Origin of the sequence: Microcoleus sp. AT9b-C3, assembly GCF_036705485.1 — a bacterium.
Classification (GTDB): domain Bacteria; phylum Cyanobacteriota; class Cyanobacteriia; order Cyanobacteriales; family Microcoleaceae; genus Microcoleus.
Map to the genome: position 1 here is coordinate 184565 of NZ_JAUBUR010000001.1, position 57671 is coordinate 242235.

The window sequence follows — 57671 nt, forward strand, 5'->3', positions numbered from 1 at the left end:
TATTGGTCGCTTCGGTGGAATTGGTGGTTGGGAGACACAATGGGAGTTTTAATTTTCACTCCCTTAATTCTAATATTTCTTCGCCCTAAAGTAACCGCCGAGCGTTTAAAAAGACAAACAGGCCGTCAGCAAAGATATTTAATTTGGCGGGGAGTATGGTTAATATTATTAATTAGCGTGAGCTGGCTTGTCTTTGTGTCGAAAAGTGAAGCTTCTATTTCTCGTTATCCCCTGGAATATTTGCCGTTTCCTTTGATAATTTGGTCGGCGCTCCAATTCGGTCAACGAGCCGCTGTCCTAGCATCGTTCATTGTCTCAAGCATCGCAATTATGGGCAGTTCTCAGGGAGGGGGGCCGTTCATAGCCAAAGCCGACAATATCACTCAGGCCATCTTATTTTTGCAAGCTTTTATGGCTGTAGTTACAATTACCTCGCTGTTATTGGCAGCGACAGTAGCTGAACGCGCCGAGGCCGAAAATTCCCTGCGAGAAAGCGAAATTAAATATCGAGAATTGGTGGAAAATGCTAGCAGCATTATTCTGAAATTGGATGCTAACGGCAATATTATTTTTTTTAACGAATTTGCGGAAATATTCTTTGGCTACACTCAGGAAGAAATCATTGGTAAAAATGCAATGGGAACAATTATTCCCCAGAGCGACCTCGAAGGGAAGAACTTAGAGTTGGTTTATAATGAAATTTTACAAAATCCCGATCGCTTTACCAGCTATGAAAATGAAAACCTCCGGCGCGGTGGCGATCGCGTTTGGGTATCTTGGGCAAATAAACCGCTGGTTGGTTCAGCGGGAGAAATCCTGGGAATCCTCTGCATCGGGACGGATATCACCGATCGCCGAAAAGCTCAAATAGCGCTGCAAAAGCTGAATGAAAAGCTGGAAATCCGAGTTGAAGAGCGGACAAATGCCCTGAAACAAAGCGAACTTCAGCTACAGAAACAGAAATCGGCATTAATTGATTTAGCCAAAAATAAAGCGCTGAATCAAGGCGACTTAACAAAAGCGCTTCAACAAATAACTCAAACTGCTAGCCGTACTCTGGAAGTTGCCCGATCGAGCGTCTGGCTGTACGATCGCACTAAATCCAAGATGGAGTGCCTGGATTTGTTCGATCGCACTCTCAACCAGCACTCACAGGGTTTGAAATTAACAGCAGCAGACTATCCTGTCTATTTTCAAACACTGCGAGAAGAACGCGCAATTGCTGCCTTTGACGCGCAAAACGATTTTAGAACTAAAGAATTTGCGGAATCTTACCTAATTCCGTTGGGCATCACTTCCATGCTAGATACGCCGATTCAAATAGGCGGTGAAACAGCAGGAGTTCTCTGTTTAGAACACGTAGGAATAGGTCGCTTTTGGACGATTGAAGAACAAAGTTTCGCTGTTTCTCTAGCAGACTCTGTAACTTTCGCAATGGAAGCGCGAGAACGCCAGCGGGCTGAAGAAGCGCTGCGGCAAGCTGAAGAAAAATACCGCAGCATTTTTGAAAATGCGATCGTCGGCATTTTTCAAACTACCCCAGATGGGCAATATCTCAGCGCCAATCCTGCTTTGGTTCGCATTTACGGTTACAATTCGGGCGAGGAATTGGTCGGCACATTAACTGATATTAACCAACAACTTTATGTTGACCCCGATCGCCGCGCCGAAGTTGTCCGCTTAATAGAAGAACAAGGCAAAGTATCGGATTTTGAATCTCAAATTTACCGCCGAGATGGCAGCATCATTTGGGTTTCGGAAAATACTTATACCGTGCGCGATTCCTACGGAAATTTGCTTTATTACGAAGGTACTGTTCAAGATATCACAACTCGCAAACAAGCTGAGGCAGCTTTGCGCTTAGAACAAGAAAAATCCGATCGCCTCCTACTCAACATTTTACCGCAACCGATCGCAGACAGATTAAAACAAGACCAAAGCATCATCGCCGATACATTTTCCGAAGTAACAGTATTGTTTGCAGATATAGTCGGTTTTACCCAAATTAGTTCCCAAATTTCTCCGCCCGAATTAGTTTCCTTGCTTAACGACATTTTTTCCACATTCGATCTCCTAGCAGAAAAGCACGGATTGGAAAAAATTAAGACGATTGGCGACGCCTACATGGTAGTAGGAGGGCTGCCGATGCCCCGCAGCGATCATGCAGAGGCGATCGCCCAAATGGCCCTAGATATGCAGCAGGCAATTATGGACTTCAGCCATACCCACAATCAAGATTTCAGCATCAGAATCGGCATCAACAGCGGCCCGGTTGTCGCCGGAGTAATCGGTATTAAAAAATTTATTTACGATTTGTGGGGAGACACCGTTAACACCGCTTCCCGCATGGAATCCCACGGCTTGCCGGGGTGCATTCACGTAACAGAGACAACTTATCAGCAATTGCGAGAAAAGTATTTCTTTGAAAACCGCGGCGCGATCGAAGTCAAAGGCAAAGGCCAGATGAACACTTATTTTCTTACAGGTATCAACTTATAGCCTAATGAAGAAGCAAGAAGGAAGAAGCAATATAAGAAGTCATGTTTCAGCAATTAATAATCTCTTAATGTTCGGGCGCGGTTGCTATAGTTAGTTAAAAATATAACACTCAGTATGAACCCCAAAAAAAATCAGTTTCTGCGATTTCCTCAATCTAGAAATTGGCAATACTTAGCACAAGTAGCTGCCCTTGCTTTTGCTTACGCTTTGGCAGCAAAAATAGCAGTTTCAGTCCCAGGGGTAAACAAATTAGCTACCTGCGTCTGGCCGCCAGCAGGAATTGCACAAGCTGCAATTTTATTATTTGGTCGGCGCGTTTGGCCGGGAATAGCTTTAGGCGTAGTTTTTTACGAAACTATTAACCTTAAGGTGTCTTTAACACTCGCAACACTTAGTGCATTTTGCGCTTGTTTACAAGCTTTGTGCGCATTTACTTTGCTGCAACAGCTAAAGTTTCGCCCCTCACTTGAGCGGCTAATCGATGTACTCAATTTAGTCTTTGGCGGTGCTTTAGTTGCAACTCAAATCAACTGCACTCTCGGCACGCTGCGCCTCTGTGTAACTGGTTTAGTGGAATGGAGCGAATATTGGCACATTCGATGGAATTGGTATCTCGGAGATACATTAGGAGTTTTAATTTTTACTCCCCTGCTGTTGATTATATACAACCACAAACCCGCGCCCAGCCCTTTACCAACTACAGGTTCTAAAACAATTGTAAATCGCATCTGTGCCGGAATAGGCCTGGTGTTATTAGTAACAGTCAGTTGGCTAGTCTACAACTCAAAAAGTGAAGGTAGCCTTTCCGGTTATCCCCTCGAATACTTGCCATTTCCCTTGGTAATTTGGGCAACCATTCAATTCGGTCAGGTAGGGGCGGTTTTAGCATCTTTCATTGTATCCAGTATCGCCATTTGGGGCGGTTCTCAGGGAGGTGGCCCCTTTATTGCCAAAGCGGAAAATATCAATCAGGCAATCTTATTTTTGCAGGCTTTTATGAGCGTAATTGTAGTTACATCGCTGCTGTTGGCGGCGACAGTAGCCGAACGCGCCTCAGCAGAGGATTCGCTGCGGCAAAGCGAAATTAAGTATCGGGAATTAGTGGAAAATGCTAACAGCATTATTTTAAAAATAGATAGGCGAGGAAATATTACTTTTTTTAACGAATTTGCACAGAAGTTTTTTGGTTACGAGGAAAAAGAGATTATTGGCAAAAATGCAGTGGGAACCATCATTCCTCAGAGAGATACAGCAGGAAATGACTTGGCAGCAAAGTTGAGAGATATTTTGCAAAACCCAGAACAATACACGCGAAATGAAAATGAAAGTATCCGGCGCAGCGGCGATCGCGTTTGGGTCTCCTGGGCAAATAAACCGCTGTTTGACGCGGCAGGAAAGTTCGCGGGAATGCTGGCAATTGGTACGGATATCACAGACCGCAGGCGGGCTGAAATGGCGCTTTACAAGCTGAATGAAGAGTTAGAATTTAGAGTGAAAGAACGAACTAATGCTCTGAATGATACTTTAAGTGCACTGCGAGTTCAACAGGAACAATCAGAACGCTTGTTGTTGAATATTTTGCCTGAAGAAATAGCAAATCGGTTGAAGCGAGGAGACAGTACGATCGCAGACACTTTTGCTGACGTTACGGTGTTATTTGCGGACATAGTAGGCTTTACTCAACTCAGTTCGCGAGTTTCTCCAACGCAATTAGTAGCCTTGCTGAATGACATCTTTTCGACATTTGACAACCTAGCAGAAAGGCACGGTTTGGAAAAAATTAAGACCATTGGCGACGCTTACATGGTAGTTGGAGGCTTGCCCATTCCTCGCCCGGATCACGCAGAAGCGATCGCAGAAATGGCGATCGATATGCAGCAGGCAATTACTGACTTCAGCAATATCCACAATCAAGATTTCAGCATCAGAATCGGCATCAACACTGGCCCGGTTGTCGCCGGAGTCATCGGTATTAAAAAATTTATTTACGATTTGTGGGGAGACACCGTTAACACCGCTTCCCGCATGGAATCTCACGGCTTACCGGGGTGTATTCAGGTAACAGAGACAACTTATCAGCAGTTGCAAGAAAAGTATTCCTTTGAAAACCGCGGCGCGATCGAAGTTAAAGGCAAAGGCGAGATGACTACTTATTTACTAAAATGCCGAAAATTGCTCTAGTAAAGGTTTTTCTCTCAAAGTAAGGGCGATCGCACATTTGAAAGTGCGATCGCCCTCATTTTAATTTAGCCAAGTTTTTTAAAGCTTGTACAGGTTAATTCCAGCTTCCTTCGCCATGATTTCCAAACCCTTGTTTTGCAAGGTTTTAATCGCCTTTGTAGAAAGGTGCAATCTTACCCAGCGCTTCTCCTGCGGCCACCAAACCCGCTTCCACTGCAAATTTGCCTCTTGCAATTTGTGAGTGCGGTGGTGCGAGTGAGAAACTGCAAAACCGTTATTCGCCTTCTTTCCCGTTAGCTGACATTTCCGTGACATACTTCTCTCCAGATTACCGTTTTTTGCGTGCAGCATTTCATTATACCCGAAGGAAGAAGGAAGAAGGAAGAAGGAAGAAGGAAGAAGGCTTGACTTATCCCTTTACCAATAGAAATAAACTCTTACTCCCCCCCTTAGCAAGGGGGGGTTGGGGGGGTAATTACATTGCACGTTCCGTCAATTTTGTCAAGACTTGATTCGATCGCTCGACAAAATCCTTCATCCCTTCAGCATCGAAACCCTTCTGGGCCATCAAAGCCAAGTCGTAAACGTGGTGACAAATCATACTCGCCAACTGACTTGACGGAGACTCCCCACCGCCTTGAATAATCGCACCCTGACTCAAACTAGCCAGATTTTGAATCAGCGGGTGAGAGGTATTCACCAGCAAAACGTGTTCTTCGGGGAATTCGGCCGCTTGCTGCTGCAAAAGCGCCGTCATGTCGCGCATCCGGCGCAAAGCTTCCGGCAAAAGTACGATCGCAGGTGGCGTCGCCTCCGCAGAATCAGACTTCAAAGCTTCTGTGCGAATGTTCACTTTCGGCTTATTGAGAGCTTTTTGGAACATTTCTTTAACTTGTTCGCTGCGAGTTTTATTCGTCGCCGGATCGACAATTTCCGCTTCTTTCTCTTTGTCAATTAGCGTTTCGTCGATGTCGGAATCAACCCGCGAGAATTTGACATCAGAGTATTCTCTTTCCAAGAAGCTGATAAAGTGCGTGTCGATGAAAGAATCCATAAACAGCACTTCTAAACCTTGGCTTTTGTGCATGGCCACGTAAGTTGCTTGCGACGCCGGATCGGTACAATAAAACACGCGATTTTCGTGGCGTTTTTGATTGCGTTCCAAATACTCTTTTAGAGTCGTGTAAGGCTGCGTGGAAGTAGAATTTTCCGACTTCGGAGTGACATCTTGCCACAAATCTCCTTCCTCACTTTGCACCTGAACTTCGGGCGTTACAGTTTCTGGCTTCTCGGCTGTTGGTTCGTAGGTGCTGCGGTAGATTAAAATATCTTCGACTTGCTTTTTGAACTTGTCATCGTTGAGAGTTCCGAATTTGACAAAAGTGCCGATATCTTGCCAGCAGCGGATGTATTCGTTGCGGTCGTCGCGGTAGAGTTCTTTTAGGCGATCGCCCACTTTTTTCGCAATATAATCAGCGATTCTCCGCACAGTGCGATTGCTTTGCAAAGAACTGCGAGAAACGTTCAGCGGAATGTCGGTACTGTCAATAACGCCCCGCAGCGGCATCAAGAATTTCGGGATAATTTCTTCGCAGTGGTCGCTGACAAAAACCTGGTTGCAGAATAGCTTAATATTGCCTTGGGTAACATCGACATCCGGCCGCAGTTTGGGAAAGTAAAGAATGCCGTTGACAATGAAAGGATAATCTGTATTCAGGTGTACCCACAGCAGCGGCTCGTCTTGGAACGGATAAAGGTAGCGGTAGAGTTCCAAGTAATCTTCTTTTTGCAAATTGCTGGCTGATTCCCGCCAAATTGCTTTGTGCTTGTTGAGTTCCTCTCCCTCAAATTTGATGGGAACTGGCATGAAATCGCAGTAAGTTTTGATTAACTGCTTAATGCGACTGGGTTCTAAATATTCTTGTTCTTCGTCTTGGAGGGTAAGAGTAATAGTAGTGCCGCGTTCCGTGCGGGAAGATTCTGATAGTTCAAAAGCGGGAGAACCGTCGCAAGACCAGTGTACTGCTTGCGAGCCTTCTTGGTAAGAAAGGGTGTCAATGTCTACTTTCTTCGCCACCATGAAAGAAGAGTAGAAACCTAGACCGAAGTGACCAATAATTGCGTCGTCGCCACTGCCTTGGTATTTTTGAATAAATTCTTCTGCGCTGGAGAAAGCGACTTGGTTGATGTATTTTTTTACCTCATCGGCGGTCATGCCGATGCCGTTATCGGAAATTGAGAGGGTTTTGTTTTCTTGGTCGATCGCTATGTTGATTTGCGGTTCGCCCATGTCCCCGCCGTATTCGCCGGAACGGGAAACCATTTTGAGTTTGGCAATGGCATCGACGCCGTTAGAAATTAGTTCCCGCAAGAAGACTTCGTGGTCAGTATATAGCGACTTCTTGATAATCGGGAAAATATTTTCGGTATGGATTGAGATTGTTCCCTGTTCTAAAACTGTCATAATTTTTCTCTGTGATGACTGCTAATTGCTGAGAAATAGCTATTTAATGATTTTCGGCGATCGTGCTCTCTTCTGCAAAAGGGATTACCACAAAAAGATGATTCGGTTTTCCCCACATCTTGCACAATTCTCAATCAGCCTTTTAAGGGCGGGCAGGATGCCCACCCCACCACAAGAATTACTCTTTGTGGAACAGGCCGGACAGCCTGTTCTCGATCGTGGTGCAAGATGTCAGTTGCCCTCACATAGTAGCTCACATAGGCAACTGCAGGAGAAAGGTGCTGCCGGAACCCAATTCGCTGCAGGCGTTGAGGCTGCCGCGGTGGGCGCGGGCTATGGTTTGGGCGATCGCCAATCCCAGTCCCGAACCGCCGGTATGGCGGGATCGATCGCTGTTGACTCGGTAGAATCGATCGAATATTCGCTCTAAATCTGCCGCCGCGATCCCAATACCGGTATCTTGAACCTGAACGATCGCCTCCTGGTGGCTGCAATCTAACATAACAGTTACTTTCCCGCCCGCCGGAGTGTATTGAATGGCATTAACAATTAAATTAGCAACTAAGCGATAAAGTTGATCGGAATTGCCGACAACATTTAATTGCTGCTGCACTCGCACTTCGGATGTTAACGCTACCTTAGAAGCGATCGCCAAAGCTGCCAATTCCTCTACTAAATCGCTAACAAGGTCATTCAAACAACATAATTGAGGGCGATCGCGTATCGCTTGATTATCCATGCGAGCCAGCAGCAGCAAATCAGCAACTAACTGAGTCAAACGTCGGTTTTGGCGATCGATTGTCCGCAAAATTTCCCGCGCTTCTTTTTCATCTAATTGAGGCGTCAACAGCGCCGATTCTACTGTCGCCTGGGAAGCCGCTAAAGGCGTCCGCAATTCGTGGGCGGCATCCGCTGTAAACTGTTGGATTTGTCGGTAGGAAGAATAAATCGGTTTCATGGCCAATCCTGCCAACAACCAACTAGCAAAGCCAATCAAAATCAATGCTGTAGGCAATCCTAATTTCAAAACCCATTTCACTGTACTGAGATAATCATTGAAGTCTTGCAGGCTCCGCCCAACTTGAAAATATCCCCAATCTTGCTGTGTTTGGGTGTGTAGCGCTACAGAAATTTGGTGGTAAACATTGCCTTTGGTATCAGTTATTGTTTGCCAGTATTGGGAGTTAAATTCTGGTGGTAATTCTTCGGGATAAGCGCCTGCGGTAGCAATTAATTTGCCCGAATCATCAAATAAACGAATATAGTAATAGCCTTGGTTGATAGCGCTTAAAATATGGCGGCTTGGCAACTGTTCTTTAATGCCTTTAACTCCAATTAGGCGGAGGTTGGGCAAAAGTTCGTTTACTATTGGCTCCAAGCGTCCGGGCTGCTGCAATTTGAGTTCTAGGCTGTCGTGTAGCGTCCCCGCTACGGATTCTAATTCCCGGTCTATGGCTACCCAGTGAGCGTGGGCGATCGCCTTATATACGCCAAATCCCAACAAGCTTAAAATCAAACCCATTACAGCCGCATAGGAAATGGCTAATTGCCAGCGAGTTCGGTTAAATAGTTTATTTTGATTCACCTTTCATATCTTGCTAGTAATTGTAATTGGTAATTAGTTGAAGATGATATTTTTTTTCCTACCACAGAGGACGCAGAGAACGCAGAGGAGGAGAAAAGAGAGAATAAGCTCTTAAATAATCAGGTTTATTACACCCGTGTCTAAGTCCTATCAAAATACACATTTTCCGGTAATAATACATTTTTTATATTTGGCTGTCATGCCAAATCCTCATGTTTTAGGAGTTCTGCATATTCGCTTATTCCGAGTTCCGCAAGTTGTCGGTTTTCTTCGGCAAATTCGCCGTAGATTGCAGCTAAGTTAGTTTCATCGATTGCTGGAATAGTAGCTAATCGGGCACGGACTTTTAGGAAGGCAATAAATTCAAATACTTGTTTGAATTGTTTTAGATCGAGCTTTTCTAACTCTTGTTGGATTAAATCTTTCATAGCAGTCATTTTGACGATCGAATTTTCTATATTATAGCCAGATACTGGAAACGAGATATAATCCGCCCGCTGTTGCCCCTACAGCTTTAATTTCTCATGCGGTATCCGACGCCGTGTACAGTTTCAATTAAATTCGTGCCGCCAACAGACTCAAGTTTGCGCCGCAGCAAGCGCACTTGAGCTGCTACCACATTGCTAAAGGTATCTGCACTCGCCTCCCATAGCTGATTCCGAATTTGGTCAGTGGTGATAATTTGGTTGGGATGTTTCATAAAGTATTCTAGCAGTTGAAACTCTTTGTTTGTTAGAGAAATTATCTGGCTGTTACCACTTCGATCGAGATGGCACACAGTTCGATTTCCGCAGTCCAAAACCAGATTCCCTACCTGTAGCTGTTGCGGTTGAATTTGGGGCGATCGCCTTTGCAAAGCCCGCAATCTTGCTAACAGTTCCGCCATGCCAAACGGTTTAACTAAATAATCGTCAGCCCCGGCGTCTAGTCCCGCAACTTTATCTTCCATTCGGTCTTTTGCTGTTAGCATCAAAACTGGCAGAGCGCTATTTTTAGCACGCAATCTCCGTAGCAGTTCCAATCCTGACAATCCTGGTAGCAACCAGTCAAAAATAGCCAGGTTATATTGCGTCCACTGGCTGTCTAAATATTCCCAAGCTTCACTGCCATCTAGGGCCCAATCAACTATATATTTTTCCTGCTTTAAGGTTCGCTCGATCGCTTTTCCTAAATCTGGCTCATCTTCAACTAGCAAAACTCTCATAACTCTAATTTATAGCGGTAAATCCTTATACATTGTTAGCGATCGGCAGCATCTACCCCAATCTTTAAGCTCACATACTGAGATGAAATCAGCATGAAATTTTCTGAATTCGCAGAAAAAGAGAACAGTTGATAATAATTGACAACAAGCTGGTAATGTCTTATAATCAACCACGAGTAAATTTTTGAGAAAATTTTTCAATAAGTATGACAGATTTATCCGATCGTCCCGCCATTAAAAAGGCTGGGCGCTGGAGTCGCCGCCAACTGCTACAGCTAGGAATAGCTGGGGCTGGGGTAGCGGGGGGCGCGATCGCACTTCAAAACTTGACTCGCAAACCGACATCAGTCGCGAGAATACCGCCTATGCCCGCAGATGCACTCACCGTCAGCAATATCAACCCGATGCAAATTGCGCGGGATTTTGATTACGGCACGGTGACGCACGAAAACGGGCGCACGGTACGCGAATTTCGTCTGGAAGCTAATACTTCGATCGTCCAACTTAACAGCGCCGTCACTTTCAACACCTGGAACGTGAACAATCGCGTACCGGGGCCAACATTGAGGGCAACAGAGGGCGATCGAATCCGCGTCATTTTTTATAACAAAGCCGGAGATTCTCATTCGCTGCACTTTCACGGCGTTCATACCAGCGAAATGGATGGCGTTAAACCAGTGAAACACGGTTCGGTATTTATTTATGAATTCGATGCCAATCCCTACGGAGTGCATCTATATCACTGCCATATTGAGCCCGTAACTCGCCATATAGGTAAAGGACTCTATGGAATGTTCATCATCGATCCGCCAAAACCCCGCCCTCCCGCCGATGAAATCTTGTTAATCATGGGAGGATACGACGTAAACGACGACAAAAAAAACGAACTTTACGCTTTTAACGGGTTGCCCAATTATTACATGAACAACCCGATACCTATTTACCGAAATCAGCTAGTCCGGCTGTACGTTCTCAACTTAATTGAGTACGAAGCGGCAGTAACCTTCCACCTGCACGCCAACTTTTTTGACGTATATCGCACGGGAATGACTTTAACTCCCAGTGAAAGAACCGATGTAATCACAATGGGAGTAGCTGAACGGCATATTTTAGAATTTACCTACGGCTACGCTGGGAAATTTATGTTTCATCCCCATCAAGATGCGATCGCCGAAGCAGGCTGCATGGGGGTATTTGAAGTCATCGCTTAAACCAAATCCTGCTACCACGGTGCGCCGATTCAAATAAAGAAAGTATGAAATTATTTGACAAGCTCGATCGCAAATAGGTAGAATGAATAGCTCGCAAATAATTGAGAATAATTCTTAATAACTTGCGAAACCAAATCCACATAACGTAAAAATTAGCAACTGCCATGTTATCCACATTTCGCTTATTACCGACCGCTACGGCTACAGCCATCCTCGTTGCTCTGGCCGGTTGCGCTTCCCCCACGGCTAGCAACACCGACAGCACACCCTCACCCGCTGCCACAGCCAGTCCCGCATCCACAAGCGGTCACAGCGGGCATCACGGTGGCAAAGGCGCCATCAACATCAATACTGCGATTCTTTCAGAGTTAGATAAACTCGAAGCCAAGTTAGGAGTGCCGGCACTTTCTAACAAAATTCAAGCCAGCCGCCCTTACGGAAAAGTCGAAGAATTGGTTTCAAAAAATGTCATTACTCAAGCGCAATTCGACCAAATCAAAGACTTGGTAACTATTGAAAATGTGGTGCTGACAGGCGAACCCAGAGATGTAGACTACATGACTAAACTTGGCTTGATGAAAGGCCATCTTTTCGTAGCCCAAGAACTCTTGGATCAAGGCAAACCAGACCAGGCAGAACCGCACATCGGGCATCCAGTAGAAGAAATTTATGCCGATGTGGAAGATCAGCTAAACGAGCGTAAAATTCCTGAATTTAAGGCTACTTTAATTAAATTGCAGGATTTAGTTAAAGCGGGTGCAAAAGATCCGGCTCAAGTCAAGGCGGAATTTACCACATCAATGCAAGCAATTGATGGAGCAATTGCCGCCCTTCCCGAAACGCAGCGAAAAGATCCGAAATTCGTGCTGCAAGTGATTAACGGCTTGCTGGATACAGCTAATTCCGAATACGGAGCGGCAGTTGCTAACGGCAAAATTTCCGCAATTATTGAATACCAAGATTCGCGGGGTTTTGTCATGTACGCGGAAAGCCTGTACAAAGATATTGCCGATCAAGTGGCTAAAACTAGCCCCGAAATTGACAAAGCAATTGTTGCCAACATGACTGAACTTAAGGCAAATTGGCCAACTGCGATCGCGCCGGCGGCCCCCGTAAAAACCACGGAACAAGTCAACCAGCTAGTTAAAGCGATCGAGAACGACAGCCAAAAAGTTCTCAAACCCGCCTCATAAAAAAGTTAACTGAAACCGCCAACGGTAATTGGTAAAAAAAATTACCAATTACCTCCCGATATTACCTCAACTAAAAAGATGAATTTTAGCGAAGCATTGCCCACATTTGTAATTACTCTCCGCGAAGGAGTCGAAGCCGCCTTAGTTGTCGGAATCGTTCTCGCTTGCCTCAAAAAGTCGGGACAAAGCTATTTAAGCCCTTGGGTTTTTGGGGGTGTTGGGGTTGGACTTATTGCCAGCGCTTTTATAGGTGTACTGTTGGTCTGGACGATGCAAATTTTGTCCGCATCCAATCAGCCTTTTGCACCGATTATGGAATTGCTGCTAGAAGCAATCTTTGGGATTATAGCGATCGCAATGCTGAGCTGGATGCTGATTTGGATGACCAAACAAGCGCGATTTATGAAAGCCGAAGTCGAAGGCGCTGTGAGTGCTGCTTTAACCCAAAACTCTCATGCCGGTTGGGGCGTATTTAGCTTAGTTTTGATTGCTGTTTTGCGCGAAGGATTTGAAACTGTTTTGTTTGTCGTTGCCAAGTTTCAACAAGGCATTATTCCTGCGCTCGGCGCTTTGGGCGGCATTCTCTCAGCCACCGGAATTGGCGTCCTTTTGTTCAAATGGGGAGTGAAAATTAATATCCGCCTGTTTTTCAAATATATGGGCATTTTATTGCTCTTTATTGTAGCGGGTTTAGTGGTATCTACTTTGGGACTTTTTGACAGCGTGATGAATACTTTATCGCAAGCAAATCGCGAATCAGCAGCACTGTGTTTCTATTACGAAAGATTTGCTAAAGTCCACTCTTGCATTCTCGGGCCGATGGTCTGGAATACCTCGAAAGTGCTGCCACAAGAACAGTTTCCCGGTTTGTTGTTGAGTGCGTTGTTTGGCTACACGGATAAGCTTTATGTCGTGCAGGCGATGGCTTATTTCGTCTTTTTAATTACCGTCGGTGGCATCTACTTCCAAAGTCTGGCAGGTCGAGTGTTTTTCCGGTTCAAAAAAAACTCAGGTAACGAAATAGGAAATTAAGTGCGATCGAAATACGATCGGCTTTTTAGTGGAAATGCAGGAGGCAGTTGTTTGTGGCTAATAACTAATGCGCCCATAAGTTAGAGCGCATTAGGAAATCAGCTATCTATTGATTGAAGGTAAAACGACCGTCAACTTTTTCTCCGTTAATATTCGCAGTCACTTTCACGGGATAACTTCCTGCATCTTTGCCGGGAAACACCACAGCGTAATGTTTGCCCTCAGCATCATACTTGAGAGCTAGGGTTTGCTGCTTTCCATTCGGCAACTGCACTTGAGCCGTCACTTTGGCGTTAGGAACTGGTTCCTTTTTCTCCCCTTTTTGCAAAAAAACATCTAAATGAGTTCCGGTAGCTTCTTTTTCAGGTACAAACTCTAAATAGTAAGCTCCAGACTTTACAACTTGCCCCCCTTTAGTTGCTGTTGCAGGAGCAGTGGCGGGACTAGAAGACGCAGGTTGAGAGGCGACAGGAGGGGAGGCTGGAGTGTTATTTGGATCGCTTGCTTGGTCGCCTTTACTGCAAGCTCCCAAAAACAGCAATCCGACACTACCTAGAACAATTAAATTTGACTTGAGCGATTTCATTGGTTTGACTCCTTGCTGAGGAACAATAATTAGAAAATATCACACATTAACTCTCTTCCCCTCTTCAATAACTGGCTGAGGTTTTTGAGGTCGTAAAAATGTCCGAAATTGAGCATACAAAGCTGGCAAAACTAACAGAGTTAGTGCTGTAGAAGTAAATAAACCTCCTAAAACTACTACTGACAGCGGTTGCAAAATTTCCTTGCCTGCCCCCCCTTCAAATACTAAAGGTGCTAAACCCAAAGCTGAAGTTAAAGCGGTCATCAGGATGGCGTTGAGCCGTTCCATCGAACCTTTAATAATTGCTTCCTTAAAAGGCAGTCCTTCAGCAAATTTAGTGTTGTAGTTGTCTACTAAAAGCAAGCCGTTACGGGTAGCAACGCCGAATAATGTGACAAAGCCAACTAGGGAAGCTACAGAGATGATGCCGCCAGTCAAAGCTACCGCAATTACTCCTCCTACTAATCCGATCGGCAAATTAATCATAATCATAGCAGTTGAAGGAATGGACTTGACGGACAAGTACATCAATACTGTAATTACCAAAAAGGCGATCGCACTAAATATCATAATATTTTGCGAAGCTCTTTGTTCGGCTTCAAATTGACCGCCGTACTGGATAAAATAGCCAAAAGGCAACTGCACCTCTCGTTTAACTTTAGCTTGAATTTCATTCACAACCGATCGCAAATCCCTACCTTTAGCATTAGCCGCCGCCACAATCAAGCGAGAAACATTCTCGCGGTTAATCGTATTGGGCCCCGTACCGTATTTGACAGTCGCAACTTGGGCGAGGGGAATCTTGTTGCCGCTTGGAGTATCAACCAACAAATTCTGAATAGTTTCTAGGTTGTTTCTAGCTTCAGGCTGCAACCAAACAACTAAATCAAAAGTTTGCTGCACCTCCAAAACTTGAGACACAACTTTGCCGTTTAAAGCTGTTTCAATAATTTCAGAAAGCTCTCCGATTTTCAAACCGTATCTACCCGCAGCTTGACGGTTAAACTTAATTTGAATTTGTGGCACTGGCACCTGCGGTTCGAGTTGCAAATCCACAATGCCTTCAACTGTTTTCATTTGCTCTTCAACTTTCGCACCGATGCTGCGAAGTTGATCCAAATCCGGGCCAAAGATTTTGACAGCAATCTGACTCCTGACACCAGATAAAACCTCATCCATCCGGTGAGAAATAAAACCGCCGATATTTGGTGCAACTCCCGGCAATTTAGCAAACTCCTGCCGCAGCGACTCCAAAGTTTGCGGCCTGTTTTTCATGCCCTCCTCGCTCAAACCGATATCAATGTGAGCTAAATTAACTCCCGCAGCATCAGCATCACCCGGAGCTCTGCCCGATCGCACTTGCACGTATTGAAACCTGGTATCATTCTTAAGTGCATCTTCAATAGCAAAAGCCGCGCTATCTGTTGTCTCCAAAGACACCCCCGGATAAAGCATAATAGTATTCACCAAAGTTTGCTCCTGAAACTCCGGTAAAAACACCCGTCCAAAGGAAGGCAAAATAATTAATGCAGCCACCATGCTAGCAGCAGCTAAAGCTAAAATAATTCCCGAAAATCGCATTGAAAAATTTATCAAAAAATGATAGATGCGCTTGCAAAATCTCGGCAGCCAAGGTTCCGCAGCACTCATACGTTTGTTAGGCAACAAGATAGCGCAAAGGGCCGGAGATATTAACAGCGACTCCAGACTAGAAATCACCACAACTACCAGATAAGTAATCCCCATAGGCGTAAAAATTCTACCTTCTACACCGGGCAAAGTAAAAATTGGCGAAAACACCACAATCCCAATAACAGTCGCTCCAATTAACGAATCGCGCACCTCCTGACTGCCATCAAAAATCACATCCATCACCGGGCGTGGATGAAGAGAAGACGTATTTTGTCTCAAGTTGCGGTAGGTATTTTCGGCATAAACGATCGCATCGTCGATCGCAGTGCCGATCGCCACCGACAAACCCCCCAAAGTCATCGTATTCAGCCCCAGCCCCAGCCAATACATCGCCAGCAGCGCCAACAGCCAAGTCAGAAAGAAATCCAGCAAAACAACCGCCAGAGTGCGCCAATTCATCAAAAACGGGATGAGAATAAGGGTGACGATAATACTGCCTTCAACTAAAGCCGATCGCACATTCTCCACCGAGGAATTAATATATTCTTCCTGTCGAAAAGTCACAGTAACTTTAATATCTTTGGGCAGAGCTTGCTGAACCTCAGCCATTGCTGCCTCAACCGCTTTAGTAACAGTCGGAGTATCAGCAACTGGCTGTCTGTTTACCATCACAATCACAGCTTTTTTGCCGTTAAAACTGCCATCGCCCCGCTTGATAGCAGCACCAATCTTGACATCAGCTACATCAGCAATTCTGACGGGTGTGCCGTGGCGAGAGTCGATCGCCGATTGCTGCAAATCTTCCACAGACTCAATCCGCCCCACCCCCCGAATTAAAGTTTCTCGATCCGGCGTAATTAAATACCCCCCCGGCGCGTTAACATTCGCAGCAGCAGCGGCTTCGGCAACTTGCTGCAACGACACATTAAAAGCTTTCAACTTGGCAGGTTCTACTAATACTTGATACTGCCTTTCTTCGCCGCCGTAAGCCACCACTTGAGCAACGCCAGTCACAGCCAAAAGCCGATTTGTGACTTGCCAATCAACCAGACGGCGCACTTCCATCAAAGGAGTAGTTTCCGAGGTAAAAGCATAAGTAATAACAGTGCCAACAGGAGAAGTTGTCGGAGAAATTTGCGGTGTTTCTACTCCGGCGGGGAGTTTGCTTTGCGCTTGCTGCAACCGTTCTGTTATCAACTGGCGCGCTTGATAAATTTCAGTTCCCCAATCAAAGATTACCTTAACCACAGAAAGACCCACAGCAGAAGACGATCGCACTGCTGTCACCCCAGGAGTTCCGTTAATCGCACTTTCGATTGGCAGTGTTACCAAAGACTCGATTTCTTCCGGTGCCAGACCCGGTGCTTCCGTCTGAATTTCGACTTGCGGGGGTGCAAAAGGAGGAAAGACATCAAGGGACATTTTGGGGATGATAGAAAATGTCCAAAGACTAACAATAATGGTGGCGAAAACGACTAACCAGCGGCGGTTAATTACCCATCTAAGAATAGTGCTGAACATTTTATAATTTGATTTTATAGAGGTGATGACTACCAGCCACCGTTGGGCGAGCGGCGTTAAATAGCCATTCAATTTACGTTGACACCCAACAATGAAATTAGGATGAAATCTTTTAACTTCCAACCTTGATTAATAAATCAGCTAAAATTTCAAATCTCAAATGATATAACCTGTATTGCTATTTTTGACAATGCAGCTTACAATAGTTGGTATGCAAGCACCAAAACACTACTCGCACGCCCCAATCACCGAAGCCTTGATTGATATACAAGTTAAACTTCCACCAGAAGTTAAACTTGACAATTTGGCGCAGGTGTACTCCAGCATTCAGGCTGAGTATCCTCAGCGTGAAGAGGTGTTACTTTTTCAGGGGCAAATGATGGCAGGTGCTAGTGTTGGGGCAACAGCAAGCCAATCTCCTATTGGCTATAGAGCCTCCCGCAACGACCAAAAACAAATTCTTCAACTGCGTTTAGATGCTTTCGCATTCAGTCGGCTTGCCCCTTACGACTGTTGGGAAAATTTTCGGGATGAAGCAAAACGACTGTGGAATATCTATCAGTCGCTGATACATCCAGAAGCAATTGTTCGTTTAGCACTCAGGTATATTAACAGGCTAGATATTTCTTTACCGATTGGCGATCTCAAAGAGTATTTGAGGACATTTCCGGAAGTTTCCCCTGACTTGCCGCAAGGATTAAGTGGCTACTTTATGCAGCTACAAATCCCACAAGAAGACTTGGGAACAATGCTGGTTATCAATCAAGCAATAGTTCCACCTCCCACACCTGATTTTGTTTCTATAATATTGGATTTAGATCTATTTATGGAAGGAGATATTCCTTCTAATGAAATAGAGGTTTGGCACATTTTAGAACAAATGCACGAACAAAAAAACATAGCTTTTGAAGCTTGTATTACAGAACGCACAAGGGAGTTGATTAACTGATGGCTACAATTACCCCCCTACGTCCTAATGGCGTTTCACCATCCTCAAAATTGCTGGTGTTAGAGTCAAAAGCCACAGCTCATTTACAAAGTCCTGAAGGACAAAAACTTGCAGCATTAGTTGATAAAGTGTTGCAGAATTTAATTGTAAAACAATACTTACAAACTCTAGACAGCCTTGGCGAAAGAGACTACAATCCAGTACCGCCAAAGCGTTCGGAACGAGTAATCATGCGTGCTCAGTTCAAAGGGCGTAAAAAACCTCTGCCGTATATTTTCGATGAAGAATGAGCGTAGAGCCTTTCTGGGCGCAGGTCAATGAATCCACTCTCAGGCAAGGTGATTACCTGCCTGGGTGTCTGGTACCAATACCAGTATTTGACCCAACAAATTTTGGCAAAAACAGTGAAATTCAAGAGGTACAAATAGAAGTTAATGAACTCGATTTAATTGTTCTCACCCAAAGCTGCGATCTGGATAATAAAAAAGTAGCTCAGGTAGTGCTGTGTGCAATTTACCATATTTCAGAATTTGAGGAAAATAACGAAGCATTTAAGAAAAAAGGAAAATGGAATGAAGTTTTAAGAGGGAGAACAGAAGGTTTGCACCTGCTGGCATCACCCACGAACCCAGATAATAACAAAGAATCACTGGTTGTAAATTTTAGAGAGATCCAAACCTTGCCTTACGAATATGTGTTGAAACACGCTAGTAATTTAAACGATCGCTGGCGATTAAAATCTCCTTACCTAGAACACTTTTCTCAGGCATTTGCACGTTTATTTATGCGAGTTGGTTTACCATCGGCTATTCCGCCTTTTTAAGTCATTTTATGTAGGTTATAATTGCTAGATTAAACAAAATTTTTAGTTCAAGCTCTTGGCTTCTGTCTCCTGACTTTTAACTCGATGGTTGTCATCCCGCAGTGACAATTCATCTACTGTACTCGCGTTTAATGTCGGTGCAGAGACAGAAAAATTATTGTTTCCAGAATCCGCTGCTATTGCTGGCAATTTGCGCCGATTTCCCCACAACACGCCGGCTGCAAAAGTCAGAGATGCGATCGCAACTCCTCCCCCTATTCCCGCCCACCATAAAGACACGGGTAAATTATTAAAATTAATTTCTGTTACCTGTGGAGTTGCGTCTTTCTTTGCCTCGTCTTTTGAGGGCTTGCTGTCCCCCCGCAAAGATTGTGCGTAAAGTTGAGGTGCTCGCTGCGTTACTATCAAATCTCCCTCGAATAAACCCCTCTTAACTTCAACTAAATCTCCGGCAGTTTGACCGAGTTCAATTTCAACAGCTTGATAAGCATCGCCATTTTGGACGTAAACGGTTTTTTTCCCGCTAACATCCACTACCGCTGCACTCGGAATTGCTAAAATATTTGTGGCAGTTTTGTCAGTTAAAATCTCCAACTCAGCAAACAGTCCTGGCTTTAATTCGCCGTTAATATTATCTAGTTCTGCTTTCACCGGCACAACCCGCGTTTCTCCTTCCACGGATGACCCAATTAAGGCGATTTTTCCCTTGAAAGTGCGATCGGGTAAATTAGCGACTTTTATCCTGACTTCCTGACCCTGTTTTACTTGATTCAGGTCTTTTTCGTAAATATTGGCTGTGGCAAAAACGCGGCTGTCATTTAACAGACTCATCAACGATTTTTCAGCGTTTACTGACTCTCCTAGGGTGATTTCGCGATCGGCTACCGTCCCAGAAATCGAAGCAACTACGGTAACGAGTCCTCGATCGTTGGCAACAGTTCCTAATTGTTGCAGTCGCGCTTGATAGGCTGCGTCAGCCAAGCGAATGCGCGACTGAGCGACTTCGACGGCAGTTTTGCCGCGTTTGACTTGGTTCTCGGCTTCTAGGACTTCCCGGCGACTCTGAGCTCTGGTAAGTTGAGCTTTTGCGTCTGCTACTCTGCCTTGAGATTCCCGCAATTCCCGCATTGGGAGGTCTACTTCGGCTTGTTTAATTTCGGTTTCGGCTTTGATAACTTCAGGACGGCTTTTTGCTTTAGCAACAGCGGCTTGTGCTTCGGCGAAGTGGGCTTGGGATTCCAGCATTGTGCGCCGCGCGATCGCCCCAGATGCCACTAATTCTTTGTCGCGATCGAACTGTTCTTTAGCCACTGTCAGTTCAGTTTCTGCCCGCGCTATTTCTGCTTGCGCTATTTCAACTTGACGTTGATAGTTTTCTTGAGCGGCTTGCACAACTGAACGCTTGTTTACTAATTCTTGTTCTTGCTGGTACTGCTTAGTTACCGCTGCCAATTGGGTTTGGGCTTGGGCGATTTCTGCGGCGGATATTTGAAGTTGGCGATCGTAATTTTCTCGTGCTAGTTTGATATCGCCTTCGGCTTGCTGCAAATCTGCCTCAGCTTCAGCCTGTTTCGAGAGAGATTCAACCCGCAATTGTCCTAATTCTGAACTCGATAACACCGCAACGGGTTGACCTTTTGATACTTTGTCCCCAGGCTTAACCAGCAACTCTACTACTTTCCCAGCAACCGGAGCCGTAACTTCGACTTTTTGGTTGGGCAAAGTTTCAATTTGTCCAGTGGTTTTAATGCCGATATCTAGTCGCTGGCGGGCCGCAGGAGAGACTTTAATACCTAATCGTTTTGCTGTTTCGGCATCGACAGAAATAGCAGCAGGAGTTTGAGTTGTTTCGCCGCTTTGGTGAAATTCATTTCCGTGACCAGCGTGGGCAAAAACAGCAGCAGGAGAACTTAGCAAAATTAGGCTGAACAAACTTCCCGAAAAGCTGCTAATAATTGCCGGATATTGAGCATATTTGTGAAATATCATCGTTGGCATTGTCCTTGAAATCAGGTTGAGTGCCACAGGTTTAGCGGTTGGTATTTTGCACAGGTAAGTAAGTGATACCCATTAAGTAAATTTACTTATTAGCATTTTCCAAGAAGCGACCGCTAAGCAATGACCAAGAGCTAGAAATGCTCTACTCAACCTAGTATTTCACGGTCAAATGAAATTAGGATGAAATTTCGCATCAACAGCCCAGATGACCACCAGCTTCTAAAATACGAAGATAAGTTTCGCCTAATGACAAGCGATTTTGCTGTATATTTTTTTCCGGTTTTTTTATCTCTATTCGCGCTTCAATTTCGTTTGTCAATGCGCTCACTAGCTCATCTACGGCTGGATTTGATTTATAAGTTGTGTTTAATTCCAAGCTATTCAATCTCATACACTACCCTCTCTATCCATATAGCTTTTTACTGACTTACCTACTACTTTAGAGGTAGAGATGAGACATTGTCTACAGTATTTTTACGTAGCTTCCTACTACTTTAGAGGTAGAGCGGCTCCCTTATCTGAAATATGTGTAGCTATTCTCAGGAAACTGAGGTGGAGTCAGACAAATGCTGACAGCCACAGTCGAGCTATATTACTTTTTCTACCAAGGTTGTCGCCACTTTTTCATTTGCTCAATTTCTTGCTTTGGTGAAGCAAGTTTTTCGGAACTCTTGAGCTACTGTGATTAAGGTCACTCATTTTGGGGATTTGGGTCACGTTTTGTTGAGGTGAGCTCAATTACTGTTTGTACCAAGCTTGCCGCCACTGTTTCATTTGCTCAATTTCTTGCTTTTGCGAAGTCAGAATTTCTTGAGACAATTTCTTCATTTCCGGGCGTTTTGACTTCTTCAAAGCATCTTCAGCCATCACTAAAGCTCCTTCGTGGTGAGGAATCATCGCATTAATAAATCGCAAGTCAAATTGGTCGTCACCGGCCCCTAAATCCATGCTCATCATCATGCTTTGCATTTGTTCGGGAGTCATTGCCATCATGTGACCCATTGAAGCGTGATAAGCCATCGGTGTACTGCTGGCTTTGGGATACCAAGCTTTTCGCCACTCTTTCATTTGATTGATTTCGCGGTTTTGAGCAGCAATTATATCAGTGGCAAGTTTTTTCATTTCCGGGCGTTTGGATTGTTTAAGCACATCTTGAGCCATTTTTACAGCACCTTGATGGTGTACTGTCATGCCATCAATAAATCGCAAATCGTAGTCGGCATCAGCAGGGCCTAAATCCATTGACATATCGTGATTCATGCCATGATTCATGCCACCCATGCCACCGCCTTGGGCCACGTTTTGCTTGTTGTTTGTTTCGGTTGCAGCCGTAACATTTGGGGCTGGAGTTTCACTGGATGGGGCTTTTGAACAAGCTGCAAGCACTCCACTGGTTAAAGCGGCTGTGGCGGTCAACATCAGCGCCGCAAAGCCTGTTTTCAATGAAATTGGTTTCATAGAGTTTATATCCTTAAAACTGCCATTTATCTTCAGCTTTTCACATATAAATGAAATTAGGATGAAATTTTTGAGTCCCACTTGTAAAGAATTATTGATTTGCCATTTAAACACGTAAGGTGCGCAGTGCGCACCCTACAAGTAGAGTGAGTCCATAACTCCTAGCAGTAAAACTTAAGATTTAGTTCCGAATGTTCCCTTGACTCTCCTGTGTACTGGAGACTTTACAATGGAGTTAATTCATTGATTGAGCAGAGTAGTTTCTGCTGAGGTTCCAATTATGACTTTACAGCTAAAAGTTCCTAAAATGGCTTGTTCTGCTTGTGCGACTACAATCACAAAAGCAGTCCAAGCCATTGACTCCGCCTCAACGGTTGAGGCGGATCTCAAGACAAAATTGGTCACGATTCAAACCGCTAAGTCGGAAAGTGAAGTTAGGAAAGCGATCGCATCTGCTGGCTATCCAGTCAGTTGACAGTTGACAGTTGCAAGGAAATTGTCAAACTTAGGATGGCATATATGGACAATCTCACACTTAAATTGCGGGGCATGAGTTGTGCTTCTTGTGCTGCCTCTATCGAACAAGCAATTCAATCTGTCCCCGGCGTACTTGAGTGTCGTGTCAATTTTGGGATGGAACAAGCAACCATCCAATACGACTCCAAGCAAACCGACTTAGAAACAATTCAATCGGCGGTTGATGATGCGGGATACCAAGCTTTGCCGCTTCAAGAAATGGCGGCGGCAGAGGATGATTCCGAACAAGCCGATCGCAAATCTGAATCTCAAAACTTGCAGCGAAAACTCTGGACAGCAGGCATCATCAGCATCCTGCTAGTTGTGGGCGCTATTCCAGCGATGACCGGCTTGCATCTGCCATTTATTCCCGCATGGCTGCACAATTTTTGGCTGCAATTAGTCCTGACCTCCCCCGTACAATTTTGGTGCGGCAAATCGTTTTATGTGGGAGCTTGGAAATCCCTAAAACGGCGGGTGGCGACAATGGATACCTTGATTGCTTTGGGAACGAGTGCTGCTTACTTTTATTCTGTATTTGTGACATTTTTTCCCGGTTTCTTGACGGCCCAAGGTTTGACTCCTAGCGTTTACTACGAAGTAGCCGCCAGCGTTATCGCCTTAATTTTGTTGGGGAAAACCCTAGAAAATCGGGCGAAGGGAGAGACTTCGGAGGCAATTCGCAAACTCATGGGTTTGCAAGCAAAAACTGCTCGGATAATTCGCAACGGGGAAGAGTTGGAAGTGCCGATCGCCCAAGTGGAAATTGGCGACATCGTGCAGGTGCGGCCGGGAGAGCAAATCCCCGTAGACGGAGATGTTATTGAAGGCTCTTCCACAGTAGACGAAGCAATGGTTACGGGAGAAAGTTTGCCTGTCAAAAAGCAGCTTGGCGACGAAGTTATCGGAGCCACAATTAATAAAACTGGTAGCTTCAAGTTTCGGGCGACAAGAGTTGGCAAAGATACATTTTTATCTCAAATTGTCAAGATGGTGCAGGAGGCACAGGGTTCAAAAGCACCAATTCAAAAGTTAGCCGACCAAGTGACTGGTTGGTTTGTTCCTGTAGTAATTGCCGTCGCTTTAGCTACTTTTATTATCTGGTTTAACGCGACGGGAAACTTCACTCTAGCCACAGTGACAATGGTGGAAGTGCTGATTATTGCCTGTCCCTGCGCTTTGGGTTTAGCGACTCCGACTGCTGTGATGGTTGGCACGGGGAAAGGTGCAGAAAACGGGATTTTAATTAAAGGAGCAGAGAGTTTAGAATTGGCTCACCAAATCCAAATTATTGTGTTAGATAAAACAGGAACTCTTACCGAAGGTAAGCCGACTGTAACTGATTTTGTGACAATTAAAGGAACGGCGAACAGCAATGAGTTAAAGTTGCTGCAATTGGCGGCGTCTGTCGAGCACAATTCGGAGCATCCTTTGGGGGAAGCTGTTGTGAGGTACGCTCAATCTCAAGAGGTAAATTTGACGGATGTTAAGGATTTTGAGGCGATCGCGGGCAGCGGTGTTCGAGGGGTTGTAGCCTCCAAGTCGATCGCCCTGGGAACGCTGAGGTGGATGCAGGAACTAGGCTGCGATACTGAATATCTGGAACTGCGCGCCAGAGCTTTGGAAGCTGCGAGCAAAACGGTTGTTTGGATGGCTGTAGAGGGCAAAATAGAGGCAATTCTGGGCATTGCTGATGCTCTCAAACCATCGTCCGCGCAGGCGGTGAAAGCGCTTCAAAAACTCGGTTTGGAGGTGGCGATGCTGACGGGAGATAATCGCGCGACAGCGGAGTCGATCGCCCAATCCGTGGGCATTACGCGCGTTTTTGCCGAAGTTAGACCCGACCAAAAAGCAGCTCAAATCCAAGCCCTACAACGGGGAGGAAAAATTGTCGCGATGGTGGGAGACGGGATTAACGATGCACCGGCTTTTGCCGCTTCAGACGTGGGAATTGCGATCGGCACCGGCACAGATGTGGCGATCGCAGCCAGCGACATTACCTTAATTTCAGGAGATTTGCAAGGCATAGTTACAGCAATTAAACTTTCCCGCGCCACCATGCGAAATATTCGCGAAAATCTGTTTTTTGCGTTTATTTATAACATCGCTGGAATACCGATTGCCGCTGGCATTTTGTTCCCAATTTTCGGCTGGCTGCTCAATCCAATTATTGCCGGTGCAGCAATGGCTTTTAGTTCAGTCTCTGTTGTTAGTAATGCTTTGCGATTGCGGAATTTTCAAGCCAAATCTAGTGCATAAATTGGGAGGTTTCCCAACCATCCTGGTGCGCAATGCGCGCCCTACTCCCATTTATCAGTAAGGTGCGCAATGCGCACCCTACTCCCATTTATCAGTAAGGTGCGCAATGCGCACCCTACTCCCATTTATCAACGAAAATCTTTTTCATAAACAGGAAAAATTCAAAAAATGTTGAACCAGCGCCAAATCTTAGGAAGCCTCGGAAGTTTAGGAATTATGCTCGCAATTGCATCGGGAGTGCGAGCAAATCAAATATCAATCCCTCCTGCCAATTCAACCACTAAATTTCCGCATATCGAACAGCCATTAAGTTTAAAAATTGGCGTAACAGCAGGCGGAGTGACATTAATGGGTTTAGAATTGTGGTGGTTTTTGTTCAGTAAAAAGCAATCTAAAACCAGGTAAACTTTGCGGACGCGGTTTTTTCCAGCAAGATATCGCTAAAATAGATGAAAGCTTAAGAAATTTGGAGTGAGCTAAATGCAACTACTACACACGATGCTCCGAGTCGGCAATCTGGAAGAGTCCCTCAAATTTTACACCGAGGTTCTGGGCATGAAATTGCTGCGAAAAAAGGACTATCCAGACGGTAAATTTACTCTGGCTTTTGTGGGCTACGGCGATGAATCAGACACTACAGTTTTGGAATTAACATACAACTGGGGCGTCACAGAGTACAATTTGGGTGATGCTTACGGTCATATTGCGATCGGCGTTGACGACATTTACGGTACTTGCGAAGAAATTAAAGCCCGCGGCGGTAAAGTTATCCGCGAACCCGGCCCGATGAAGCACGGTTCAACAGTCATCGCTTTTGTGCAAGACCCAGATGGATATAAAGTTGAATTAATTCAACTGGCAAATCAAGGTACCAACACCCAGAAAGTAGCAGCAACAACCGCATCCTAACTTTCTTACGAGGGGGAAGGGGAAGGAAAAACTATCTTCCCTCTTCCATTTTCCTTTTGACAACTGTCAACTGTCAACTGTCAACTGAAACTTTTAATTCGATCGCACCGACGGGACAAACGGTTGCAAATAAATTTTTTGCCACAATATAGAAAAACTGCTCCCTATTTGGCTTAAGCTATCAAATTTAGGAATTAATTTAGATTCTCGGCGCTGGTCTAAAGCAGCGATACCCGAAAAAAATATAGCTAATACTAACAAAAATACTACGCTCACACTAAATAAAATAGTCCAATAAACTAGAAATTCGCTTGTGTAGCTGACCCCGAATATCCACTTAATCAGTAAATCGGATAAATACAAAAACAGCCCTCCTGAAAACCCCACCCTGAATAATAGCCACGTCCACTTAAACATATCTGTTGCAGTCTTGCTATTTTTGGACGCAGAAAGTTCTAAGTCTCTAATTTGGCTGTTAATATTTGAGGTAATTTCATACAAAGTATACTGCAAACCATCTCTGATATAATTGAGTTCATTGTCAAGGGTTATGCACTGCTCGGAGGTACTTTTATCCAAGCTCAGGTTTTGGATTTGTTGGCGGTGCGCCGCCAGTTTATTGTCTAGAGTGTAATCCCATTTTTTCAGCCGATCTACAGTCAAATATAAAAGTTCCTTATTAGCATCTAACAAGCTCTGGCAATTTATGATTGACTTAACTAACTTGCTGAGATTGTTGATATGCTCCTCTAGAGTATTTTGGGATTCCCTTTGTTTAGCTGACAATAAACTTGCGAGTTCGACATCCCGATCGCCGCACAGCGACAAAGCCTCACCATACAAGTCGTCAATTTCCATTTTACCGAAATACAGTGACGCTTTGTACTCCTCTATTTCGGGAATAGTCAGACATTCTAAGGGCTGATATTTTACATTAAATTTATATACAAGCGCTGTCATAATTTGCGCCGATTTTCGGTCTAGCTTGTCTTTGTAAGGTTCTAAAATAATTGTAACTAGATTTTTAACTCTCGCTTCCGGGTGGTGCAGGAACTCAAAAATTTGGGCCAGTATTTTGGAGAATTCCAAGTCATTAAAATTATTTTCTGCAGCTTCCAAAAAGTTTGTGGCTGCTGCATCGTTTTCTGCATTCAACTTGTACTGACCCGTAAATGCGATCGCAGCAAATACTCGATCGATCCAAAACAGATATTCGTCGCAATCCATTGGCAGACTCGGCAGCAGGCAGTTCGGGCCGTACACCCAAAAATCGAGACAATTCTCATATTCCTTACTGCTGTCATCTCTGCTGCTGTCGCCCAAAGCAAATTTGTTGCTTGTTAACACTTTAATTTGCTCTTCTACAACCCGTCGCTCAATTTCCCCTGCATTGATTGTGACATTGACAACGCCTTCCTTGCCTTGTCGTGGCCCTGCTTCATCCAACCAAATTGACTTAATACTAACAGCCGCAGACCACCGAATTAAAGGAGTCGATCCCCCTCGCGCTTCCTGTTCTAACGTCGCCAGCAGATTTTTGCTAAAATTACTTGATCTAGGCGTTCTCTCACTTGGTCTGTGCCCCTCTGGCACCTTCCCCAATGCCTGAATTGCCAAAGCGCGAAACAGCAAATTCGGATGGGGTTTTCTGACGGATTCCGGTATATTTTCTCTGAATATGCCGCTGTTGGGTACGCCCAAAACTTCAGCAAAAGGCTCAATGCCGCACTGTTGCAGGATTTTTTCAATTAGGTTTATTCTTTGCCAAGGTTGAGTATATTTAGTGAGAGTGAAGATTAGCGCTGTGCCGCTGCACCCCATTGACTCAGGGATGCTAGGGCGATCGAGTTTCCACACATTCCTCGTCATAATTTGTCGCCAGGACAATTACTAGATATGGACGCCGTTGTTTGATGCTGAATTCAGCATTACATTTACTGATGCTTTTTGTCAATATTAGTCCGGGACGCATAGGGAGTTATAAACCCGGTTTCACGGGTAAATTTCTCATAAATAAAGCCCAGATTTTTATGATCAACCGGGTTGAGCAATGCTAATGTGCGTCCCGAACTCCATATATAATTTTGCACTAATCGATAAACTGTCAAAATTTTAGGTTTGGTCACGAAACCAAACCTATTATAGTCATTTTTTTGTGGGAAGTTTTAAGATTTTGTCGCTCACCATTTGGTCAACGATTAAGTCGCTGATAATTTGAGCGCCGTGGGAGGTAAAGTGCAAGCCGTCATTATTTTTTACATAACCTCGCTTACCAGATTTATTGGCAACTACAGGAACAAATTTCCCGGCTTGTCCAAATGTCTCCCAAGTAGAAATAAATTCGATTTTGGCTGAAGATTTGCTGGCATTTTTATAAATATCGTTCATGATGGGAAAAGCTTTGAGATACGAAGATTTGTTAGGCATCGATTGACCGACCCAATACACTTTTCTCACGGATGACGAATCCAGTAACTTGGCATATCTGTCCACTCTTTCTTGATAAGCTTTTTGCCATTCTTGGGTCATAACAGCCCGACCTTTTCCTTGAGAATCAATGATATTTTGACGGTCATTGGCACCGAACAAAACTACCACTACATCCGGCTGGTAATTATTAAGAATTTGGCGAGTTCTGGCATACCAGTCATAATAATCTATCCGATTTAATCCGGTCGATACCTTGTAGTCAATTTTCGTATCGGCGATATTGTATTTTTTCTTAAGAGTGTACTGGAGTTGAATTCCTAAGTCGAACATTACGGAATCTCCAATAAATAAAAATCTGCGATAAGGTCTGGTTAGTTTTGGTTTAGCTGGGGTTGGTTTTTTAGCTGGGGTTGTTTTTTTAGCAGTAGCAGGCTTTGGGGGTTTAACGGCTGCTTTTGTTTCGGTTTGTACAGGAGGAATTTCTGGTTCTTTGGGGAGGCTATCGAAGTTAATATCTTTAATTTTGCTCCAAAAATCTTGTTCGGATTTTCGGAAATTGTCTATTTTGATCTGGCGCGCGGCTTGTTTAATTTCGGGACTGGCGAAAGGAGTTGAAGCAAAGCTTTTTAGAAATAATGATAAGTTGGAAAATATTAAAGTGAGAATGACAGAAGTAACAATTAGCAAAAATTCCCGGTCTTTCATATTTCTTAGAAATTAAAGTAAATAAAAGGCGGAACGGTACTAGGCCCCAACATCAAGATAGTATACACGAGCAGCGAAACTATGACAACCCGAAAGAAAATGTTTTTTAATGACAATACGGTTTGCAATAGTTGGGAGATGCGATCGCCCCACAAGTTGATCGCGCCAATGACTGCAATTACTAAATACAATTGCCAAAAGTTAAATTGAAAAGTTGCGACGGCAGGATGGACAATTCCTTCAAAAAAACTCACCGCAGTTTCCCAGTTGGGAGTGCCGAAAAATACCCAACTACAAGTAACAAAAGTAAATGTTAGCAGCCAACTGCAAAATTTAGCAAATCTGGGAAAGGCATAGTCTAATTTAAAGTGGATAGCTTGGGGGATATCTTTACATAAATGGTTGACAATTAATCCTAAACCGTGAATTGCTCCCCAGAAAATAAAGTTTAAACCTGCGCCGTGCCACAATCCACCGATCGCCATTGTCATCAGTAAATTTACGTACTTCCTCAACTTGCCGTATTTGTTGCCGCCAAAGGGAAAGTAAACGTAATCCCTCAGCCACTCGGAAAGACTGATGTGCCACCTTTTCCAAAATTCTTGCAGACTGAGCGATCGGTATGGCATATTAAAGTTGGCAATCGGTTTGAAACCCAGCAAACAGGAGATGCCGTTGGCTAAATCTGAATAGCCGCTGAAATCTACGTAAATTAAACAGGAATAGGAAATTGCCGCGAGGATTAAATCGATGCTGCTGTACTGCTGGGGGACTTTGAAGGGTAAGTCAGTGAAGTTAAACAAAAAGCTGGCTAAAGTATATTTTTTGAAGAGTCCAGACAAAATCAAAACTATAACTTCTTCAATTTGATAGTCGTATTTTTTTTGTGAATTTAGCTGCAAGTAAAATTCGTGAGCTCGCGAGATTGGGCCGGAGGCAATTTGCGGAAAGTAGGTAATGTAGGCGGCATAGTCTATAAATTTTGGACAGGGTATTTTTTGCTGGTAGCAGTCGATTAAATGAGAAATCATTCTAAAAGTATAGAAAGACACGCCGACGGGGGCGATTATTTGCAAAACTGGAAAGTTGGCTGGAGTTTGTAGCTGGTTCAGTACCTCAAATAAGGAAGTTACAAAGAAGTTGCAATATTTAAAGATGCCGAGATAGGCAATGTTAAAAATTAGACCGGAGATTAAAGCAATTTTTTTATACTTACTGTTGCAGAGAACCCGGAGAATGATATAATTAGAGGCTGTAGAGAAAACGAGGAGCAAGAGAAAGTCAAAACTCCAAAAGGAATAAAATAATAAACTGGAAACTAACAAGACAATTTTATACAAATCGACTTGGGGTTTCACAGAGACGATCAGGCTAAAAATAATTAGGAAAAAAACTAGAAACTGGTAAGTGGGAAATAGCATAAGTCTCAGCCGATAAAAAATCTTGTTTCTGGCAATATTTTTATAAGTACGGCCAGCGAAACTATCCCGAAGGGAATCGCCAGAGTCGGTCTGACCGCACCAAAATTCGGGGTGGATTGCGGACTGTAAGCTTTTGCAAGAGGTCAATTAGGTCACAACTTCCGCCCTAGTTAACCGCACTCATAAATTCATAATCCTGTTTAAAGATTATGATGGTTATGAGACGATGTATTAACGGATAACAACAGGAATCCCCTTGATTGCGAGGAACCAACGTGCAGCCAACAGACCCTAGCAAATTTACAGATCAAGCCTGGGAAGCCATTGTCAAATCCCAGGATGTAGCCCGCCGCTTTTCCAATCAGCAGCTAGAGGTTGAACATTTAGCCATCGCCCTTCTCGAACAGCAAGGCTTAGCCAACAGCATTCTCAGCAAAGCTGGAGTCGATGCCGCCCGCTTTGCCCAGCAGTTAGATGCTTTTGCCAAACGACAGCCCAGAGTTGCCAACGCTGACCAACTATACCTCGGTCGCGGCTTAGAAGTGATGTTAGATGTTGCCGAGGCCACCAGGGCGACTTGGCAAGATAATTTTATCGCCATTGAACATTTATTAATTGGCTTAGTAGAAGACGAACGAGTCGGCCGCAGGTTGCTGACAAAAGGCGACGGCCCGCCCGGCCGCCCCGGTTACGATCGCAAACCCCCAGCCGGTACACTCGATCGACCAAAACTCGAAGAAGCAATCAAATCTTTCCGCGCCACTGCTAAAGCCCAAGAAAAAAATTCCGAAACAGGGAAAGGCAGCCGCAGCAACGCTAAAGCCCAAGATCAAGATGGCGAAGCTAACTCCGACGCCCTCAGCAGGTACGGTCGCGATTTGACCGAAGCCGCCAAAGCCGGCAAACTCGACCCAGTAATCGGCCGCGACGAGGAAATCCGGCGCGTGGTGCAAGTTCTTTCCCGTCGTCAAAAAAACAATCCGGTGTTAATTGGCGATCCCGGAGTCGGAAAAACTGCGATCGCCGAAGGTTTAGCCCAGCGAATTGTCAACGGCGACGTACCGGAATCTTTGAAAAATCGCCAGCTATTTAGCCTCGACATGGGCAGTTTAATTGCTGGGGCAAAATTCCGGGGCGAATTTGAAGAACGGTTGCGGTCTGTTCTGCGGGAAGTCATCGATTCCGACGGGCAAATTGTCCTGTTTATTGACGAATTGCACACCGTTGTAGGCACCGGCGGCGGTGGCAGTTCCGGTTCGGGAATGGATGCGGGAAATTTGTTAAAACCGATGTTGGCAAGAGGCGAACTGCGCTGCATCGGCGCTACAACTCTCGACGAATTCCGCAAGAATATTGAAAAAGATCCTGCACTAGAACGCCGCTTTCAACAAGTATTTGTCGGCGAACCCAGCGTTGAAGATACTGTTTCGATTTTGCGCGGCTTGAAAGACCGTTACGAACGCCACCACGGGGTAAAAATTACTGATTCGGCCCTGGTAGCTGCTGCAACTCTGTCTTTCCGCTATATTTCCGATCGCTTTTTGCCGGACAAGGCGATCGACCTCGTAGATGAAGCGGCCGCCCACTTGAAAATGGAGATTACCTCTAAACCTGTGGAATTGGAAGGAATCGACCGCCGGGTGATGCAGTTGGAAATGGAAAAATTGTCGATCGAAGGCGAAGGAAAAGGTGCTCTAGCCCCTGGGCTCGGCTTCCGCGTCGAACGCATCACATCTGAGATTGACATTTTAAAAGTCAAGCAGGAAAAATTGTCCTCTCAGTGGTTGGGCGAAAAGCAGTTGTTGGATGCAATCAATAAATTGAAAGCAGAAGAAGACCAATTGCGAGTCCAAATTGAACAAGCAGAAAGGGCTTACGATTTGAATAAGGCCGCACAGTTAAAGTACGGCAAGTTGGAAACGGCGGTGCGCGATCGCGAAGCGAAAGAAGCGGAACTTTTGAAACAGCAAGCTCAAGGTTCTTCCCTGCTGCGCGAAAAAGTTACTGAGGGGGACATTGCGGAAATTGTCGCCAAATGGACAGGCATTCCGGTTAATCGGTTGTTAGAATCAGAACGCCAAAAATTGCTGCAATTGGAAAAACACTTGCACCAAAAAGTCATCGGTCAAGAGGAAGCTGTAACAGCCGTGGCGGCGGCAATTCGGCGCGCTAGGGCGGGCATGAAAGACCCCGGAAGACCGATCGGCTCTTTCTTGTTTATGGGCCCCACAGGCGTCGGCAAAACTGAGTTAGCGCGGGCTTTGGCGGAGTTTTTGTTTGACAGCGATGATGCGATCGTCCGCATCGATATGTCGGAATACATGGAGAAGCACAGCGTTTCCCGGTTGGTAGGAGCTCCTCCCGGATATGTCGGTTACGATGAAGGGGGACAACTTTCCGAAGCAGTGCGGAGACATCCTTATTCGGTAGTGCTGTTTGACGAAGTGGAAAAAGCACACCCGGATGTATTTAACATTTTACTGCAAGTGTTGGATGACGGCAGAATTACCGATTCTCAAGGTCGAGTGGTTGACTTTAGAAATACCGTAATTGTGATGACTAGCAATATCGGCAGCGACCACATTTTAGACGTGTTTACTAAGAAGGAAAAAACCGTCAAAAAACCTGCGAGTCGGAAGCAGGAAACGAAAGATTTGTCAAGTCAAAAGACAGATTATAAAGTGGCTGCCGATGGTACTGTTGAGGTGTCGGCCGAGCGAGTCGATGTTGATACTGTAACTAAGACTGAAAACAAGACTGAAAACAAGAGTGAAAATGAAAATTTATTGACTCAAGAACGGGAGACAGACCAAGAGTACGAACAGATGTTAAAACGGGTGATGACAGCCCTGCGATCGCACTTTCGGCCCGAATTTCTCAATCGGGTGGACGAGATAATTTTGTTCCACACTTTGAGCAAGGTGGAACTGCGGCAAATCGTCAGTATCCAAGTGAAGCGGATCGAGCGGTTGTTGGCAGAACAAAAAATTACTTTGGAACTGTCGGATGCGGCGAAAAACCATATCACAGATGTCGGTTACGACCCGGTTTACGGCGCTCGTCCCTTGAAACGTGCCATTCAGCGGGAGCTGGAAAACCCGCTGGCAAACAAAATTCTGGAAAATGCGTTTGTGGAGGGTGATACAATTGCGATCGACTGCGAAAATAACACTTTGCAATTTCGCAAAAAAGATTCTCGCCCAGCGCTAGCAGGTAACAGTTTGTAGTTGCCGAATAGTTTGGAACAGGCAAGATGCCTGTTCCACCAAAAATTAATCTTCTTTTGTCCCAGAAAGCCTGGTAGTTTAAAATCATGAAACAACTAACTAGAATCACTCTGAATCCAGAAGTAATGGGAGGAAAACCCTGCATTCGCGGCTTGCGAGTCACTGTGGGTACTATAGTCGGACTGATGGCATCGGGACACTTACCGTCAGGCATTTTGCAGGCTTATCCCTACCTGGAAGAAGCAGATATATATGAAGCACTTGCCTATGCAGCGTGGCGAGTTGAAGAAGTAGAAATTCCTCTCAAAATAGCGTGAAAATTTTGATTGATATGAACCTGTCACCTGAATGGACTGTCGTATTTACTAAATACGGAATAGAGTCTCTTCATTGGTCTACAGTCGGCGATCCTCGTGCCACCGATCGCGTTATTATGGAGTGGGCGCGAGTAAATGACTATGCCGTATTCACTCATGATTTAGATTTTGGCGCACTGCTGGCCGCAACCCAAGCTGATGCTCTAGCGTGTCATTCAAGTCCGTATTCAAGACGTGCTGCCTGCTAATATCGAGAGTTTGATTGTGGAAGTGTTCCATCAATTTGAGCCACAAATTGAGTCGGGGGCGTTCATTTCTGTGGATGAAACGCGCTCTAGGGTGAGAATTTTGCCGATTACACTTCGATAATTATTTATGGCCTGTTTCACAAAAATTAATCTGCTTGTGGAACAGGCATCTTGCCTGTAATTCAAAAATTAAGAACAGGCAAGATGCCTGTTGCACAAAAAATTAATCTGCTTGTGCAACAGGCATCTTGCCTGTTATTGAAAATGGTGAAATCTGTTACTTGATATCAAGAATTAGACATGGTGTGGCTGCCATAGGCATCTATGCTGTAGGCAGGAACGCGAACGCGGTAATCAATTTCTGTTCCCGTCACTGATTTTGCCAGTTGTTCAAAAGATTCATCGTTCCAATTCCGCTCGTGGATGGGCTTTGACTGTTCTCCGAGGAAATATGCTTGAGTGCCAATTACTGAGGCTGCGACCCAACCGACGATTAAAAGAGCGATTACAATAGTCATTTTTGGTTTTTCCTTAACTTTTGTTGCTTTATGTAAACTAATGTAACGAAAATTTGTAATAAACGTCAAGGTAGTGTAATGTCGTGGCAACCGTCCGGCAGGTAGTAAATACCGCACCTAATCCTGAGTCTGTAGGGTGCGCTTAGTGTCAACAAGGGTTCGATCTCCCCTAGCCCCCCTTAATAAGGGGAAGACAAGAGTGTTCTCAAAGTCCGCCTTATCAAGGGGGATTTAGACTGGGCTACCAGCGAGAGATACAGAGGGGTTTCAGGCTTAAGTTGACAGGCCTTGGTAGGGTGTACACCCCGCACCGGTGTTTCGGGTGTCCACCGCGCATCTGTATCGGAATTGTGAACTGTATCCGAAATAGCAAAACAGCTTGTTGAGATTTTATAGTTAAGAAATTATAAGTTTTGCGTTAATAAATTACGATTAAAAGTCTGCCGCTGGCATGAGGAATAGCGGCCAAATTATAAGTTATGATTTATCAGTTTGGGTGGGAACTAACAAATCCCAATTACCAAATTTTAAGTACAAATTACCAATGACCAATCCTCGCTACAAATCATGCCAAACTCAATCTTAAATAACGACCCGTTGTGGTTCAAAGATGCGATTATTTACGAAGTACCTGTTCGGGCTTTTGCCGACAGCAATGCAGACGGCATCGGCGACTTTAGAGGACTGACTGAAAAACTGGATTACCTGCAAAACTTGGGAGTAACAGCAATTTGGGTACTGCCATTTTTTCCCTCGCCACTCCGAGACGACGGCTACGATACATCTCACTATACTACCGTCAACCCGATTTACGGCACATTAGAGGATTTTAAAGACCTTTTAGAAGCAGCGCACGAACGGGGAATTCGAGTCATTATTGAGTTAATTGTCAACCACACTTCCGATCAGCACGCTTGGTTTCAGCGAGCGCGCCGCGCCCCGAAAGGCAGTAACGAAAGAGATTTTTATGTGTGGAGCGACACGCCGGAAAAATATCAAGATGCTCGGATTATTTTCCAAGATTTTGAAACATCTAATTGGGCTTGGGATGCGGTAGCAAAAGCTTATTACTGGCACCGTTTTTATTCCCACCAACCCGATTTGAATTACGACAATCCGGCAGTGCGCCAAGCCATCTTAGATGTGGTAGATTTCTGGTTGGCACTGGGAGTAGACGGACTGCGAATGGATGCGGTGCCTTACCTGTATGAGCGCGAAGGTACTAACTGCGAAAACCTGCCAGAAACTCACCAATTCCTGAAGCAATTGCGGCAGCACGTAGATGAGAAGTTTCCGAACCGGATGCTGCTTGCTGAGGCGAATCAGTGGCCGGAGGATGCGGTTGAATATTACGCTGCTGGGGATGAATGTCACATGAACTTTCATTTTCCGCTGATGCCGCGTTTATTTATGGCTTTGCACATGGAAGATAGCTTCCCAATTAGCGACATTCTCCAGCAAACTCCGCAGATTCCCAATAACTGTCAGTGGGCCTTGTTTTTGCGGAATCACGATGAATTGACGCTGGAAATGGTGAGTGATGAAGACCGAGATTATATGTATCGGGTTTACGCTCAAGACACTCAGGCGAGAATTAATTTGGGCATCCGCCGCCGCTTGGCTCCTTTGATGGGAAATAACCGCCGCCGAATTGAGTTGATGAATGCTTTGCTGCTGTCTCTTCCGGGTACGCCGGTGCTTTACTACGGCGATGAAATTGGCATGGGAGACAATATCTATTTGGGCGATCGCAACGGGGTGAGAACTCCGATGCAGTGGAGTGGCGATCGCAATGCCGGTTTCAGCCGTGCTAACCCGCAGCGGCTGTACGCGCCGCCAATTGTTGACCCTGAATATCACTACGAATCTGTTAACGTGGACGCGCAGCGGGCGAATCCGAGTTCTCTGTGGTGGTGGATGAAACGCCTGATTGCAATTAGGCAGCGCTTCCAAGCATTCGGCCGTGGAACTTGCGAGTTTCTGTACCCGGAAAACCGCAAAGTTTTAGCTTTTGTTCGCACTTATCAAGACGAACACATCCTCGTAGTGGCTAATTTGTCGCGCTTCGTGCAGACGGCAGAATTAGACCTTGCGCCCTTTAAAGGTGCTGTTCCGGTGGAGATTTTCGGCCGCACTGAGTTTCCGGCCGTTGGCGACTCGCCTTACTTTTTGTGCTTGAGCCCTCACACTTTTTACTGGTTTACTCTTACTGTTAAACACGAAGATTTTTCGCTGCACGGTGTTCCCACAGACTTGCCTACTTTGGCGGTGATAGGCAATTGGAAAAATGCTTTTGCTACAAGTCAGTTAAGCGATATGCTGCTTAATATTTTGCCGGGATACCTGCGGCGCCATCGCTGGTTTAGCGGTACAGATCGGACAATTCAATCATTAGAAATAAGTGAGCTTGTACCGATTGAATGTAAAGATAGTGCGGGGGAGCAATCTCAAGTTTACATTCTGTTTTTGCAGTTGAATTATACTGAAGGTATGCCGGAAACTTACGTTTTGCCTTTAGGGTGGGAAGAGATGAAAGGCGATGTGGACGATCGGGCGATCGCGCGCCTGCACTTTCCAGAAACCAACAAGGAAGTCGGGGTACTATTTGATGCTGCTGGTGACAAAGGTTTTCTGAGCGCGCTGCTGGAGGCGATCGGCAATTCTCGCAGTTACAGAGGTGTTGCAGGTCAACTGGTAGGAATTGCCGACAGTGCATTTAGCTCAGAAGAAGATTTATCGCAGCTCGACCCTCACCTGTTCAAAAAAGAACAAAGCAATACATCCGCAGGTTACGGCGACCGCTTCGTCCTGAAAATATTGCGAAAAGTCGAGGAAGGAATCAACCCCGAATTAGAAATCGGACGCTTTTTAACAGAGCGCAACTCGATCCAACACTACGCTCCAATTGCCGGAGCATTGGAATATCACACACCAGCCAAACAAGTCCTTACAGTCGGAATCCTACAAAAATTAATCCCCGACAGCGTAGATGCTTGGTCTTATACATTAGACACCCTGCGCGACTATTTCGAGCGAGTAATGACAGTAGAAGCAAAGCATTCCGGTGAGAATTTATCTACGGCCCCCGAAAATTATTTACCGAACGCTTTGACCGGACAGCAGCGGCAGCAAAACTCGCTAGTAGCCGATTTATCGCTAGAAATTCCGGCGTTAGCTCGCGAACTCATCGGCTCTTACTTAGCATCAGCCGAACTTTTAGGTCAACGGACAGCCGAACTTCACCTCGCTTTAGCTGCTGACACAGAAAATCCCGCTTTTGCCCCAGAAAGCTTCACTTCCTTTTACCAGCGTTCCATTTATCAATACATGAGAAATGTGGCAGGAAGAACTTTGCTGGAGCTGAAAAAACGGATGTCCAAACTGCCGCCAGAAATACAAAAATCGGCGCAAAAGCTGCTCAACCGCGAAGATTTGCTCATGGAACGTTTCAAGTCTATTCTGAACTTGAGAATCACAGCCGATAGAATTCGCTGTCACGGAGACTTTCATTTCGGGCAAGTTCTTTATACAGGCAAAGACTTCGTAATTATTGATTTCGGAGGAGAGCGCGATCGACCCTTAAACGAGCGACGGATGAAGAGGTCGCCCCTGCGAGATGTTGCGGGAATGCTGCAATCTTTGAGTTACGCTGTTACTTTGGCACTCCGCAATGAAGTAGAAAGTGGCATGATTCGCCCTGAAAATCTCCCGGAGATGCAGCAGTGGGCAAACGTTTGGCACCGCTGGGTCAGCCTCACTTTTGTCAAGAGTTATTTGGCAACAGCAGCCGATGCAGATTTCTTGCCCAAATCTATACCGGAACTACAAGTTTTGTTGGATGCTTACATTTTGGAAAAAGCGGTTGGCGAGCTAGCCTACGAACTCAATTACCGCTTGGATTTGGCGGAAATTCCGCTTCAGCGGATTCTACAATTGCTGAATTTATAAGGGCGGGTTTATCTATACTCATTAGGGTGCGTGACTTTTTAGCCACTCAAGTGGCAGCGAGAGGCTGGAGAGTCACGCACCTTACATGACAAGAAATCTGCTTTGATAACGATTTTATGTGCGAATATAATTCGCTCTTTTACCAACAAATTCCGCGCCCCGCGAGGCTACCAGACACGATGCTAAAAAACCGATTTTCTATTATTTAAAATAAAGAGCGGCTTGATATAAAACTTGTTCTTGATGCGTTAACAAAGTGCAGTCAGAAAGCGGGTAAGCCACACAAGTAACAGCGTAGCCAGCTTGCAATTCGGACGGCTTCAAAAACTTTTGTTCGCTTTGGTCGATTTCACCGCTCAGCAGTTTGACAACGCAAGCAGAACACTCTCCTTGCTTGCATCCATTCGGCAAGCGGATGCCGGCATCTTCTGCCATATCTAAGATATACTGGTCGTCTGGTACTGCGATCGTGCGATCGAGCGCGAGAGCCTCATTCACCAACCGAACTTGATAAACTGCCATTTCCACCTCTTATATTGGGATTGCTTGTATTCAACCAAAATAGATGATTACAATTTACACAAAACATCTAATTGTAGGGTGCGCACTGCGCACATTCCCCTATATATAATAGCTAAAAAACCCCGGTATTTTCAAAATACCGGGTTTTCGAGAATCTACAAACTCGGCGGGATCGCATACTATATCTAGACAAGTGCTTCTTGATAATCGAGATTTTCATCTAGATAAATAGCCCGAATATCCTCCGGCAAGTTGGATTCTAAACTTTGATATCCTTTTTGGAGCAAAGCCTTTACCTGAGCGGGCGAAATAGCTTCGCCTTCTGCTTGCAAATAAGCTGCAATTCGAGTTTCGCTCCAGCGGAAAGTCTGAGCCATCAACACCACTAAACGCGGCAGCGGCGCTAACAATTCCAAGGCTTGTTTGACGTAACACCACAGGGGAGGCGGAGCCGATTGCAAAGAGTAGTGAATCGACTCAACAGGGGGCAATTGGGCTTGATTTATGCAGACTGCGGTGACATTAATCAGCCAGTTTTGGAGACTGAGATTGCCGCCATCAGACTCTTGAATCTCGCGGCGCAAATCGAGGCCTCGGAGTTCGTGATAGATGTGCAGCCAAGTGTGGGCAAATAGGTAATCGCCTTGTACGGGCGATCGTACGGAATGGCGAATCAGGGAGTGTACAATTTGAGCGTAGCGGCAAAAAATCGCCGTGAAGAAGCGACCCTGATCGGGATGGTTTTGAAACAGAGTCAATAATTCCTGGTCGCTGTGATGGAACAGGGATTTGACCACAGGATGGTTGAGTTCTGAAAAATTAGGTGTTTGCACAATTGTTCTGGAAAGGTTTGGAGAATAAATGCGGGTGCAGCCCGATTCTACAACACGATATACATTGGGTGCAACAGCTTTGAAATTATGTTGATACTTAATTCAATTAATTATATAATATCGCCAAATGTTTATATTCCCTGAAGGAGTCCCACAAGCATGAGCAACTTGAAACAAGTTAGCATCTATACTCGCGGTATAACTACGGCGAACGGTGCTGGTGGATATGGGGCAATCTTGCTGTATGAAAATCATCGCAAGGAACTATCCGGCGGATTTCAGTTAACTACACACCATCGTATGGATATTATTGCTGCAATTGAAGGTCTAAAAGCACTCAAAACAAGATGTAAAGTGACGCTATACAATAACAATGGCTACCTTGTAGATGCTATTGCCAACAATTGGGCGCTGCGCTGGCAAGCTAATAACTGGAAAAATAGCGAACACAAACCTACTGCTAACGTAGATTTGTGGGAGCAACTACTCCAATTCTGTTCGCAACACGACGTGGAGTTTATTAGACTTAAGCAATCTGCAGGCAACCAAGAGTATCAACGCTGCAATTATATTTCCAGACAAGCAGCCAATCAACAAAACTTACCAGCAGATGAAGGCTATCAACCGTAAAGCCCGCTAGGAAAACCATATCCTCCGCCCCCCGGAGTCTCAATGACAAACACATCCCCCGGCTGCATTTCCACAGTCGCCGTACTCCCCAAATTCTCAACTTTTCCATCAAACTTTTCAACATAATTCCGCCCAACTTTCCCCGCTTCACCCCCATTCAAACCGCAAGGAGAAATCACCCGCCGCCCCGATAAAATTCCCGCCGTCAGATACTCCCGAAAGCGCACTCGCCGCACAACTCCATTACCGCCGCGATGATATCCATTCCCCCCGCTATGAGCCCGAATTGCAAAACTTTCTAACAACACCGGAAACCGCCATTCTAATACTTCGGGATCGGTTAAACGCGAATTAGTCATGTGAGTTTGAACCGCATCCGTACCATCAAAACTTGCACCAGCACCCGCACCGCCGCAAATAGTTTCATAATATTGATAGCGCTGATTTCCAAAGGTAAAATTATTCATAGTTCCCTGAGAAGCAGCCATCACTCCCAAAGCACAATACAAAGCATCGGTAATATTCTGCGATGTTTCCACATTTCCCGCAACTACCGCCGCTGGATAGCGAGGATTCAGCATACAGCCTTCAGGATTGATGATTTTGAGAGGTTTCAAACAGCCCGCATTTAGAGGGATATCGTCATCTACCAAGGTGCGGAAAACATACAAAACAGCGGCTTTGCACACGGCTGCGGGAGCATTAAAATTGTTGGATTGTTGAGCAGAAGTGCCAGTAAAATCTATTTTTGCACTGCGCGCAGATTTGTCAATTGTAATCGCTACCTTAATTTGTCCGCCACTATCCATCGGATAAGTAAACTCGCCATCTTGCAACACATCAATTACCCTGCGTACCGACTCCTCCGCATTGTCTTGTACGAAGCCCATATAAGCTTGCACAGTCTCTAATTCATAATGCTCTACCATCTTGAGCAGTTCTTCTGCGCCGCGCTTGTTAGCAGCAATTTGTGCTTGCAAATCGGCTATATTTTGAGCGGAATTGCGAACCGGAAAATTTCCCGCTGTCAGAAGTTCTAGTAATTCTTTTTCTCTAAAATTCCCCTCGCTTACTAACAGGAAATTGTCAAGCAATACACCTTCTTCAGTTACTGTTGTACTGTTAGGAGGCATGGAACCGGGAGTGATGCCGCCGATGTCGGCGTGGTGTCCCCGCGAGGCAACATAAAACAAAGGAAGAGAGGAATCACCATCAAATACTGGAGTAATAACGGTGATATCTGGCAAGTGTGTGCCGCCGTTGTAGGGATTGTTAGAAACATAAACATCGCCGGGTTGAATCGCATTGCCTCGTGCTAAAATTAAAGCTTCAACGCTTTCGCTCATCGAGCCCAGATGTACGGGAATGTGCGGCGCGTTGGCAACTAATTGCCCGTTTTTGTCGAAAATTGCACAGGAAAAGTCGAGACGTTCTTTGATGTTGACTGAGGAACTTGTGTTTTGCAATGTGACGCCCATTTGTTCGGCGATCGCCCGAAACAAATTATTAAAAATTTCCAGCAAAACCGGATCGGATTTAGCCGCAGATAAACGCGAATGAACGCGGATATTATCTGCGTTTATCTGCGTGCATCTGCGGTTCAAAATTAGATCGTTATTTTCGGTGATTTCCCCTTCCCAGCCCGGTTCTATGATATTAGTTCCCGTAGCTTCAACAATCATAGCAGGGCCTTCTATGCAGTCGCCCGATCGCAAATCATCTCTCTGATAAACAGGCGTTGCCCGCCACCCGCCAGCAACATAGGTTTGCACCGTTGAAATTGGTTGAACAGGCAAGATGCCCGTGCCACCAGAGGGGGAAATTGTGGAGGCTTCCGGCACATCCATTCTTTCTACAACTTCCACCGACACTGCTTCCACAATCAGCGGCTTTTCTGGCATAATAAAACTGTAACGCTGTCGGTGGGCTGCTTCAAATTCAGTCTGCATCGCCTCAATATTGTCAGCAAAATTGACCGCCAAAACCGAGTCACTTCCCTGATATTTTAAGCGCAACTTGCTAACAACTAAAACCTCTGACTCATTCTCTGCGTTCTCTGCGCCTCTCCGGTTCAATTCCCTCTTTCCCTCAGCCTCCAATTGGGTTAAAATATAATGCAAATCAGCTAATAATTCTGCATTTAATTGTTCCTCGATCGCCCTTTCGCGAATAGCCCGCACATCAGCCAAACCCATACCGTAAGCCGACAACACACCCGCATAAGGGTGAATAAACACCCGTTTCATCCCCAAAGCATCCGCGATCGCACAAGCGTGTTGGCCGCCCGCCCCGCCGAAACAGCACAATGTATACTCCGAAACATCGTAACCGCGCTGAAGCGAGATTTTTTTAACGGCATTTGCCATCTTTTCCACAGCGATCGCCAAAAAACCCTCCGCCACCTGTTCCGGTGTCCTCTCGCCCCCAATTTCCCCCGCTAGTTGCACAAATTTTTGGTTTACTACCTCAGGGGCGATCGGCAAATCTCCATTCAATCCAAATACTTTCGGGAAAAAATCCGGTTGAATTTTCCCCAACATCACATTGCAATCAGTCACCGTCAAGGGGCCACCTTTGCGATAGCAAGCGGGCCCAGGATTGGCCCCTGCCGACTCCGGCCCGACGCGGTAGCGAGATCCGTCAAAAAAGACAATTGAACCGCCGCCGGCTGCTACAGTGTGAATTGCCATCACGGGCGATCGCAATCTCACCCCAGCAATTTCCGTCTCAAATTCGCGTTCGTATTCGCCGTTAAAATGGGCAACATCTGTCGAAGTTCCGCCCATATCAAAGGTAATAATTTTATTAAAACCTGCCTTTTTGCTGGTTTGAACAGCACCGACAATTCCCCCAGCAGGCCCGGATAAAATACTGTTTTTTCCTTGAAATTGTGCCGCGTCCACTAAGCCGCCGTTCGATTGCATAAACATTAATTTAGGGGATTGGGCATGGGGGATTGGGCATTGGGGATTGGGCATTAATAATCCCTCGTCTCCGGGATCTGCCTCTCTTAATTGACTGGTTACTTGTTCGACATAACCCCGCAAAATCGGAGATAAATAAGCATCGACAACCGCAGTATCTCCCCGCGAAACTAATTTCATCAGCGGGCTGACTTCGTGAGATACTGAAATTTGAGTAAAGCCAATTTCTTTCGCTATTTTAGCAACTTGTTTTTCGTGTTCCGAGTAGCGGTAGCCGTGCATGAATACGATCGCACAACTGCGAATTCCCTCATCGTATGCTTGCTGCAAACACGGGATAAACTCGGGATTGACAGCAGTTAACTCCTCACCTTGAGCGCTGTAGCGTTCCGCAACTTCAATCACTCGATCGTACAGCATCTGGGGCAAAACAATATGACGCGCGAAAATATTCGGGCGGTTTTGATAGCCAATTCTCAGCGCATCGCCGAAACCTTTAGTAATTAACAGAATTGTGCGATCGCCCTTTCGTTCCAGCAAAGCATTTGTCGCCACCGTCGTCCCCATTTTAATCGCTTCAATTTCGGCGGCGGGTATAGCTGCGCCGGCGGGAATTCTCAAAATATCGCGAATTCCTTGGACTGCGGCGTCGGTGTAGCGTTCTGGGTTTTCCGACAGCAGCTTGTGAATGACTAATTTACCGTCGGGGCTGTTGGCGACAATATCGGTAAAAGTACCGCCGCGATCGATCCAGAATTGCCAGCGAGTGCGATCGGGATAAGTAGGATTCATATCTCTTTTTTTTGATATTTTTGCTTGATTAATTTACAATTATTGACCCAACTTCTGTTCGAGTCAATTCATAAAACTCATAACTTCGGTTCATAAAAGTCAGAATTTATGGTCGCTCAAACTAGCAGGCGCTCGATGGTGTTAATTATAGATGTCGAAGGCCCTTGACTAACCCCTGACAAACACCAGCCAGAAAATCCAAATCCAAAGTCTCAATCCTATCGCTTTCTCGATGATAATGCGGATTTCGCATATTAGCAGTATCAGTCACCATAATAGCCGGATAACCATTATCCCAAAAAGGAACATGATCGCTACGGCGAGTATCCGGCACAATTAAACCTCGATTCGGCACCGGCAGCCACTCGCAGGGCTGACCAGATTTGCGAATTTTGCCACTCAAATTAATCAAATCGGGAAGCGTCCGCAAATTGCCAATTAAAGCAATAAAATTGCCACTATTTGGATAAAAATATTTCAAGCCAGCGGGATAGCTTTGAGAATTAGGATTATGGTTGCAATAACCCAACATTTCCAAAGAAATCATTAACCGGATTGACTTTTGCTGTTGCTTGTATTTAGCTGCATGATGACTGCTTCCAAAACAACCGTATTCTTCCATATCAAAGGCGACTAATTGCACTGGATATTTGAGCGGCGCAGATGCGATATCCCTTGCGAGTTCCAGCAAAACAGCAACACCAGTAGCATTATCATCGGCCCCAGGCGATCCGGGTACAGTCTCGTAATGAGCACCAATTACGATCGGCGGCAAGCCCTTCTTACTTGCCCGATCGGAGGGGGGTAAATCCAAAATCAAATTGTGATGAATTCGGCCGCGCACCGCAAAATCGTCAATTTCTACAGTTCCCCACTGTGCCAACTGTTCGCGGATGTATTGCTGAGCATAAAAATGCCCTTCGGATGCGAGGTATGGGTTGCGATCGCGTACAATTTGAATCAGATGGCTGTGCAGGCGTTCCTTGAGATCCATGCGATCGGAGATACAATGAGTACACTCGAATTATATGGGATTGAATTATGATTGGAGAAGTCAGAATCGAAAATTATAAGTCCATTCAAAAGCTGAAGCTGGAATTAGGACGAGTGACCGTATTGATTGGCGAAAATGGCTGCGGCAAAAGCAATATCCTAGAGGCGATCGCCCTTGCTTCTGCGGCGGCTGATGACAAGCTGGATAACGAGTTTTTAGCTTCTCGCGGCATTAGAGTGACAGAACCTCAATTTATGCGATCGGCCTTTGAAAGGAAAAATTTGGTTAAAAATATCAAAATTGATATTAAAGAAAACCAAGGAGAAAACTTTAGTTATCTTTTACACAATGATAACTCTCCCTATTCAAAGTGGGAAAATAAAGATTTGTTCGCCCAGGAGATTTATTTAAAAGATATTGTTTACTACTCTAAGGCAAGACAAAATGTTATATCTACCAACCCAAAAAACCAACCTGAGGAAGTAAGTCTAGAAGACGTTAAAAAAAGCATAAAAGCATTAGAAGGAGCCTCAGAAGACGAATTAGAACAAATGTTAAAACCCAAAACAATACAAGAATTCTTGTTGTTGTTGTTAGGCTCAATAAACAGAAGCCTTGCCCCGGCTCATTTAATTGACTTCACAATTTACTCTCCCGAAGACCAAGCATTACGCACTTTTGAAAAAGAAGGACAGATTCAACCATTAGGCATTAATGGTGAAGGTTTGTTTAAACTTATAAAATTTTTAAATTCTGATGAAAACCAAGATCGACTCAATCAAATTCAAGAAAAGTTGCGATTGATAGATTGGTTTAGAGATTTTGAAGTGCCTGAAGATTTATCACCAATGCAAACTTCTCTCCAAATAAAAGATAAATATTTAGACATTGATTTAAGTTATTTCGATCAAAGAAGTTCTAATGAAGGCTTTTTATTTGTACTCTTTTACTTGGCCTTGTTCATCAGCGACCTCACGCCGAGTTTTTTTGCAATAGATAACATTGACGCTTCCCTCAATCCCAGATTGTGCCGCCGATTAATGCAAGAATTAGTCGAATTAGCAAAAAAACACGACAAACAAGTCATTTTTACAACCCACAACCCGGCAGTTTTGGACGGTTTGGATTTAGATGATGACGAACAGCGGCTGCTTGTGATTTCCCGGAATCAATTAGGTTATACTAAGGCTAGACGCATTCTCAAACCTAAACCTTTGGAGGGACAAGAACCTGTGAAATTATCAGAGGCATTTTTGAGAGGCTATATCGGCGGACTTCCTAAGAATTTTTAATATGATTAGTTTTGGATTGGTTACAGAGGGACTTACTGACCAAATTGTAATTGAGAATATTTTAGCTGGATATTTCAATAGTCCCGATTTAGTGATTAGACCACTTCAACCAGAAAGAGATAAAAAAGATGAAAACAAATTTAAAGGTTATGGTAGTTGGAGTCAAGTCTTTGCTTATTGCCGTTTAAGAGATTTTCAAGAGTCGTTTCAATTTAATGACTATATCATTATCCAAATAGACACGGATGTTTCACAAGATTATGGTATCCCACAGCAAGACGAAAATGGTGAATTTACTCCTCCAGAGTTGATTGGAAAAGTTATTGAAAAGTTCAAACAAGAAATTGGGGAAGATTTCTACAGTAAATGTCAACAGCGAATCATTTGGGCTATATCCGTACACTCTATTGAGTGTTGGTTGCTGCCACTGTATTATAAAGACAACAAAAAGTCTAAATTCAAAAATTGTTTAGAGACGTTAAATAAGGAAATTGTAAAAAAACATGATTTTACAATTGACGCCAAAAAGCCTGAATATTATCGGGACATTTCCAAACAATATCGCAAGCATAAGGATTTGATGGCTTGTTACCAACACAATCCCAGTTTGAAAAGTTTTGTAGTAGATATTAAAAGCAAAAAAATTGTTGTTGTTTTAGAAGACGAGTGGTAAATTCAGGCAATTTTGCCTAAACTTTTCCACCTGCTAAACTTCTGATTCCAATTCGCTAACCCGCAACTGCACGGGTAATTCTACAGAATTCAACTCAGACGACTCTAACAATCCTGTTGCTTCAACTTCTGCACTCGCTTCACCGTGCCGCACTTTTCGCAATTTCTCACCCAAAGTATCCCGCTGGTTAATCAAATAAATACTCACCAAAGTCAGCCCAACTCCCATCGATTGCAGCGGATTGAGCACTTCTCCCAAGAACAAATTGCCGAACAGCAAAGCAAATACAGGCGTAAGAAAGGTAAGAGAACTTAAACTGGTTAGACTGCCACTTGAAGCAAAATAAAAGAACAAACCGTAGGCGATCGCACTTCCGAACACGGTAGAATAACCTAACGCCATCCAGCCGGAAAAATCGATATTCACAAACTGATCGGACTCAGTTGCAGCCGAAATTGCCAACAGCGGCAAACCGCCCAAAATCATGTGCCAACCAGTCGCCACAACCGGGTCAACATAGCGGCAAACCCAGCGCACCAAAACCGTACCCACAGCCATCGACAAAGCAGCCAACAGCATCAACCATTCTCCACCCTGAAACAACTGTTCGATACCCGCAGAAACCTGCGCGTTTTCAGGATGAAAAAGCCCCACAATCCAGCCCTCCGGCAACCCAATTAAACTGATGCCGACAACGCCAATCACTAATCCCAACCAGCCCCAAAAACCAATTTTTTCTTGAAACAACCACAAACACAAAATCGCCACAGCTAGCGGTTGAGAATCAATCATCACCGAACCCAAGCCGGCACCGGTTCTCGCCAAACCTTCGGCTAAAAAGCCTTGAAACAAAGTAGCGTCAACCAAAGCAAACAGCGAAATCCACAGCCAAGCTTTCCAACCCTGCGGCTGTGGTTTTCCCATGAATGCCGCCGCCAGCAGCACCAACACACCCGCAGGTATCAAACGCACGACAGCCACAAACAGCGGCGTTGTGTGCGGCATCACGCCCTTCATGGCTACCATCGCGGTTCCCCACAGGAAAAACGGCGCAATGAGCAACAGCGGGGCAAAAGGCAGTTTTGAATCGGTAAGCTTTAGCTGCATGGCGGAGACTCCAAATAATTGATGAGAGTGGCTCTCACGAGAATGATGTAGTTTTGTTAAGCAATTTTTACAATTATATATCGCTGTTGAGTTAAATTCGATCGCACAAATCTCGATCGGCCATTAGGAACAGGCATCTTGCCTGTTGCGAACAATCTGGAACGGGCTCTTCGGTCTGTTGCGAACACAGGCACAACATCTACCCCGATGAATAAGGCACACTATAAGAAGTTAGCTACAAAAATCCGTAACATTGCCTGTACACTGCCCATGATTTGGCCATTCAAGCCCCGCTACCGCAAACAAATCGCCCGTATCGAAATCACCGGAGCCATTGCCGGAGAAACCCGCAAACGAGTCCTAGAAGCTCTCAAAACCGTTGAAGAACGCAAATTTCCCGCCTTGCTGCTGCGGATAGACAGCCCCGGCGGCACAGTCGGCGATTCCCAGGAAATTTACAGCGCGCTCAAGCGTTTGCGCGAAAAAGTCAAAATTGTCGCCAGTTTCGGCAATATTTCAGCTTCTGGCGGAGTTTACATCGGCATGGGAGCCGAGCATATCGTTGCTAATCCCGGTACAATTACCGGCAGCATTGGCGTGATTATCCGGGGCAACAATCTAGAACGCCTGTTAGAAAAAGTAGGCGTTTCTTTTCAGGTGATTAAATCGGGGCCCTATAAAGATATCTTGGCATTCGATCGAGAATTGACAGATCCTGAACAGCAAATTTTGCAAGACTTGATCGACACCAGCTACCAGCAATTCGTGGAAACCGTTGCTGAAGCCCGGAAATTGGCTGTTGAAAAAGTCAAAAGTTTTGCCGACGGTCGGGTTTTTACCGGTCAGCAAGCCTTAGAATTGGGTTTGGTCGATCGGCTCGGAACAGAAGAGGACGCTCGCCGCCTTGCCGCCGAACTCGCAGGCCTCGACCCGGAAAAAACCGAGTCTTGCACGCTAGAAAAAGCAAAACCTTTCCTAAATCGCGTTTTGGGGAGTAGTCTGGATATATCCGGGCTTTCAGCTTACAATAATTTGCTGGAATTCGAGCTTTCTACGAGCGGTTTGCCGCTGTGGATGTATCGCCCGTGATTAAATAAATTAGTCATTGGTCAGGAGTCAGTAGTCATTAGTTACCCCCTGGATGATTGGACGATTGAAAATCTGTTGACTTCAAACTCAAATGTGGCGCTTCGCCCGTCATAAGCGCTTCGCGCTGGTTTCGCCTACGAGTTCGAGGTCAAACTACATAAAGGAAGTCCGCTCAAGCGGGGGCTAAGAAATAAAGTGGGTATTTAAGCCTAATTTAGTATGACTAATGACTAATAACTAATGACTAATGACTTATAACAAAAATATGGAGGAAATTTGCGTGGAGTGGCAAGTGCGGGGGATTCGTGGGGCAACTACTGCTAGCGAGAATTCGGTGGCAGCAATTCGAGAAGCGGTGAGAGAATTGTTAGATGAATTAGAAGCAAAAAATGATATAAATCCAGAATTAATTATTAGTGCTACGTTTTCTGCTACTCGCGATTTAGATGCTGTGTTTCCGGCCGCGATCGCCCGCGAACGTCCTCACTGGTGTAATGTTGCTTTGTTGGACGTACAGCAGATGCACGTTGAGGGTGCTTTGGAACGCTGCATCCGGTTTTTAATTCACATCAATTGGCCGGCACACGTTGAAATTTATCATCCTTATTTGCGGGGAGCTCAAAATTTGCGGCCCGATAGGAATTTAGCGGTGGCGGTGGCTGGGGAAAAGTAGACTTGGCGATTGTGAAAGTCGATCGCCCCGACAACTAAAAAAGGGCGATCGTCGGATTTAACTCTCATTCTTGTTGACAAATTGCAGGTTAAGGTGTACAGTTTGTTTGCGAGTTGCAAAGCTCGATCGCTCCAGAACGTTGAAAATTGCATAGTTTTTTTTTGGATCTGCGGCTAGTTTCAGTGTCGCAGATCGGCAATCGACGCACCTCGGGCGATCGGCAAAACCCTGATTTTCTCGTTGGGGTGCGTCGATTACTCTCATACCAACGGTTACGGCTTGCAAGCAACTGAGCTTATTGCAGGTTTTAAAGTCTTATTGACAGGTAAAAAATGGTGCGTCGATTTGAGGCTTGAAACCCTTTCTGGGTAAGGCTCCCTGGCCGAACAGTCTCCTTTACCACTTCCCCGCGAGGGGATTGAAACCATGTAGCACTTATCACAATTCTAGCAGACTCAGTCTCCTTTACCACTTCCCCGCGAGGGGATTGAAACTGTAGGTAGTATACTACCTACAGTTGTTGTATGGAAGTCTCCTTTACCACTTCCCCGCGAGGGGATTGAAACCATTTCTGCGTAATCTCCATCAGATTCAAGAGCATCCATGGTCTCCTTTACCACTTCCCCGCGAGGGGATTGAAACCTTTGTTGGAACCGGGAGGGTTCCGGGGAACCTGACGACCTATAGTCTCCTTTACCACTTCCCCGCGAGGGGATTGAAACATTAATTTGTGAACCACTGACACGCCACTCTTGGGAGGTCTCCTTTACCACTTCCCCGCGAGGGGATTGAAACCTTCCCATCCCGGTACTCATGCTCAATATAGTAAGCAGGTCTCCTTTACCACTTCCCCGCGAGGGGATTGAAACTTTTTTGGCTTGGACAGGGGGAGTAGTTCCATTAAGGTCTCCTTTACCACTTCCCCGCGAGGGGATTGAAACCAGACCCACCATCCAAACTCACCCTGTGGGCTTCCCTGGTCTCCTTTACCACTTCCCCGCGAGGGGATTGAAACAAGGGGGTCCTGTTATTGGTATTCCCCCCTATTGTCTCCTTTACCACTTCCCCGCGAGGGGATTGAAACACAGGCAAAGAGCAACTCTCATGCCCAATCTTGGTGTCTCCTTTACCACTTCCCCGCGAGGGGATTGAAACACACCACGCTGTAGATGGAAAGAGGGTTTTCTTCGAGTCTCCTTTACCACTTCCCCGCGAGGGGATTGAAACTTAAATCCGCCAGTCGCATCTGGCACCATTTCGATCGCGTCTCCTTTACCACTTCCCCGCGAGGGGATTGAAACGGCTTAGGTTTCTTTCCTTTGGGCATGTGACCGTTGTTTGTCTCCTTTACCACTTCCCCGCGAGGGGATTGAAACGCGTTGGGCTCATAACGATCCGGACTGCCTTCCCGTCTCCTTTACCACTTCCCCGCGAGGGGATTGAAACTTTTATTGCAATACTATCAACCATATGACTAGTTAAGAGTCTCCTTTACCACTTCCCCGCGAGGGGATTGAAACACGACAGAACGGACGATTTGGTTGAAAGCTTTCAGTCTCCTTTACCACTTCCCCGCGAGGGGATTGAAACTTAGCGTTCTAGAACCATTCCTAGAACGCTAAAACCTGTCTCCTTTACCACTTCCCCGCGAGGGGATTGAAACGGATCGGGAGTACCGATCGTCATCATCTCGGTCGCGTCTCCTTTACCACTTCCCCGCGAGGGGATTGAAACATGGTGTCATTATCGTTGTTCCCACAAAGACTATCGTCTCCTTTACCACTTCCCCGCGAGGGGATTGAAACAGTCCCAATGTGACCGTTTCTTGGATCTCCACCTGACTTGTTGTCTCCTTTACCACTTCCCCGCGAGGGGATTGAAACTTGATTGCGGTTTTCGGTTTAAGTGTCGGCGGATTATTGGGTCTCCTTTACCACTTCCCCGCGAGGGGATTGAAACGCAGTAGGTACATATTTTCGACTATTGTCAAGTGTTTGTCTCCTTTACCACTTCCCCGCGAGGGGATTGAAACACATTGTTCTCTCCCTACTGTAGGTGAATTTTTAGTCTCCTTTACCACTTCCCCGCGAGGGGATTGAAACTCTTTGAAAGTCTCGAAGCGTGGGCAACTACTTTCCCACGTCTCCTTTACCACTTCCCCGCGAGGGGATTGAAACGGCATGTATTGTATCATTACCTTTGCCGGTGCGAATATCGTGTCTCCTTTACCACTTCCCCGCGAGGGGATTGAAACATTGGATACGGGGGCTACAATGCTCCTGAGCATTCCGTCTCCTTTACCACTTCCCCGCGAGGGGATTGAAACTTTCATGGGGAAAGTCCTCAAGAATGTTGTGGTTCGTCTCCTTTACCACTTCCCCGCGAGGGGATTGAAACGCTGATCCTCCACAAAGTGAACAAAATGGGTTTACAACGTCTCCTTTACCACTTCCCCGCGAGGGGATTGAAACAGCTTTCTGCTCGCATTCGTAACATTGACTATCTCCTTCGGTCTCCTTTACCACTTCCCCGCGAGGGGATTGAAACTTTGGAGAAAATTTAATTTCTCAGATCTCCACAGATCTTTTGTCTCCTTTACCACTTCCCCGCGAGGGGATTGAAACTCTAAGTTTCTGAAGAAAAGTTTTACTTTTTCTTGTCTCCTTTACCACTTCCCCGCGAGGGGATTGAAACAGTGCTGTAACTTGATCATAATTCAATTTTGAAGCTTTCATGTCTCCTTTACCACTTCCCCGCGAGGGGATTGAAACTGAAATTTCTTTCCAACTCTAGATTTTGTTTCAAGAGTCTCCTTTACCACTTCCCCGCGAGGGGATTGAAACTGATACTCTACTGCTCCCTCAATATTTCCGCCGTTAGTCTCCTGTCTCCTTTACCACTTCCCCGCGAGGGGATTGAAACTCGCGCGAACGCGAATCTAAAGTAATGTAAAAAGAGGTCTCCTTTACCACTTCCCCGCGAGGGGATTGAAACAAAAGGGTGTCATCGCCCGAATCAGAGCCTAGCAAGTGTCTCCTTTACCACTTCCCCGCGAGGGGATTGAAACTTCAGCTAGTTCCATCATTTTATTTAAATCAGGGCCGACTTGTCTCCTTTACCACTTCCCCGCGAGGGGATTGAAACTCTTCCGTAGTTACACCGTTAGGTTAAATCAGAATCTGATGTCTCCTTTACCACTTCCCCGCGAGGGGATTGAAACGTTTGGTTGCAATCTGGACATGGTGGAAAATCATACAGTCTCCTTTACCACTTCCCCGCGAGGGGATTGATATCAAATCCGGTGGCATCGGAATTAATCTTACCCACAGTCAGGAGACGGCGCCGTGCCTATTAGTGTCAACTTAAGGTAAAACCGATAGTCCGTCAGGGGTTGAAACCCCTGCCTCAAAGTGAAAGTCCTCTAAAAGAGGACTCATGAGTTCTTCAGTCCTGTTTGAGAGGACTTTAGCTATCAGACAGGGAATTCATTCCCGCTAAGGAGTGCCTGGTGGGAGGACTGGCGGACTAAAAGCTTAAGTTGACACCACCAAAGGCTGTGCCGTTACCCTACTACAACCATTACCCGAAATTGCATTTGCCTTCTTCCTTCTGCCATACAAAAAAACCCCGGCCTCTCAAAGAAACCGGGTTTTTGTCAATCAGACGCTTTTTTGTGATGCAGCCTAATCCCTAAAAAAATGTCATATATAAAACTCCAAAAGTCCTTTTTCCCTTCCAATATTCCCAAAGTTTGAGGAGAACCCTTTTCATCTAGCAGCGGCTTCACAGCTTCGTAAGCAGGCTTGTAATTGTACCAAGGAATTGAAGGCCACAAGTGATGAATCAGGTGATAATTCTGCCCCAAAATTAAGATATTCAGAATCGGACTCGGATATACTCTGGCATTTTTCCAGCGATCGCGATCGTGAAACGGACGGTGCGGCAAATAATCAAAAAACAACCCCAAGGCCAACCCCACCACCAAAGCCGGAGAAAACCAAAAATTCAGCACGTAATCTAAATGACCGTATTGAATCGAGATATACACGATCGCGATCACAAACAAACGGCTGAGAAACCATTCCAATAATTCGTATTTCCGCCACAGTTTGCGCTTAAAAAAGAAAATCTCGTGGTAAAAAAACCTCGCAGCAATCAACCACAAAGGCCCGCCCGTAGAAACATAATGGTCTGGATCGTTATCTGGGTCATTGACATGGGCGTGATGCTGCATATGTACCCGCGTAAACACCGGGAAAGCAAAACCCAACATCAGGGCGCTACCGTGTCCCAAAATAGCATTAACTGTGCGATCGCGATGGGCTGCATTGTGAGACGCATCGTGAATCACAGTTCCCGCCATGTGCAAAGCCAACACGTTCAGCGTAAAACAGCACCACTGCGGCCATCCCCAACACCAGAAACCCAAGTTAGAAATCACGAGAATCGCTACTGCACTCAAAAATAGCAGCAGTGTCGGATTAAAGTCACCGGGAGGACTCAGAAACTCTTTCGGCACTGTCAGCGGCCGTCCTGCCTCCGACATCTTTGTTAAGACTCCTTAATATTTCACACTTGCGTAGTATAAGATACAAGCCGGACAATAGTAAAGTTTTATGAAAGAACTCTGTTCTATCGCCAGAAACTAGCCTCTGCACAAACAGGAAAGTATTGCTGTTGTGCAAGGATACCAGTGCTAGATTAGCCAAAAGAACTCTGCAGACCAAATAAAATCAATGGGTATCTCTGTATTTATGTCAACCCTGAGAGCAGATAAATTTGCAAAAAAGCGCGCTGTCCAAGAAAAGATTACCGATCGGTAAAAAGTCAGATATTCTATATATTGTTCAATACCTGCTTTTTTGACGACTATCAAAATTTTTAAGACTTGAGACTAGCGTGATTGCTTGTAGTGCAAAAATGAAACGTTAGCCGAAATTTAAACAAGAAATCCACCTGCCTCCCCAGAACACCGCTGATGCAATTGCCAAAAGCCCTACGCCGGACTAAAATCGTCGCCACCATTGGCCCAGCAACTTCCGACCCACAAGTGCTGCGCCAGCTCATAGAAGCAGGTGCCACCACTTTGCGACTCAACTTTTCCCACGGAACAGAAGAAGACCACCAGCGCAGCATTCGCTTAATCCGGCAAACATCCTTTGAACTCAACCAGCCGGTTGCCATCCTCCAAGACCTCCAAGGCCCGAAAATTCGTTTAGGGCGCTTTGAGACAGGCTCTATAGTTGTCAAAAACGGCGATCCTTTCATTCTCACCAGTCGCCAAGTTCCCGGCACCGAACTCATTTCTTCCGTCACCTACGAGCCCCTAGCAGACGAAGTTCCAGAGGGAGCAGTGATTCTGCTCGACGACGGGAAAGTCGAAATGCAGGTCGAAAAAGTAGACCGGGCGGCGCGGGAACTGTACTGCCGCGTCGTAGTCGGCGGGCCGCTTTCCAACAACAAAGGTGTGAATTTTCCGGGAGTTTACCTGTCAATTAAAGCGCTGACTGATAAAGACCGCAAAGATTTAATGTTCGGCCTCGACCAAGGTGTCGATTGGGTAGCCCTGAGCTTTGTGCGGAATCCCCAAGATGTGCTCGAAATTAAAGAACTGATTGCTAGTGCGGGCAAGCAAGTACCCGTGATTGCCAAGATCGAAAAGCACGAGGCGATCGAACAAATGGAGGAAATTCTCACCCTTTGCAACGGCGTGATGGTCGCCCGCGGCGATTTGGGAGTGGAACTACCCGCCGAAGACGTGCCGATTTTGCAAAAGCGCCTGATTGCTACCTCCAACCGCCTGGGTATTCCGGTAATTACCGCTACCCAGATGCTCGACAGCATGGTCAACAATCCCCGTCCCACCCGCGCCGAGATTTCCGACGTGGCCAACGCGATTCTTGACGGAACTGATGCGGTGATGCTGTCGAATGAAACTGCTGTCGGCAAGTTCCCCGTCGAAGCGGTGGCGACGATGGCGAGAATTGCGGTGCGGATGGAGAAGGAAGGAATTAAACGGAATATTAGGAATGTAGAAGATATTGGTCGATCGATCCCCAACGGCATCAGCCAAGCAGTCAGCCAAATCTCCGAACAATTGAACGCCGCAGCCATCATGACGCTGACCAAAACCGGCGCCACAGCCCGAAATGTCTCGAAGTTCCGACCCAAAACTCCGATTTTGGCAGTTACTCCTCACGTAGACGTAGCCCGTCAACTGCAATTGGTATGGGGAGTCAAACCCTTGCTGGTGCTGGATTTGCCCTCCACCGGCCAGACATTTCACTCTGCCATGACTGTCGCCCAGGAAAAAGAGTTAGTGTGCGACGGAGATTTAGTGGTGATGACCGCCGGTACTCTGCAAGGAGTTGCCGGATCGACGGATTTGATCAAAGTTGAAGTAGTGACAGCAGTTTTAGGCAAAGGCACCGGTGTCGGTTTGGGATCGGTGAGTGGCATGGCCAGGGTTGCTCGCACTGCTGCGGATGTAGGCAATTTCCACGCTGGAGAAATTTTGGTAGTCGAACACACCAGCGTCGCTTTTGTGGAGATGATTCGGAAAGCCGCAGGTGTGGTGACGGAGGAGGACAGTTTGACTTCTCACGCCGCGATTATCGGTTTGCGCTTGGGCGTGCCGGTGATGGTGGGCGTAAAGAATGCCACGCGGGTAATTCGGGACGGAACTATGCTGACGCTGGATATGCAGCGGGGTTTGGTTTATTCCGGGGCCAGAGGCGGCTCAACTGACACGGAAGTGGCTGTTTAACTGTTGGTGAGCTAGGAGTTGTGGAGTTTTGAATTAAATTCTACAACTCCTTGCTTTTTTCGTTTTGGCTGTGCTATAATTCAAAATTGTCTGTGCCGATGTAGCTCAGGGGTAGAGTATTCGATTCGTAATCGAACGGTCGTGGGTTCAAATCCCACCATCGGCTTGCAATAAAACACATATTTTCAAGGGTTCTATAGCTTATTAATGCTGTAGAACCTTTGTTTTTTCCATGACTTGTCTATGGTTTGTCTATTTTAGTGACGAATGCAAGTCCTCGGATGTTAATGCGGACTGAAGTGCTAACTAGAAACCTATTTCATCGCGGATGTTAATGCGGACTGAAGTCTTCACTACGAAGCTATTTGATTACCAATTTTTATGGTTTTTAGTCAGGAGTAAAGTCCTCGGATTTTAATAAGGACTGAAGTCCGATGCTGCAAACCTATGGCATTGCGGATTTTGTCGAGGGCAAAAATACGAGATAGGGGCTGGCTATTGCGTGTCAAATTGTTGCCAAAAATCAAGGCCCAATTGAGGTA

42 protein-coding genes, 1 tRNA gene and 1 CRISPR repeat array (1 of these 44 cut by a window edge) are annotated in these 57671 nt (G+C 45.5%); of the genes, 23 read left to right on the forward strand and 20 right to left on the reverse strand.

What is annotated here, in order from left to right:
• A protein-coding gene (locus QUB77_RS00755; protein ID WP_333169587.1) for an adenylate/guanylate cyclase domain-containing protein crosses the window boundary here: on the forward strand, nucleotides 1-2499 show its 3' portion. 474 nt of this gene lie to the left of the window's left edge; the window shows 2499 of its 2973 coding nt (coding positions 475-2973); the start codon falls outside the window, past its left edge; the stop codon is at nucleotides 2497-2499.
• Nucleotides 2500-2613: 114 nt separating this feature from the next.
• Nucleotides 2614-4680, forward strand: coding sequence for an adenylate/guanylate cyclase domain-containing protein (locus QUB77_RS00760; RefSeq protein ID WP_333169589.1), 2067 nt, complete (start codon nucleotides 2614-2616; stop codon nucleotides 4678-4680).
• 78 nt (nucleotides 4681-4758) lie between these two features.
• Here the strand turns inward: QUB77_RS00760 and rpmB are convergent, their stop codons facing one another.
• From rpmB to rppA, 5 genes are all read right to left on the reverse strand, one after another.
• Nucleotides 4759-4995, reverse strand: a complete 237-nt coding sequence (gene rpmB / locus QUB77_RS00765) for a 50S ribosomal protein L28 (protein WP_333065932.1) — start codon at nucleotides 4993-4995, stop codon at nucleotides 4759-4761.
• Between the two features lie 160 nt (nucleotides 4996-5155).
• A complete protein-coding gene (gene htpG, locus QUB77_RS00770; RefSeq protein WP_333169591.1) occupies nucleotides 5156-7144 on the reverse strand; it encodes a molecular chaperone HtpG in 1989 nt (662 codons plus the stop codon).
• 253 nt (nucleotides 7145-7397) lie between these two features.
• Nucleotides 7398-8729, reverse strand: coding sequence for a two-component system sensor histidine kinase RppB (rppB, locus tag QUB77_RS00775; RefSeq protein ID WP_333169592.1), 1332 nt, complete (start codon nucleotides 8727-8729; stop codon nucleotides 7398-7400).
• A 197-nt stretch (nucleotides 8730-8926) separates the two neighbouring features.
• Nucleotides 8927-9157 (reverse strand): hypothetical protein, encoded by a 231-nt coding sequence (locus QUB77_RS00780; RefSeq protein WP_333169593.1) that lies wholly within the window; start codon nucleotides 9155-9157, stop codon nucleotides 8927-8929.
• Nucleotides 9158-9243: 86 nt separating this feature from the next.
• Nucleotides 9244-9933, reverse strand: coding sequence for a two-component system response regulator RppA (gene rppA / locus QUB77_RS00785; protein WP_333169594.1), 690 nt, complete (start codon nucleotides 9931-9933; stop codon nucleotides 9244-9246).
• Nucleotides 9934-10139: 206 nt separating this feature from the next.
• Between rppA and QUB77_RS00790 the strand changes: the two genes are divergently transcribed.
• The 3 genes from QUB77_RS00790 (at nucleotide 10140) to QUB77_RS00800 (ending at nucleotide 13369) form a co-directional block, all read left to right on the forward strand.
• On the forward strand, nucleotides 10140-11144 hold the full coding sequence (locus QUB77_RS00790) for a multicopper oxidase domain-containing protein (protein WP_333169597.1): 1005 nt from the start codon (nucleotides 10140-10142) through the stop codon (nucleotides 11142-11144).
• A gap of 164 nt (nucleotides 11145-11308) precedes the next feature.
• The gene (locus QUB77_RS00795; protein ID WP_333169599.1) at nucleotides 11309-12337 is read left to right on the forward strand and encodes a helix-hairpin-helix domain-containing protein; all 1029 of its coding nucleotides are present in this window, start codon (nucleotides 11309-11311) and stop codon (nucleotides 12335-12337) included.
• Between the two features lie 78 nt (nucleotides 12338-12415).
• The gene (locus QUB77_RS00800) at nucleotides 12416-13369 is read left to right on the forward strand and encodes an FTR1 family protein (protein WP_333169602.1); all 954 of its coding nucleotides are present in this window, start codon (nucleotides 12416-12418) and stop codon (nucleotides 13367-13369) included.
• A 106-nt stretch (nucleotides 13370-13475) separates the two neighbouring features.
• On the opposite strand, the gene QUB77_RS00805 is transcribed toward QUB77_RS00800, so the two are convergent.
• Nucleotides 13476-13955: a hypothetical protein gene (locus tag QUB77_RS00805; protein ID WP_333169603.1), complete on the reverse strand. Its 480-nt coding sequence runs from the start codon at nucleotides 13953-13955 to the stop codon at nucleotides 13476-13478.
• 39 nt (nucleotides 13956-13994) lie between these two features.
• The gene (locus QUB77_RS00810) at nucleotides 13995-17108 is read right to left on the reverse strand and encodes an efflux RND transporter permease subunit (RefSeq protein WP_333169606.1); all 3114 of its coding nucleotides are present in this window, start codon (nucleotides 17106-17108) and stop codon (nucleotides 13995-13997) included.
• Nucleotides 17109-17319: 211 nt separating this feature from the next.
• On the opposite strand from QUB77_RS00810, the gene QUB77_RS00815 reads away from it, so the two are divergent.
• The 3 genes from QUB77_RS00815 to QUB77_RS00825 are packed head-to-tail and all read left to right on the forward strand — an operon-like array spanning nucleotide 17320 to nucleotide 18880.
• Complete coding sequence (locus QUB77_RS00815; RefSeq protein WP_333169608.1) at nucleotides 17320-18057, forward strand: TIGR04255 family protein; 738 nt, start codon at nucleotides 17320-17322, stop codon at nucleotides 18055-18057.
• Complete coding sequence (locus QUB77_RS00820) at nucleotides 18057-18347, forward strand: hypothetical protein (protein ID WP_333169610.1); 291 nt, start codon at nucleotides 18057-18059, stop codon at nucleotides 18345-18347. Before QUB77_RS00815 ends, QUB77_RS00820 begins: the two co-directional genes overlap by 1 nt.
• A complete protein-coding gene (locus tag QUB77_RS00825) occupies nucleotides 18344-18880 on the forward strand; it encodes a hypothetical protein (protein WP_333169612.1) in 537 nt (178 codons plus the stop codon). The genes QUB77_RS00820 and QUB77_RS00825 overlap by 4 nt, the downstream gene beginning before the upstream one ends.
• A 42-nt stretch (nucleotides 18881-18922) precedes the next feature.
• Here the strand turns inward: QUB77_RS00825 and QUB77_RS00830 are convergent, their stop codons facing one another.
• The 3 genes from QUB77_RS00830 to QUB77_RS00840 form a co-directional block, all read right to left on the reverse strand.
• Nucleotides 18923-20878, reverse strand: a complete 1956-nt coding sequence (locus QUB77_RS00830; RefSeq protein WP_445251702.1) for an efflux RND transporter periplasmic adaptor subunit — start codon at nucleotides 20876-20878, stop codon at nucleotides 18923-18925.
• A 193-nt stretch (nucleotides 20879-21071) separates the two neighbouring features.
• Complete coding sequence (locus QUB77_RS00835; RefSeq protein WP_333169614.1) at nucleotides 21072-21254, reverse strand: hypothetical protein; 183 nt, start codon at nucleotides 21252-21254, stop codon at nucleotides 21072-21074.
• Between the two features lie 362 nt (nucleotides 21255-21616).
• Nucleotides 21617-22336, reverse strand: a complete 720-nt coding sequence (locus QUB77_RS00840) for a DUF305 domain-containing protein (RefSeq protein ID WP_333169615.1) — start codon at nucleotides 22334-22336, stop codon at nucleotides 21617-21619.
• A gap of 280 nt (nucleotides 22337-22616) precedes the next feature.
• Between QUB77_RS00840 and QUB77_RS00845 the strand changes: the two genes are divergently transcribed.
• The 4 genes from QUB77_RS00845 (at nucleotide 22617) to gloA (ending at nucleotide 26020) form a co-directional block, all read left to right on the forward strand.
• Nucleotides 22617-22811, forward strand: a complete 195-nt coding sequence (locus QUB77_RS00845; RefSeq protein ID WP_333169617.1) for a heavy-metal-associated domain-containing protein — start codon at nucleotides 22617-22619, stop codon at nucleotides 22809-22811.
• Nucleotides 22812-22855: 44 nt separating this feature from the next.
• Nucleotides 22856-25111 carry a heavy metal translocating P-type ATPase gene (locus tag QUB77_RS00850; RefSeq protein WP_333169618.1) on the forward strand — a complete coding sequence of 752 codons (2256 nt, stop codon included), beginning with the start codon at nucleotides 22856-22858 and terminating at the stop codon, nucleotides 25109-25111.
• Between the two features lie 168 nt (nucleotides 25112-25279).
• A complete protein-coding gene (locus QUB77_RS00855) occupies nucleotides 25280-25516 on the forward strand; it encodes a hypothetical protein (RefSeq protein ID WP_333169620.1) in 237 nt (78 codons plus the stop codon).
• Nucleotides 25517-25591: 75 nt separating this feature from the next.
• Nucleotides 25592-26020, forward strand: a complete 429-nt coding sequence (gene gloA / locus QUB77_RS00860) for a lactoylglutathione lyase (protein ID WP_333169622.1) — start codon at nucleotides 25592-25594, stop codon at nucleotides 26018-26020.
• A 93-nt stretch (nucleotides 26021-26113) separates the two neighbouring features.
• Here gloA and QUB77_RS00865 read toward each other — a convergent pair whose 3' ends face one another.
• From QUB77_RS00865 to QUB77_RS00875, 3 genes are all read right to left on the reverse strand, one after another.
• On the reverse strand, nucleotides 26114-27889 hold the full coding sequence (locus QUB77_RS00865; RefSeq protein WP_333169625.1) for a hypothetical protein: 1776 nt from the start codon (nucleotides 27887-27889) through the stop codon (nucleotides 26114-26116).
• Nucleotides 27890-28165: 276 nt separating this feature from the next.
• Nucleotides 28166-29155: a DUF459 domain-containing protein gene (locus QUB77_RS00870; protein WP_333169627.1), complete on the reverse strand. Its 990-nt coding sequence runs from the start codon at nucleotides 29153-29155 to the stop codon at nucleotides 28166-28168.
• A 5-nt stretch (nucleotides 29156-29160) separates the two neighbouring features.
• Entirely contained in the window at nucleotides 29161-30576 is a 1416-nt protein-coding gene (locus tag QUB77_RS00875) for an MBOAT family O-acyltransferase (RefSeq protein ID WP_333169630.1), read from the reverse strand.
• Between the two features lie 275 nt (nucleotides 30577-30851).
• On the opposite strand from QUB77_RS00875, the gene QUB77_RS00880 reads away from it, so the two are divergent.
• The 3 genes from QUB77_RS00880 (at nucleotide 30852) to QUB77_RS00890 (ending at nucleotide 34368) form a co-directional block, all read left to right on the forward strand.
• Nucleotides 30852-33803, forward strand: a complete 2952-nt coding sequence (locus QUB77_RS00880) for an AAA family ATPase (protein ID WP_333169632.1) — start codon at nucleotides 30852-30854, stop codon at nucleotides 33801-33803.
• An 86-nt stretch (nucleotides 33804-33889) separates the two neighbouring features.
• On the forward strand, nucleotides 33890-34120 hold the full coding sequence (locus tag QUB77_RS00885; protein ID WP_332947108.1) for a DUF433 domain-containing protein: 231 nt from the start codon (nucleotides 33890-33892) through the stop codon (nucleotides 34118-34120).
• Nucleotides 34117-34368, forward strand: coding sequence for a DUF5615 family PIN-like protein (locus QUB77_RS00890; protein WP_332947107.1), 252 nt, complete (start codon nucleotides 34117-34119; stop codon nucleotides 34366-34368). The genes QUB77_RS00885 and QUB77_RS00890 overlap by 4 nt, the downstream gene beginning before the upstream one ends.
• A gap of 287 nt (nucleotides 34369-34655) precedes the next feature.
• Here QUB77_RS00890 and QUB77_RS00895 read toward each other — a convergent pair whose 3' ends face one another.
• Nucleotides 34656-34886 (reverse strand): photosystem II protein, Psb35-related, encoded by a 231-nt coding sequence (locus QUB77_RS00895; protein WP_333169634.1) that lies wholly within the window; start codon nucleotides 34884-34886, stop codon nucleotides 34656-34658.
• 567 nt (nucleotides 34887-35453) lie between these two features.
• Here QUB77_RS00895 and treS point away from each other — a divergent pair.
• A complete protein-coding gene (treS, locus tag QUB77_RS00900; protein ID WP_333169637.1) occupies nucleotides 35454-38834 on the forward strand; it encodes a maltose alpha-D-glucosyltransferase in 3381 nt (1126 codons plus the stop codon).
• A 201-nt stretch (nucleotides 38835-39035) separates the two neighbouring features.
• Here the strand turns inward: treS and QUB77_RS00905 are convergent, their stop codons facing one another.
• Together QUB77_RS00905 and QUB77_RS00910 are read right to left on the reverse strand one after the other, a co-directional pair.
• Nucleotides 39036-39356: a 2Fe-2S iron-sulfur cluster-binding protein gene (locus tag QUB77_RS00905; RefSeq protein WP_333046751.1), complete on the reverse strand. Its 321-nt coding sequence runs from the start codon at nucleotides 39354-39356 to the stop codon at nucleotides 39036-39038.
• Between the two features lie 185 nt (nucleotides 39357-39541).
• The gene (locus QUB77_RS00910; RefSeq protein WP_333169639.1) at nucleotides 39542-40189 is read right to left on the reverse strand and encodes a sigma-70 family RNA polymerase sigma factor; all 648 of its coding nucleotides are present in this window, start codon (nucleotides 40187-40189) and stop codon (nucleotides 39542-39544) included.
• A 159-nt stretch (nucleotides 40190-40348) separates the two neighbouring features.
• Between QUB77_RS00910 and QUB77_RS00915 the strand changes: the two genes are divergently transcribed.
• Nucleotides 40349-40819 (forward strand): RNase H family protein, encoded by a 471-nt coding sequence (locus QUB77_RS00915; protein WP_333169643.1) that lies wholly within the window; start codon nucleotides 40349-40351, stop codon nucleotides 40817-40819.
• Here the strand turns inward: QUB77_RS00915 and QUB77_RS00920 are convergent.
• Nucleotides 40810-44535 (reverse strand): hydantoinase B/oxoprolinase family protein, encoded by a 3726-nt coding sequence (locus QUB77_RS00920; protein WP_333169645.1) that lies wholly within the window; start codon nucleotides 44533-44535, stop codon nucleotides 40810-40812. The genes QUB77_RS00915 and QUB77_RS00920 overlap by 10 nt on opposite strands.
• Nucleotides 44536-44680: 145 nt before the next feature.
• Nucleotides 44681-45529, reverse strand: coding sequence for a M28 family peptidase (locus QUB77_RS00925; RefSeq protein WP_333169648.1), 849 nt, complete (start codon nucleotides 45527-45529; stop codon nucleotides 44681-44683).
• A 47-nt stretch (nucleotides 45530-45576) separates the two neighbouring features.
• Here QUB77_RS00925 and QUB77_RS00930 point away from each other — a divergent pair, with 47 nt between their 5' ends.
• Nucleotides 45577-46821, forward strand: a complete 1245-nt coding sequence (locus QUB77_RS00930; RefSeq protein WP_333169650.1) for an AAA family ATPase — start codon at nucleotides 45577-45579, stop codon at nucleotides 46819-46821.
• 1 nt (nucleotide 46822) lies between these two features.
• Nucleotides 46823-47494: a phage tail protein gene (locus tag QUB77_RS00935; protein ID WP_333169653.1), complete on the forward strand. Its 672-nt coding sequence runs from the start codon at nucleotides 46823-46825 to the stop codon at nucleotides 47492-47494.
• A 33-nt stretch (nucleotides 47495-47527) separates the two neighbouring features.
• Here QUB77_RS00935 and QUB77_RS00940 read toward each other — a convergent pair whose 3' ends face one another.
• Nucleotides 47528-48601, reverse strand: a complete 1074-nt coding sequence (locus QUB77_RS00940; protein ID WP_333169655.1) for a DMT family transporter — start codon at nucleotides 48599-48601, stop codon at nucleotides 47528-47530.
• A 270-nt stretch (nucleotides 48602-48871) separates the two neighbouring features.
• On the opposite strand from QUB77_RS00940, the gene sppA reads away from it, so the two are divergent.
• Together sppA and aroH are read left to right on the forward strand one after the other, a co-directional pair.
• Nucleotides 48872-49690, forward strand: a complete 819-nt coding sequence (gene sppA / locus QUB77_RS00945; protein ID WP_333169657.1) for a signal peptide peptidase SppA — start codon at nucleotides 48872-48874, stop codon at nucleotides 49688-49690.
• Nucleotides 49691-49937: 247 nt separating this feature from the next.
• Nucleotides 49938-50363 (forward strand): chorismate mutase, encoded by a 426-nt coding sequence (gene aroH / locus QUB77_RS00950; RefSeq protein ID WP_333169659.1) that lies wholly within the window; start codon nucleotides 49938-49940, stop codon nucleotides 50361-50363.
• A 389-nt stretch (nucleotides 50364-50752) separates the two neighbouring features.
• Nucleotides 50753-53656: direct repeats of the CRISPR family, unit length 36 nt; unit sequence GTCTCCTTTACCACTTCCCCGCGAGGGGATTGAAAC.
• Nucleotides 53657-54018: 362 nt separating this feature from the next.
• Here the strand turns inward: aroH and crtR are convergent.
• Nucleotides 54019-54909: a beta-carotene hydroxylase gene (gene crtR, locus QUB77_RS00955; RefSeq protein ID WP_333072925.1), complete on the reverse strand. Its 891-nt coding sequence runs from the start codon at nucleotides 54907-54909 to the stop codon at nucleotides 54019-54021.
• Nucleotides 54910-55341: 432 nt separating this feature from the next.
• Here crtR and pyk point away from each other — a divergent pair, with 432 nt between their 5' ends.
• A complete protein-coding gene (gene pyk, locus QUB77_RS00960; RefSeq protein WP_333169661.1) occupies nucleotides 55342-57129 on the forward strand; it encodes a pyruvate kinase in 1788 nt (595 codons plus the stop codon).
• Between the two features lie 94 nt (nucleotides 57130-57223).
• Nucleotides 57224-57295 (forward strand) — tRNA-Thr (locus tag QUB77_RS00965).
• Nucleotides 57296-57671 lie beyond the last annotated feature (376 nt).

Bases quoted from the DNA above. Each gene is read 5' to 3' on its own strand.
- QUB77_RS00800 (WP_333169602.1), top strand. From the start codon at position 12,416: ATGAATTTTAGCGAAGCATTGCCCACATTTGTAATTACTCTCCGCGAA.
- QUB77_RS00790 (WP_333169597.1), top strand. From the start codon at position 10,140: ATGACAGATTTATCCGATCGTCCCGCCATTAAAAAGGCTGGGCGCTGG.
- QUB77_RS00855 (WP_333169620.1), top strand. From the start codon at position 25,280: ATGTTGAACCAGCGCCAAATCTTAGGAAGCCTCGGAAGTTTAGGAATT.
- QUB77_RS00875 (WP_333169630.1), bottom strand. From the start codon at position 30,576: ATGCTATTTCCCACTTACCAGTTTCTAGTTTTTTTCCTAATTATTTTT.
- aroH (WP_333169659.1), top strand. From the start codon at position 49,938: ATGACTTATAACAAAAATATGGAGGAAATTTGCGTGGAGTGGCAAGTG.
- QUB77_RS00925 (WP_333169648.1), bottom strand. From the start codon at position 45,529: ATGGATCTCAAGGAACGCCTGCACAGCCATCTGATTCAAATTGTACGC.
- sppA (WP_333169657.1), top strand. From the start codon at position 48,872: ATGATTTGGCCATTCAAGCCCCGCTACCGCAAACAAATCGCCCGTATC.
- QUB77_RS00920 (WP_333169645.1), bottom strand. From the start codon at position 44,535: ATGAATCCTACTTATCCCGATCGCACTCGCTGGCAATTCTGGATCGAT.
- QUB77_RS00760 (WP_333169589.1), top strand. From the start codon at position 2,614: ATGAACCCCAAAAAAAATCAGTTTCTGCGATTTCCTCAATCTAGAAAT.
- gloA (WP_333169622.1), top strand. From the start codon at position 25,592: ATGCAACTACTACACACGATGCTCCGAGTCGGCAATCTGGAAGAGTCC.
- QUB77_RS00915 (WP_333169643.1), top strand. From the start codon at position 40,349: ATGAGCAACTTGAAACAAGTTAGCATCTATACTCGCGGTATAACTACG.
- QUB77_RS00865 (WP_333169625.1), bottom strand. From the start codon at position 27,889: ATGACGAGGAATGTGTGGAAACTCGATCGCCCTAGCATCCCTGAGTCA.
- QUB77_RS00825 (WP_333169612.1), top strand. From the start codon at position 18,344: ATGAGCGTAGAGCCTTTCTGGGCGCAGGTCAATGAATCCACTCTCAGG.
- QUB77_RS00895 (WP_333169634.1), bottom strand. From the start codon at position 34,886: ATGACTATTGTAATCGCTCTTTTAATCGTCGGTTGGGTCGCAGCCTCA.
- QUB77_RS00905 (WP_333046751.1), bottom strand. From the start codon at position 39,356: ATGGCAGTTTATCAAGTTCGGTTGGTGAATGAGGCTCTCGCGCTCGAT.
- htpG (WP_333169591.1), bottom strand. From the start codon at position 7,144: ATGACAGTTTTAGAACAGGGAACAATCTCAATCCATACCGAAAATATT.
- QUB77_RS00805 (WP_333169603.1), bottom strand. From the start codon at position 13,955: ATGAAATCGCTCAAGTCAAATTTAATTGTTCTAGGTAGTGTCGGATTG.
- rppA (WP_333169594.1), bottom strand. From the start codon at position 9,933: ATGAGAGTTTTGCTAGTTGAAGATGAGCCAGATTTAGGAAAAGCGATC.
- QUB77_RS00840 (WP_333169615.1), bottom strand. From the start codon at position 22,336: ATGAAACCAATTTCATTGAAAACAGGCTTTGCGGCGCTGATGTTGACC.
- QUB77_RS00815 (WP_333169608.1), top strand. From the start codon at position 17,320: ATGCAAGCACCAAAACACTACTCGCACGCCCCAATCACCGAAGCCTTG.
- QUB77_RS00850 (WP_333169618.1), top strand. From the start codon at position 22,856: ATGGACAATCTCACACTTAAATTGCGGGGCATGAGTTGTGCTTCTTGT.
- QUB77_RS00795 (WP_333169599.1), top strand. From the start codon at position 11,309: ATGTTATCCACATTTCGCTTATTACCGACCGCTACGGCTACAGCCATC.
- QUB77_RS00935 (WP_333169653.1), top strand. From the start codon at position 46,823: ATGATTAGTTTTGGATTGGTTACAGAGGGACTTACTGACCAAATTGTA.
- QUB77_RS00830 (WP_445251702.1), bottom strand. From the start codon at position 20,878: ATGCCAACGATGATATTTCACAAATATGCTCAATATCCGGCAATTATT.
- pyk (WP_333169661.1), top strand. From the start codon at position 55,342: ATGCAATTGCCAAAAGCCCTACGCCGGACTAAAATCGTCGCCACCATT.
- QUB77_RS00810 (WP_333169606.1), bottom strand. From the start codon at position 17,108: ATGTTCAGCACTATTCTTAGATGGGTAATTAACCGCCGCTGGTTAGTC.
- rpmB (WP_333065932.1), bottom strand. From the start codon at position 4,995: ATGTCACGGAAATGTCAGCTAACGGGAAAGAAGGCGAATAACGGTTTT.
- QUB77_RS00885 (WP_332947108.1), top strand. From the start codon at position 33,890: ATGAAACAACTAACTAGAATCACTCTGAATCCAGAAGTAATGGGAGGA.
- QUB77_RS00940 (WP_333169655.1), bottom strand. From the start codon at position 48,601: ATGCAGCTAAAGCTTACCGATTCAAAACTGCCTTTTGCCCCGCTGTTG.
- QUB77_RS00845 (WP_333169617.1), top strand. From the start codon at position 22,617: ATGACTTTACAGCTAAAAGTTCCTAAAATGGCTTGTTCTGCTTGTGCG.
- QUB77_RS00820 (WP_333169610.1), top strand. From the start codon at position 18,057: ATGGCTACAATTACCCCCCTACGTCCTAATGGCGTTTCACCATCCTCA.
- QUB77_RS00780 (WP_333169593.1), bottom strand. From the start codon at position 9,157: ATGAAAGATTTAATCCAACAAGAGTTAGAAAAGCTCGATCTAAAACAA.
- crtR (WP_333072925.1), bottom strand. From the start codon at position 54,909: ATGTCGGAGGCAGGACGGCCGCTGACAGTGCCGAAAGAGTTTCTGAGT.
- QUB77_RS00870 (WP_333169627.1), bottom strand. From the start codon at position 29,155: ATGAAAGACCGGGAATTTTTGCTAATTGTTACTTCTGTCATTCTCACT.
- QUB77_RS00930 (WP_333169650.1), top strand. From the start codon at position 45,577: ATGATTGGAGAAGTCAGAATCGAAAATTATAAGTCCATTCAAAAGCTG.
- treS (WP_333169637.1), top strand. From the start codon at position 35,454: ATGCCAAACTCAATCTTAAATAACGACCCGTTGTGGTTCAAAGATGCG.